Genomic DNA, 56,704 nt, shown 5'->3' with positions numbered 1-56,704 from the left:
CGCGGCCCTTGTCAGGCAGGCTCATGGAACTCCTCCGGGGGTACGGCTCCCGCGAACCGCGGACCCGGCCAGTCAACCACTCCGGCCGAAAAAGGACGAGCCTCGCTCATGAAAGTGGGAGCCGTACCACCGCGCGCAGGCCGGGGCCGGCGTCCTCCAGGTGGACCGCGCCGCCGTGGGCGTTGACCGTCTCGCGGACGATCGCCAGGCCCAGCCCGGCCCCGCCCTCGTCGCGGCTGCGCGCGCTGTCCAGCCGGGTGAACCGGTCGAAGACCCGCTCGCGGTCCTCCTCGGGGATGCCGGGCCCGTCGTCGGTCACGGTCAGCACCGCGTCCGCGCCCTCGGCCCGCAGCTCCACCGCCACCGGGGAGACGGTGTGCCGCAGCGCGTTGTCGACCAGGTTGACCAGGACACGGCCCAGGTCCAGCGCGTCCCCGGAGACCACGACCGGCGCGTCCGCCTTGAACGTGACGGCCCGGCCGTACCGCTCCAGGCTCTGGGCGGCCAGCCCGTCCAGCTCGACCGGTTCCCTGCGCGCCGGCGCGCCCCCGCGCTCGTCCAGCCGGGCCAGGGCCAGCAGGTCCTCGGCCAGCCTGGTCAGGCGCGTGGTGTCCTCCAGCACGCCCTCGGCGGTCTCGCGCCAGTCGTCCTGGCCGCCCGGATGGCCCAGCGCCACCTCCAGCTGGAGCCGGATGCTGGCCAGCGGGCTGCGCAGCTCGTGGGCGGCGTCCGACACCAGCGCGCGCTGGCGGGCGTCGGCCCGCTCCAGCCGGTCCAGCATGGCGTTGAGCGTGGTGGCCAGGTGGTGCACCTCGTCGCGCGACTCGGGGACCGGCAGGCGGCGGGAGCGGGCGGTGCCGGTGATCACCTCGGCGCCGCGGCGCAGCTCGGTGATGGGCCGCAGGGTCCGGCCGATGATCACCCAGCTGGCCCCGGCCAGCAGCACGAGAAGCAGCGGCGTACCGATGATCAGCACGTGGCCGGCGGTGCTGATGCTCGTCTCGACCTCGCTGAAGGGCCGGGCCGCGATCACCGTCTGCCCGCGGTCGGCGCTGAGCACCCGCACGCGCAGCCGGTGCGGGATCCCGTACGGCGCGCCGTCCAGGAAGCGCGACCGCCGCTGCGCGATCGCCGCCGACCGCTCCGCCGCGTTCAGCAGCGGGACCAGCCGATCGGTCCCGGCGGTGGCGTGGGTGATGCGCCCGGCCGAGTCGATCACCTGGATCAGGGTGCCGTCGGGCGAGGTCAGCTCGTCGGGCAGCTGCCCGGAGTCGGCCTGCGAGACGACCCCCCGGGCCCGCTGGTAGATCGACTCGTCGATCGCGGCGATCAGCGTCCTGCCCAGCACCCCGACCATCACGTAGGCCGACAGGCCCAGCGCCACCGCCAGCACCGCCGAGGCGACCGCGACCAGCCGGAAGCGCAGGCTCTTGCGCCGCCACCACCCGGCCGTACGGCGGGCGCCCGCGGTGACCGGCTCAGCCGCCATCGCCGGCCAGCCGGTACCCGGCGCCCCGGACGGTCTGCAGCGCGTTGCGGGCGAACGGCACGTCGATCTTGCGGCGCAGATAGCCGACGTAGACCTCGACCACGTTGGGATCGGTGTCGAAGGTGTCCCAGACGTGCTCCAGGATCTCGGCCTTGGACACCACCTCGTCGTGGCGCCTGAGCAGGTACTCCAGCAGGGCGAACTCCCTGGGCGTCAGCTCCACCGGGGTCTCGCCCCTGCTCACCTTGCGCCGGGCCGGGTCCAGGGACAGGTCCCCGGCCTGCAGCACGGCGGGCCTGCGGCTCGCGCCGCGCCGCAGCAGCGCCCGGAGCCTGGCCACCAGCACCACGTAGGAGAACGGCTTGGTGAGGTAGTCGTCGGCGCCCAGGTCGAGCCCGTCGGCCATGTCGTACTCGCCGTCCTTGGCCGACAGCATCAGGACCGGCACCCAGTTCTCCTCGGCGCGCAGCTGCTTGCAGACGTTGTAGCCCGACAGCCGGGGCAGCATGATGTCCAGCACGATCACGTCGTAGTCACCGTGCCTGGCCAGGTGCAGGCCATCCTCGCCGTCGTGCGCGAGATCGACCGCGAACCCCTCGGCCTGCAGCCCGCGCTGCAGCGCCGCGGCCATCCGCCGCTCGTCCTCCACGACGAGAACCCGCATGGTGCGCCCCCCTCTTCTCCGGTCGTCACCATATCTTCGGGCAGCGCGGCTGAGACCCGGCTGAGAAGCCTGTGAGCACTCTCAGGCTGTCTCAGCGTCGGCACAGGACCTCTCGCGCAGGCTGCGAGAAGAAGGGATGCACGCAATACCGTTAAGGAGTGACATGTCAGAGCGAACACCACGACCGACCCGGCAGCCGACCCGGAGAGGCCGCGCCGTGAGGTGGGGTGTGCCGATCGCCGTGACCGCGCTGGTCGCCGGGGCCATCGGGGCCGGTCCCGTCATCGCGGCGGTCCAGGGCGACCCGGCGCTGCCCGAGCGCACCGCCGAGCAGCTGCTCGCCGACGCGCTCCGGGCCGCCGAGACCGGTCCCCGGCCCATGTCGGGCACCCTGCTGCAGACCGCCTCCTTCGGCCTGCCGGGGTTGCCGCAGGCCGCCGGGCCCGGTGGGAGCACCTCCCCGGCAGCCCTGCTGGCGGGCTCCCACGAGCTGAAGGTCTGGTACGGCGGCGAGAACAAGGTCCGCCTGGCCCTGGCCGGCCGGATGAGCGAGACCGACCTGATCGTCGGCGGCGACCAGGCGTGGCTGTGGGAGAGCGCCGACAACACGGCCACCCGGATCAAGGGCGACCTCTCGCCGGAGGCGCACGCCGCCCAGGCGCCGAAGGCGCTGCCCACGGCGACCACGCCGCAGCAGCTGGCCCAGGAGGTGCTGGAGCGGGCCGAGGAGGGCACCGCCATCGGCGTGACCGCCAACGAGAAGGTCGCCGGACGGGACGCCTACCAGCTCACCCTCGCTCCCAAGGACGCCTCGTCCCTGGTCAAGGAGGTCAAGGTGGCGCTCGACGGGGAGACCTTCGTCCCGCTGCGGGTCCAGGTCTACGCCAAGAGCGCGGCGGAGCCGGCCTTCGAGGTCGGTTTCACCTCGGTCGCCTTCACCCCGCCCGCTCCGGAGAACTTCACCTTCACCCCGCCGCCCGGCGCCACGGTGAAGGAGCAGTCGCTGACCGAGATCGGGCGCGAGCTGGGGGCCGACCCGCAGCAGCGGCGCGAGCGGGGCGAGGAGCTGAAGGGGGACGTCAAGACCGTCGGCGAGGGCTGGACCACGGTCGCGGTGCTGCCCTTCTCGGTCGAGGACCTCACGGCGGAGTCCGCCGGAGGCGACGGGTCCGAGTCCGAGAGCGCCGCCGCGACGGCCGAGGCCCTGCTGGAGTCCGCCACCCCGATCAGCGGGCCGTGGGGGAGCGGCAAGGTGATCCGGACCAAGCTGGTGTCGGTTCTGCTGACCGACGACGGGCGCCTGCTCGTCGGCGCGGTCACCCCCGAGAAGCTGGCCGAGGCGGCCGGACGGAAGTGAGCGAGATGCCGGGAGACACCCGGCTCCTGGCAGGGAGCCGCGAGGGCCGCGACGCCGGCCCTCGCGGCGCCGCGGGGCTCGGAGAGAGCCCCGTCCCCCCGGCCCGGGAGCGGACGACTGAAGGAGCGCCCGAGGCGATCGTCACCCGGGGGCTGACCAAGCGCTTCCGCGGCGGCCAGGTGGCCGTGGACGGCCTGGACCTGGCGGTGCCCCGCGGTTCGGTCTTCGGCTTCCTCGGCCCGAACGGCTCGGGGAAGACCACGACCATCCGGATGCTGCTCGGCCTCGTCACGCCGACGGAGGGCACCTGGGAGATGCTCGGCAGGCCGATGCCGGGGGCGATCCCGGCCGTGCTGCCCCGGGTGGGGGCGCTGGTCGAGGGTCCGGCGTTCTATCCCTACCTGTCGGGCGAGGCCAACCTGCGCCGCTACGACGCCGCCGACCCGGCGGCCGACCCGCGCACCGCCTCCCGCAGGATCGGGCTCGCGCTGGAACGGGTCGGGCTGACCGCCGCGGCGCGCAAGCGCTACCGCGCCTACTCGCTGGGCATGCGCCAGCGCCTGGCCATCGCCGCCGCGCTGCTGGGACCCAGGGAGCTGCTGGTCCTCGACGAGCCGACCAACGGCCTGGACCCGCAGGGCACCCGCGAGGTCCGGGCGCTGGTCAAGGAGATCGCCGCCGACGGGACGACGGTGTTCGTCTCCTCCCACCTGCTGGCGGAGGTGGAGCAGATGTGCACCCACGTCGGCGTCATGCGGACCGGGCGGCTGGTCGCCCAGGGACCCATCGAGGAGTTCCGCCGGCTGAGCACCGGCGAGGCGGTCATGATCCGGGTGGAGACCCCGGACACCGACGTGGCGGCCGCCGTACTGACCGGGCTCGGGCTGGCCGGGGTCCGGACCGGGGACGGGGAGGCCGTCGCCGAACTGGGGGCGCTGGCCCCCGAGCGGGTCACCGCCGAACTGGTGACCGCGGGTGCGGCCGTGCGCGGGCTGGCCGTGCAGCGGCCGAGCCTGGAGGACGTGTTCGTGCGCCTGACCGGGGAGGGCTTCGATGTCGACGGTTGAGAGAGTACGGCCCGCCGCGGAGGACGCCCGCACGGAGGGCTCCGCCTCCGGCGCGGCGCCGGAGCCCGCCCCCGTTTCCGCCGGGGCTTCGGGGACGGAGCCGGGCGCGGCGGTCTCCGCCGGCCGGGCGCCGGGGGCGGTGCGGTCCTGGCTGCGGCTGTTCGGCTCGGAGGCCGGGCTGACCTTCCGCCGGCCGCGCAACATCGCCATGCTGGCCGTGCTCGCGGTCATCCCGGTGGTGATCGGCGTCGTGATGCGCCTGTTCGCCGAGCCGATCTCCGCCGAGGCCCAGGCCGAGGGCGGCGGGGGGATCTTCACGCAGATCACCGGGAACGGGCTGTTCCTGACCTTCGCCGCGCTGTCCGTACTGGTGCAGCTGCTGCTGCCGGTCGCCGTCGCGGTGGTGGCCGGCGACGCGGTCGCGGGCGAGGCGGGCGGCGGGACCCTGCGCTATCTGCTCACCGCCCCGGCCGGCCGGACCCGCCTGCTGGCCGTCAAGTACGGCAACGCGGTCGTCTTCGGCCTGGCGGCCGTCAGCCTGATCGCCGTGTCGGCACTGGTGACCGGGCTGGTGCTGTTCCCCGCCGGGCCGATCACCCTGCTGTCGGGGACGACGATCCCCTTCGCGGAGGGGCTGCTCAGGATCGGCCTGGTGGTCCTGTACGTCTCCGCCGGGATGGCCGCGCTGGCCGCCGTCGCGCTGGCGCTGTCCACACTGACGGAGGTGGCGATCGGCGCCATCGCCGCGACCGTGGTGACCGTCATCGTCGTGCAGGTCATCGGCGTGATCCCGCAGCTGTCCTGGCTCCAGCCGTACCTGCTGACGCACTGGTGGAACGGGTTCGACGGGGTCCTGCGCGACCCGATCGCCACCGCGGAGATGGGCCGGGGTCTGCTGGTCTTCGCCGCCTACACGGCGATCTCCGGCTCGGTCGCCTGGGCCCGCTTCACCGGCAAGGACATCACCTCCTGAGATCCGGGCGGCCGGGGACGGTTCTCACCGCTCCCGGCCGCCCGGCCTCCGCAGGGACGGCAGGCCGGCCGTACGACCCCGTCGGCGCGGGCAGGCCGGTCAGAGGGGCGTACGGCTCCCGCGGGGCAGGCAGGTCAGGAGGTCGTACGGCTCCCGCGGCGCAGGCCGACCACGCCGATCAGGGTCCCGACGAGCCCGATGAGCAGCCCGCCGGCGCCGAGCAGGCGGGCGGTGCCGTCGGCGGGCGCCTCGTGCACGGCGGCGACCGGCGACACCGACGGCGCCGCGGCGGCCGCGGCGGGGGCCGGCGAGGCGGAAGAACCGCCGTGGCCGTGGCCGTCGCCCTCCTCGGAGGCGGGCGTGAGCTTCAGGACCGGGGCCGGACGCTCGGGCTCGGAGCCGTCGGCGGCGGGCTCCTGGTCCCACTTCACGACCTCGCCGCCGCTGTAGGTCTGGGTCGCGGGGAAGACCAGCCGGTCGGTGCCCTCGGGCAGCATGCCCATCGACACCTCGAACTCCTGGAACTGACCGGGCTCGATCTCCCCGCCCGACCAGGTGATCTTCGTGACCGCCTCGGTCATCTCGCCGTACTCCGTGGTGACGGGCTTGTCGAGCTTGCCCTCGGTGACCTCGACCTTCCAGCCGGGCACCGGCTTGACCGAGACGAACGCCAGCGGGTGGTCGGTGGGGAAGGCGACCTCGACCTTGTTCGTCGAGGCGTCGTCACGCTCGTTGGGCACTCGGAAGGCGACCTTGGTGAAGCCGCCCTGCTCGGCGCTGCCGGGGTTGACGGTGACGTGGGCCAGGGCGGGGAGGGCCAGCCCGAGGGTGAGCGCGGCGGCGCCGGCGGCGACGGCCGCCGTACGACGGCACGCCGAAGAGAACGCTGAAGAAAGGGACACGGAGATCTCCACTTGATGGCTGAGGTGGGAAGGGGTGAGGTCAGGCGGCGGGAAGCGGAGGACCGCGCCGGCTGACGGTGTGCCGGAGAAGGACGGGGAGACGGACGGGCCCGGCGGCGGACGGGGCCGCGGGCGCCGGGGCGGCCGGGCGGGCGGGGACCGCCAGGAGGCGGAAGGCCGCGGCCAGGCGGTGCCCGGCCGAGCCCAGGTGCCGGCCGGCCGCGTGCAGCAGGGACCACAGGGCGTTCTCGCCGCGGGCCAGCCACCAGCCGGTGATCACCGTGGCGGTGAGGTGCGCCAGGAGCATGCCCAGGTCCTCGCCGAGCCCACGCTCGTGGGAGTGCAGGGCGAGGGAGATCCCGGCGGGGTCGCCGAAGGCGAACAGCTCGTGCAGGGACAGCTGGGCGGCCCCGAGCACGACGCCGACCGCGGTGGCCGACCGCTCGCGCCCGGCGAGCGCGGCCGCCGCGGCCATGGTCGCCGACACACCGGCGGCCACGGCCCACGCCCCGGGGCCCGAACCGCCCGCGGCCACGTGGCCGAGGACGGCGAGCGTCACGCAGACGGCCGAGAAGGCGGCCGCCCGCAGGAGGCGTAAGGGGAGCCGGGCGCGCATGACGGCAGACATGCTCTCACGACCTGTGGCCGGTCCTCGATCCGGTTGACCAAAGGTGCGTGATGCCTCACACTTTGCCACTTTTGTGGCTAGGGTTGCCGCGACCGTGAAAGCGCGTGGAGCCGAGGTGATGGCGATGCGGCACGTCGTCGGGCTGCTGATCGGATTGGTGATGACGGCGGTCCTGCTTCTCGGCGGGGGATGGGCCGCGGCGACGGCTCTGACGCGGCCCGCGCCCGCCCCGGGCGGGACACCCCTGCCCGCGGGCGACACGAAGATCTGGATCGCCCTGGGCGTCATGGCCGGGATCGGGCTGCTGCTCGGCCTGATCGTCGCCGGCCGGGTCTCCCCGCTGGCCGGGTTCGTCCCGTCGATGGTCCTGCTGGCCTGGACCGTGATCTACATCCTCGACGCCGGGCGCGCCCTGAGCCTGCTGCCCGAGGTGCCCACCTTCCACGAGTCCCTCGTCCAGGCGCCCGCGGGCATGGGCGCCCTGCTCACCAGCGGGATCTACGCCATGCTCGGCGTCGCCCTCTTCGTGCCCGTCCTGATGCCCTCCCGCTGGAGCAGACCGGCCCGGCGGGAGTCCGAGGAGTACGAGGAGAGCACCGGCGACCCGGCCTACTTCTGAGCCCCGTCCCCGGGCCTTTCCGGGCGTCGGCGGGCGTCCTTCACGGGCAGGGCGGGGCCCCGGGGTCGGGGACGATCGGGGACACGGTCGAGGCCGTGCCCCCGTCCCGTCCGGGACGGGCGGTGACGGCGCCGCCGTACGGCTCGCGCCGGAGCGGTTTCGCCCGGCCCGGACGTGGCAGGTTCGGAGCATGGCGGGCACGTGGGATGTGATCATCGTCGGCGGCGGGCCCGCCGGTTCGGCTGCGGCGCTGCGCGTCAAGCAGCTGCGGCCGCAGGCGCGGGTGCTCCTGCTCGACAGGGCGGACTTCCCCCGGGACAAGGCCTGCGGGGACGGCATCGCCGCCCACGGCGTCGACGAGCTCGCCCTGCTCGGCGTGCCCGGCCTGGTCGCCGACTACCGGCCGATCCAGCGCCTGGCGGTGATCTCGCCCGGCGGGGCGCGCGTCGCCGCCACCGCGGCGCGGCCCAACCACGTCGTGCCCCGCAAGGTCTTCGACGCCCGGCTCGTACGGGCCGCCGAGGAGCGCGGAGTCCACCTCACGCGCCACCCGGTCCGCGCGCTCAGCGCCCACGACGGCCACGTCACGGTCGACGGCCGTTTCACCGCGCGCGTCGTCATCGCCGCCGACGGGGCCAATTCCACCGTGCGCCGCCTCATCGGCGCCGCCGCGACTCCCGAACGGCACACCGCGATAGCCGTACGCGGCTACGCCGACGTGCCCGAGGACGACGACGTCCAGCTCATCGCGATGCAGCGCGACGGCTGGCCCGCCTACACCTGGTCGTTCCCGGTCGGCGACGGCACCGCCAACATCGGGTTCGGAATGCTGCTGCCCCGCCTGCGCGCCACCGGCCGGCCCGGCCGCCAGGTCCTGCACGGCCGCCTGGCCGAGCTGCTGCCCCACCTGCGGGCCCGGGACCTGCGCGCCCACCACCTGCCGCTGTCCCCGGGCCGGCCCGTGCCCGGCGCCGGCCGGGTCCTGCTGGCCGGCGACGCCGCCAGCCTCATCAACCCCCTCACCGGCGAGGGCATCTACTACGCGCTGCTGTCCGGCCGCCTCGCCGGCGAGGCCGCGGTACAGGCCGCCGCCGACCCCCTTCCCGCCTACCGGCGCGCCCTGCGCGCGGCCCTGGGACGGCACCTGCTCACCACCGACGTCCTCGCCCGCCTCGCCCAGTTCCCCGGTTTCATCGACGCCGCGATCGACGTGGCCGCCCGGCGCTCCGAGGTCTTCGACCTGCTGGTCGAGGTCGGCCTGGGCGCGGGCACGGTCCCCCCGCCGCTGGCCCGCGCCGTGGCGACCCGCTGGTTCCTGAACGCCCGGAGAACCCGGAGACGGTGAGCGGCACCCCCGGGGCCGGCCGGTGCGGGTCGCGGGAGTCTCAGAGATTTGCCAGAAAGACCCGGTTCACTGGCGGCCGCCGTCCTCCGGAGAAGAGGAGGACCACCCATGGAGAGTCTCTGGAGGGCTCGTGGAGGGAAGGCCGGGCATGCGGATGATCCGTCGTACATGTATCCGTGCGAGCGCGCCGACGGAGCTGCCTGCGCCGCGCGTGCCGGCGGTGCTGCGCCTGTGCGCGGCGGCGGTGCTGGCCGTACCGGTTGCGGCGCCGGCCGTACCCGCGGCGGCGTCCACCGTGACCGACGGGGCCACAGCCGATGGGACCGCGGTCGACGGGGCCGCGGCTGACGGGGCGGCGAGCGTGCGGGGGCGGGGCACGACCACCGTGCACACGATCACCGTCGACGGGCGGGAACGCTCCTACCGGCTCTACCGGCCCGCGTCGCTTCCGGCGAACGCGCCGCTGGTGGTGATGCTGCACGGCGGGTTCGGCTCGGCCCGGCAGGCCGAGAGGTCCTACGGCTGGAACGCCCAGGCCGAGCGCGGCCGCTTCGCCGTCGCCTATCCCGACGGGTACGGCAGGGCCTGGAACGCCGGTGACGGCTGCTGCGGCAGGCCGGGCCGGCAGGACGTCGACGACGTCGCCTTCATCGGCAGGATGGTCGAGCGGATCACCGGCGGGCTGCGGACCGACCCCCGCCGGGTGTACGCGACCGGGATGTCCAACGGCGGCATGATGGCCTACCGGCTGGCCTGCGACACCACGATCTTCGCGGCGATCGGGCCGGTGGCCGCGACCCGCCTCGGCGGCTGTCCCGCCCCGGCGCCGCTGTCGGTCCTGCACATCCACGGTACGGCCGACCGCAACGTCCCCTTCGACGGCTCGCCCGGCACCGGCGTCGCCCGGATCGACGGCCCGCCCGTGCCCGAGGTCCTCGCCGGCTGGCGCGCGGCCGCCCACTGCGGCCGGTCCACCCTCTCCGGGTCGGCCACGGTCACCACCGCGCTCGCCCGATGCCGGCACGGCCGCGCCGTCGGACTGATCACCGTCAAGGGAGCGGGCCACCAGTGGCCGGGCGGCGAAGTGGTCCGCGACCGCGCCGACCCCCCGTCCACCGCCCTGAACGCCACCGCCACCCTCTGGCGCTTCTTCGCCGCCCACCCCAGAGTCTGAACCCTGTCCCTGACGGAACAGCCTCGCGACTCGGTGCGCCACAGCGGCACGATATGGAATCCACAGGAAAACCGCGCGACTACGCAGATTGGCGGATAGGAAAGCGTGAGCTCTGCGCCAGTAGGACTGCCTTTGTGTGAGATATACCTTTGAACTAGCTTCCCCGCCTCCGCTTCGGCCGGGCCTAGGCCGGCCGAAGGTGCCGGGTGGTGAAAGGGGGAGCCTGTGCGTATGCATCGCCGAGGTAGGCGCGCAGAATCGAAATCGGCGGAAGAACCACTGTGGCTCACGGTGATCGCCCGCCTGGTGGCGGAAGCCGTCCGGGCTGTCTGTGAGTGGCTGGCACAGTGAAGTCCTAGAAACGCTCTGGCAGGAGTGTGAACTGGGACGGTAGAGGAGGGCCTCCACATCTGATCCCTGGCAGGCGGATGTGGGGGCTCTTAGTTTGCTCTTGCGATGCAATCCAATACTGGCCGATCCATGTGCTTCTGGCAATTGCCAAAGGCGGTATGTATTGGCAGTTCGGGATAAGGTAAAGGTTGCCTCCTGGTAAGGGGCGCGGGGCGAAAGCGCTGGTAGGCGGCTTTCGGGGTGCTCTTCTTTTATCTCTGATTCGACGCTTCCCGGGAAGTGATTGCGGACGGTATCCGAATGACCTCCTGGCGTATTCGTCTGATTTCGGGGGCGGGCGTGCCCGAAATGTGGATAAGGCCTCAGGGAAAGCCGCGCCGGTATGCGCCTTATTTAATGAGGTCGCCGCGGGTCTGCCCATGTCTCGGAAGCGCTTTGGCGGGGCGGGGTTCGTCCGTCGTGGGCGCAGTTCGGGTGGGCGACACCCGGTCAATCGCGGACGTGCCTCACGGGTGGGCGGCGCGCGGCCCGCCGGGGACGTGCCTCGAGTGCGGGTCCACCGGCCGGTACGCGTCGCCGTACCGTTTCAAGGACCTACTCCCCGGGCGGGGTCAGGACGGCGGACAGGGCGGTGAGGGCGCCGACGGCCTGGGAGGCGTCGGGGACGGCCAGGGGGTCGAGGAGCCACTGCAGCATCAGGCCGTCGCACAGCGCGATGAGCACCGAGGCCGTGGTCTGCGGCGGGCCGGGGGGTTGCAGGCCGAGTTCGGCGCAGGATCGGGTGATCATCCCGGCGGTGGTCGTGCGGATGTCGGCGTAGGCGTCGGCGAGCTGGCGGCGGAGCTGCTCGGAGTGCAGGGCGGCGGGGAAGGCCTCGACGCAGGCGGCGATGAGCGGTCGCAGCTCCTCGAAGCTGCCGAGCATCACGGTCAGGGCCCGCTCCAGGCGCTCGCGCGGTCCCGAACCGGCCGTGGCGAACACGGCCTCCTCCAGCCTGGCGGTCCAGATGCGGAAGCACTCGGCCACGGCGGCGTTCAGCAGGGCCTCCTTGCCCCCGAAGTGGTAGCCGATGGAGGCCAGGTTGGTCCCGGAGGCGGCGACCAGGTCGCGGGCGGTGGTCCGGGCGTAGCCCTTGTGCTGCAGGCATGTCATCGCCGCGGCCAGCAGCCGGTCCCGGTGCCCGGTGGAGGGGTCTTTACGCGTCACGCCGACCATGTTAAGCACATATACGAGCGTCTTATACGCACGTATAGATCCGCCCGTGCAACGTCGAATGGGCAGAACGGGAGCCGCGATGCCGTCCAGCCGGCCGTCCTCACCACCCCCCGGATCGCGGGCGCACGGCCCCGGCAGGAGGCCGCCTGGGCCGCGGATCCCGGTGCTGCCGGCCCTGCGCCTGCTGCACGACCCCGTCTCCTACCTGGAGGCCCAGCGGCGCCGCTACGGGCCGGTCTTCGCGATCCGCTTCCCCGGCCTGCCGCCCGAGGTGTTCGTGACCACCGCCGAGCTCGCCGAGCGGGTCTACGCGCTCGACGCCGAAGGCGGGCGGGCGGGGGAGGTACGGCGCCGCTTCCTGGAGCCGATGGTCGGCCACCACTCGCTGCTCACCCTGGACCATGAGCCGTGGTTGCGGCACCGCAGGCTGCTCACCCCGCCGCTGCACGGCCGGGCCGTCTCCGGTTACCGGGACGACATCGCCCGCATCGCCGCCGAGGAGATCGAGACCTGGCCGCTGGGCACCCCCTTCGCGCTGCGCGAGCGGGTGCAGCGCATCACGCTGGAGGTGATCCTGCGGCTGGTGTTCGGCATCGACGACGCGCGCCGGCTGGCGCGGCTGCGGGTGCTGATACCGCGGATGATGGAGGCCGCGGGCACGGTGGTGCTGATGCTCCCGCCGGGTGTGCGCGAGCGCGCCGCGTCCCTGCCGCTGCGGCGGGTGCCGTTCCTCGGCCGCTTCGCGGAGCTGCGCGCCGAGGTGGACGGGATCCTGTACGAGGAGATCGCCCGCCGCCGTGCCCTGGCCGAGGCCGGTGCGGACGGCGGGACCGGCACGGACGTGCTGTCTCGGCTGATGGCGGCCCGCGACGAGGACGGGCGGCCGATGCCGGACCGGGAGCTGCGCGACGAGCTGATCACCATGCTGCAGGCCGGGCACGAGACCACCGCGACCGGCCTGGCGTGGGCCTTCGAGCGGCTGACGCGCGCCCCGCAGGCGCTGGAGCGGCTGCGCCGGGAGGTGGACGCCGGAGACGACGACCGCTACCTGCAGGCCGTGGTCAAGGAGGCGCTGCGCTGCCGCCCGGTGGTGTGGGACGTGTCCCGGCTGGTGGACGTCCCGCTGCGGCTGGGCGGCTACGAGGTGCCGGCCGGCTGGTTCGCCTCGCCGCTGATCGCCCTGATCCACCGCGACCCCGAGGCGTTCCCGCAGCCGGACGTCTTCCGGCCCGAACGCTTCCTCGGCCCCGAGGCGGCACGGGCCAACCGGGCCTGGCAGCCGTTCGGGGGCGGCCGGCGCTACTGCGTGGGCGCGCAGCTGGCACTGCTGGAGATGCGGGTCATCATCGCCGAGGTACTGCGCCGGGTGGAGCCGCTGCCCGCCGACCCCGGCCGCCCGGAGCGCCAGCGCATGCAGCACGTCACCCTCGTGCCGTCGCGGCGGGCCCGCGTCGTCGTGCGCGCCCGGACCGGGAGCCCGCAGGAGGCCCGGCCGCGATGACGGCCCGCCGGCCGGGAGGGGTGCTCAGGCGGTGTGGCCCGGGTGGTGTGGCTCAGGCGGTGTAGAGGTGGGCGACGACCTCTTCGAGGGATTCCCGTCCCGGAGCCGTGGCGCGCAGGTCGTCGACGGTGCCGTCGAAGCCGAGCCGGCCGTGGTCGATGAGCATGACCCGGCGGCAGAGCTTCTCGATGTCGCCGAGATCGTGGGTGGTCAGCAGCACGGTGGTGCCGTGCTCGGCGTTGAGGCGGCGCAGGAACGCGCGCATGGCGACCTTGCTCACCACGTCCAGGCCGATGGTCGGCTCGTCGAGGATCAGGACGGCCGGTTCGTGCAGGAGCGCGGCGGTGACGTCGCCGCGCATGCGCTGGCCGAGACTGAGCTGGCGGACGGGGGTGTGCAGGAACCCGCCGAGGTCCAGGAGGTCGGCCAGCTCGTCGAGCCTGCGGTGGAAATCCGCACGATCTACTTTGTAAAGGTGACGGATCAACTCGAAGCTGTCCTTCAGCGGCAGGTCCCACCACAGCGTGGTCCGCTGGCCGAAGACCACGCCGATCCTGCGGGCGAGAGCCGTACGGCGGCGCGTCGGGTCGAGACCGGCCACCCGGACGCGGCCGGAGGTCGGCGCGAGGATGCCGGTGAGCATCTTGATGGTGGTGGACTTGCCCGCCCCGTTGGGGCCGAGATAGCCGACGAACTCTCCGGCCCCGACGGTGAACGACAGGTCCCGTACGGCGTGCACGGTCCTGCGGGCCCGCCCGCGGCCGACGGTGAAGGAACGGCCGACGCGGTCGACTTCGATCATGCGGTGATCAACTCCCCGTGGAGCGGTAGCGGCGGATGCCCGCCCGCCAGGCCAGGGCGGCGGCGACGGCGAGGAGGAGGGCGGCGACGGGCGCGACGAAGCGGAGCCAGTACGGCAGGCCGAAGGGATCCTGTCTGTCCAGCACGTACAGGGCGGGCTGCCAGTTGACGAACGCCAGCGGCACGATGAACGTGACGCCCTTGACGAGCTCGCCGCCGTAGATGCTCAGCGGGTACTGGGTGAGCGTGCTGCCGCCGTAGGTGAAGGCGTTGGCGACCTCGGGGGCGTCGGTCAGCAGGAACTGCAGGGCCCCGCCGAGCGCGAAGATCGACGTGAAGATGACGAGCCCGCACACGACCATCAGCGGGACCATCCACATCCGGCTCCAGGGCGGGTCGAGCCGGGGCAGGGAGATGCCCAGCACCAGCGCGGCCTGGGCGATCCGGCCCAGGCGCTGCACGCCGAACCGGTCGGTGGCCATCTGGATGAACGCGCCCGTCGGGCGGATGAGCATGGTGTCGAAGCTCCCGGCCCTGACGTGCTGGCTGAGCCGTTCGACGTTGCCGAAGAGCATGTCCGCCAGGGCGAACGACAGGCCCGAGGTGCCGTACAGGAACATGACCTCGAACAGGCCGAACCCGCCGAGGGACTCGGTGTGCTCGAAGATGATCCAGATCCCCGCCACGTCGAGCCCGGTGAGCGTGAACGAGCCGAGCGTCATCAGGGCGAACGACACCGGATACTGCGCCGAGGCGCGCAACCACGTCCAGGCGAGCAGCAGGTAGGTCCTAACCACGGCCTTGGGCCTCCGGGATCGTCGCGCGGTCATCCACCCTGGATCACCACCTTGCGGCGGGCGGCGCGGGTTGCCAGGGCGCCCAGGGCGAACAGCGCGACCGCCCACAGCAGCTGGAAGCCGAGCGCCCGGGTGACGTCGTGCTTGCCGAGGTAGACGTCGGCGGGGACCTGGACGATGGCCGCCCAGGGCAGGGCCCGCACGATGTCGCCGAGCAGGCCCGGATAGAGGTTGAGCGGAAGGATCATGCCGCTGAAGAACATCATCATGACGATGGACAGCGACTGCATCCCCCGCTCGTCGAGGATCCAGCAGGACGACAGCGCGATCAGGTAGCGCCAGCCGAAGCTGACCACCACGGCCAGCAGGCAGCTGACGGTGAAGGCGGCCCAGGTCGCCGGGTCCTCCGGCGTGACGAGGCCGAACAGCACGGCCCCGACGACGGTGGGCGGCAGGCTGCGCAGCAGCACCAGATATCCGGCCCGGCCCAGGTCGTCGGCGAGGGTCCACACCTGCAGGGAGGCCGGGCGCAGCAGGTCGACGGCGATGTCGCCGTTGCGCACGCGCTCGGACAGCTGCATGCCGCCGCCGAACAGCTGCATCGGGCCGATGAAGGCCTGGCTCAGGAAGCAGAAGGTGACGGCGTCGGCCACGTCGTAGCCGGCCAGGCCGGGGCGGGCCTGCCACAGGGCGATCAGGACGTAGGCCCGCAGGATGCCGAAGACGGTGTTGGTGAAGGCTCCGGCCAGGGCCGCGGCGCGGTAGGCGGAGTGTCGGCGGAAGCCGTACCCGGCGATGCGCAGGTAGAGCAGCGGGGGCCTCCTCGGGGCGTCCGGGCAACCCTCCGATTTTCCTCGGCCCGCAGAACCGGGGCAACGGATTATCCGGCGCTGGGAGGCCGCTCCGTGAGGGGTTCCAGGCGCTCCGGAGAACCGTATGGGGCGATACGACACATAGTGGTAACCCCGGCGATATGCCTGTTACATGATAGAAGGAAGTTCTGGCAGGGAACCTTCTTTGCAGGAGGTTCCGCATGCGCCATGAGATCGACGTGGACGTCTGTCCCGGGTACCCCGTCAGCTGGCAGGCTTCGGCTCTCAACACGATCATGAGAAGCACGGTCAAACCTCTCTCCGAGCTCCTTCTGCGCTCGGGCTTCAGTGTTCTCGCCGCCTCGCACATCGTCGGGCTCGCCGGGAAGGTGCCGCTCCGCCTGCCTCCGCACGTGACGCTCGTGCACGACCGAGTCGGGGCCTGCGCGGGTGAGTGGGTCCGCGCCGGGCAGGGGCTCGACGAGAGCAAGGTGCTGCTCTATCTGCACGGCGGCGGGTACTTCGTCTGCTCCCCGGCCACCCACCGCCCGATCACCTGGCGCCTGTCGGTCGCCACCCGCCGCCCGGTGCTGGCCGTCGACTACCGCCAGGGCCCGGCGCACACGCTGGCCCAGTCGCTCGACGACGCCGTCGCGGCCTACCGGTGCCTGCTGGAGAAGGGCTACGACCCCGCCGACATCCTGATCGCCGGTGACTCCGCCGGAGGCCACCTGACCCTGGCCACCCTGCTGGCGCTGCGCGACCGGGGGATCGAACTGCCCGCGGGCGCGGTGTGCATGTCACCGTGGACCGACCTGTCCGACACCCCGCGCCGGGCCAACCGCCTGGTCGACCCGATGATCTCGGCCGGCCGCGTCGACTGGCTCGCCCGCCGCTGGACCGCCGGCCTGGACGCCCGCGACCCGCTGGTCTCGCCGGTGTTCGGCGACTACGCCGGGCTGCCGCCGCTGATGCTCATCACCGGATCGACGGAGGTCCTGCGGGACGAGGGCCGCCGCGTGGCCGAGCGGGCCCGCGCGGCCGGGGTCCCGGTCACCTACGAGGAGTGGCGGCGGATGCCGCACGTCTTCCCGATCCTGGCCGACATCCTGCCCGAGGCCCGGCTGGTCTTCCAGCACATCGCCCGCTTCGCCGCCGCAGCCCAGCGCCTGCGCGAGGGGGACCTCCTCGTGCGGGCCGCCCCCGAGAAGGACGGTCCGGCGGGCGACCCCGCGCTGGAGACCGACTCGGCCGCCGCCTGACACTCGATCCGGCCGTCGTCGGACACCCCGCCGACCACCCCGGCCGCCGCCTGGCACTCCGGCCCGGCACCCCACCGGGCACCCCGCCTCCACCGGGCCTTCGGGGTGCCCGCAGGCCCGCCCGGCCCGGCGATCCCGCAGGTCACACCCACATGTCCAGTCCCTCGGATCCCAGTGGTTCCTTACCTTGAGGGATCATTGGCCTTACCCGTCATATCCCTTGTGACCGGTCAGGAGCGAACAGCACTCGAATCCCGTCACAGTGTGCTTGCCGTAGCCCGTACAGAGAGGCTCGATCCGGATGGCACGTGGCGGAACTGGCCCCATGAACGGCATGCCGCCTGGCGTGCGGCCGCTGACCGTCGGGGACCCGGTCATCATCGGCCGTTATCTCCTGCTGGGCCGCCTGGGGACCGGCGGCATGGGAGTGGTCTATCTGGCCGAGCATCCGCAGGGCGGAGTGGTGGCCCTGAAGACGCCCCATCCGGTCCATCTCAACGATCCCACGCTCCGGGCCCGTTTCGCTGAGGAAGTGGAATTCTCGCGGCGGGTGGTCCCCTTCTGCACCGCCGCGGTGGTGGAGGACGGCACCGACAGGGAGCGGCCCTACCTGGTCTCGGAGTACATCCCCGGCCCCGCGCTGTCGCAGGTGGTCGCCGCCCGCGGCCCGCTCACCCCGGACCTGGCCTACGGCGTCGCCCTCGGCCTGGCCGGCGCGCTGACCGCGGTGCACGAGGCCGGGCTGGTCCACCGCGACCTGAAGCCGGGCAACGTGCTGCTGTCGGAGAGCGGCCCCCGGCTGATCGACTTCGGGATCGCCAGGGACGTGGACGCCCTGGCCGTGCACACCCAGGCCGGCCAGGTCATGGGCAGCCCCGGCTGGGTGGCCCCCGAACGGCTCACCGGCGGTCCCGCGCTGCCCGCCTCGGACGTCTTCTCCTGGGGTTGCCTGATCGCCTACGCGGCCACCGGCCACCACCCGTTCGGCGCGGCCGAGCCCGACCTGATGACCCGCAGGATCCTGATCGAGCCGCCCCGCCTGTCCGCGGTCCCCGAACTGCTGCGCCCGGCGGTGGAGGCGGCCCTGGCCAAGGAGCCCGCCCGGCGGCCGCGGGCGGGCGACCTGCTCGGCGCGCTGCTGGCCGCCGGCGGGATCGGCGATCCGTGGAACCTGCGCGAGGCGGTCGCCGAGGTGCTCGGGGAGATCTGGACGCCCGTGCCCTATCCGCCGGGCGGGGGACATCTGCGGCTGGCGTCCGGCGGGCCCGCTCCGGCCCCGCCCGCCGGTCCGGGCCAGGCCGCCGGCCGGGCGGGGCCCCTGCGGGACGACTCGCCCGACACCTCGGCCAGGCCGTCGCGCCGCGCCGCGCCGCGCCGTACCGCGCTGCCCCAGGCGGGGTTCGCGGCGCTGGCCACCATCTCCCTGGTGGCGCTCACCGTGGTCGCCGCTGGCAACGGCGGCGGGCGCGCCGGCGGCACCGGGCTGCCCGAGCATGAGAACGTGCCAATGGTGATCCCCGTGGAGGGCACGACCATCGGCGCGACCTTCCGCGCGAGCCGGCCGCCGGCCGGCCGGGCGGACGCGCCGCTCCCGGTCACGCCCTCCACCATCATGATCACCACCACGCGGACCGTCCCGGTGCCCGGTGCGACGGGCCATCGGTGGCCTCCCTCCGCGGACGCCCCGGACGACCGGCCCGGCGACGATCCCGGACGGCCGGACGGTCCCGGACGGCCGGACGACGACCCCGGAGAGCCGCAGACCTGCGCGGACACCAGCGCCAAGGCGAAGGGGAAGGCGCGCAACCGCGGCGGGAACTGCCCCACCCCCACGAGCGGCCCCAAGCCCTCCTTCACCCAGATCCCGCAGACCGGCGACGGCGAGAGCCCGACCCCGACACCGGCCACCTCCACACCGGTCGCCACGCCCTCTCCCTCGTCCGGTCAGTCGTTCCAGCTCGGCGACTGAGCGGGGGAGGCGCCGCGCAACCGGCCCCGGCGGCGCGGTCCGGGGCCGGTGGTGCGGCACGGGATCGGGGGAACCTCCGGAGACGGGGCCGGTTCATCCGTTAGGGTGAACCGCGCTAACCGAGTCAGAGGGGGCATCCGTGCCGGGGGCGGTCGAACTGAGCGGCGTCGGGGTCCGGGTGATGGCCGCGGGGCCGGTGGGGGAGGCCCTGACGAGCGAGAACCTGTCGGAGTGCTTCGGCCGCGCGCTGCGGATCGACCACCTGGACGGCCGCTGGTCGGCCCGTGCGCTGCGCGGGTCCGGCGCCCGGAGCGTGTGATCGCGGCCACCTCCCGGTAACCGGCTGTGATCTAGTCCTTCTTCCGCTGGCGGATCAGCCCCATGAACCCCGGGCTCGGCTTGAACTTGGCGGTCCAGGTCTCGTCGATCTCCAGCGGCTCGCCGGTCTGCGGGTTGCGTCCCGTGCGCGCGGGCTTGTGCACGATCTCAAAGGAACCGAAGCCGGGGATGGCGACCTTCTCCTCGGCGGCGACGGCGTGCTGGATGGTGTCGAGGATCGCGTCCAGCGCCGCGGCGGTCTGCCTCCGGGTGAGGCCCGCCTCCGCCGCGGCCTTCTCGATCAGCTCGCGCTTGTTCATGTTCTTTCCTCGTGTGTGCCCGGGAGAGCCCACACTACGGGCAAGGATCGTGCCTGAGAACTCCACCGGCGGACACGTGCCCGCCACCGGGGGAGGCGGCGGGCAGGCGCCGTTCGCTCAGAGGCGGGGAGACTGGGCGGCCAGCCGTTCCGCCTCCAGGTAAAGGGCCTCGACGAGGACGAGCTCCAGGCGGAGGTCTTCGTCGGCGAGGCCGTCCAGGACTTCCATTCGGGCCTCCCTGCCTACACCGACGCCCAGGTGGGCGCGGAGGTTCACCTTCCGGCCCGATCAGGCCTGGGCGCGTCCGGCCCCCGACGGCTCGCTCGGCTCCGCGGCGACCAGCTCGGCCAGGTCCACGTACTCGCCCACCTCGGTGACGTCGGCGCAGTACGCCACCAGCGTCCGCTCCCGGCCGATCGTGCGTGTGACACGCAGGCACGGGCGATCGCCGCGGACGATCGCCTCGACCTCGATGCCTTCCGGTCCCAGCCAGATCCCCATGAGATCGAGACTACGGAGGGCGGAGTAAGCGTAGGGTAACTAACCGGACATATCAGCATGGAACGTGAATGACGGCTATCTGAGCGCCCACTCGGCCTTCCGCTCTCCCAGAATGGTCCCGAACTGGAACTTCGCGGGTGCGGCCGAGGCGGGCACCTCGAAGACGATCACTCCCTTGCGGGAGTCGCCCTTGCTCACGGTCACCGCTCCGCCGAACGACACGCCCTCCTTCACCTCGCCGAACGTCGCCTGGTACTGGCGCCCCTCGGAGTCGATGAGCGTCGAGCCGAACATCGGCGAGTCGCTGTAGACCTCCTGGCCGACGTTCTCCAGGGTGAGCTCGACCGCGACGTACCTGGAGCCGTCCCGGGGCTTGAGGAACGGGTTGGCCGGTGTGGCGTCGTCGACGACCCGGGTGAGGGTGGCGGCCACCCGGACGCCGGGGTGCAGGCCCTGGACGGTGACGGCCTGTCCCACCTCCGCCACCTCCGGCGAGGCGGCCCGGCTCGGCCGGGTCCCGGCCGTGGACGGGGCGGCGGTGCCCGGGAAGGTGACGTCGTACGGCGGCTCGCCCCCGGCGTCCGTGGATCCGCCCACGGCGACGACGACGGCGATGGCCCCGGCGACCAGCACGAGGGACAGACCGGCGACGAGGGCGACGATCACGCCGGTGTTGCTCCTGGGCGGCGGTCCCGGCGGGGGAGCGTAGGAGTGGCCGTGCGGCGGAGGGTACGGCGGGCTCTGCGGGGGCCGGCCGTACGGCTGCTGCGGCGGCTGTCCGTGGGACTGCCATGGGTGCATGGGCTGGGTCTGCGGCGGCGGGCCTTGAAGAGGCGGGCCCTGCGGAGGCCGGCCGTAGGGGTGCTGCGGGTGGCCTTGCGCAGGACCTTGCACAGGACCTTGGGGCGGGATGTTCGGGGGGTGGCTCACGGCATCTCCGAGGTGTGGCAGTGCGTGTGTGACGCGGGTGCCACCTGCGCGGTTGTCAGCGTGACCGGATCCGGTCACGCGCACCACCCGTCTCCGCAAGGGGGGAGGGGGCTCGTCGTGCGGACCCGGACGGCAGCGCCATCTGGCCACCGCGGTCATGGCGCAGCGCAGTCCTTCGATTACGTTGAAGTCATGGACGTCCCTGACCCTGACGCCCTGGCCGAGCTCATGACGCGCGTGCGCCGCCTGCTGGCCCAGACCGGCCTCGCCGACGAGCGGGCGGGGGGCGACGGAGGCTACGGCGTCCGAGTCCGCCACGACCCCGACAGGGGGGTGGTGGTGGACTGGAGTCCCGCCGACCCCGAGGGAAAGTCGATCACCGGCGTCGGCAGCCGCTATCCCGCCGTCCGCATCGCCGTGTACGCCGCCGTGATGGGGGTGCTGACCGAGGCCGGCTACTGCGTGGTCCACGACTCGGGCCAGAGCGGCGTGTGCGTCCTCGGGTGATCGGCGCTCCGGACGCCGGTCCCTCCGCCCGCCGGGGAGACGGGGCCGGACGCCAGGAGACCCCGCCTCTCCGGGGGGAAGAGCGGCGGGGTCTTTCGGCCTGGTCGAAGAGTCCGAGTCCGGGGGGAAGCGGAGTGGAGATCCGAGTGCAGGATCGGGTCAGCCGTGGACGGGCGGGCTCTGCATGCCCTGAGAGCTGCCGTCGGTCCGCGGGCTGACGCCGGAGGATCTCCGCTCCGATCCGTTCTCCGGGCTTAGTGAGCCTCGAACTGCTCCTCCTCGGTGGAGCCCTTCAGGGCCGTGGTGGAGGAGTCCGGCGCGATGGCCGTGCTGACCAGGTCGAAGTAACCGGTGCCGACCTCGCGCTGGTGGCGGGTGGCGGTGTAGCCGCGCGACTCGGCGGCGAACTCGGCCTCCTGGAGCTCGACGTAGGCGGTCATGCCGTCGCCGGCGTAGCCCTGGGCCAGGTTGAACATCGAGTAGTTGAGCGAGTGGAAGCCCGCCAGCGTGATGAACTGGAACTTGTAGCCCATGTGGCCGAGCTCGCGCTGGAACTTGGCGATGGTGGAGTCGTCCAGGTGCTTCTTCCAGTTGAAGGAGGGCGAGCAGTTGTAGGCCAGCATCTGGTCCGGGTACCGCGCCTTGATCGCCTCGGCGAACTCGCGGGCCACGTCCAGGTCCGGGGTGGAGGTCTCCATCCACAGCAGGTCGGAGTGGGGCGCGTAGGCCAGACCGCGGGCGATGCAGGCGTCGACGCCGTTGCGCACCCGGTAGAAGCCCTCGGCCGTACGGTCGCCGGTGGTGAAGGCCTGGTCGCGGGGGTCCACGTCGGTGGTCAGCAGCGTCGCGGCCTGAGCGTCGGTCCGCGCGATGATCAGAGACGGGACACCCAGCACGTCGGCCGCCAGGCGGGCCGCGTTGAGGGTCTTGATGTGCTGGCTGGTCGGGATCAGCACCTTGCCGCCGAGGTGGCCGCACTTCTTCTCGGAGGCGAGCTGGTCCTCCCAGTGCACGCCCGCCGCACCGGCGGCGATCATGCCCTTCATCAGCTCGAAGGCGTTGAGCACACCGCCGAAGCCGGCCTCGGCGTCGGCCACGATCGGGGCCAGCCAGTGCGGCGCGTTCTCGTCGCCCTCGGACCAGGTGATCTGGTCGGCGCGGAGCAGCGCGTTGTTGATGCGGCGCACGACGGCCGGGACCGAGTTGGCCGGGTAGAGGCTCTGGTCCGGGTAGGTCTGCGCGCCGAGGTTGGCGTCGGCGGCCACCTGCCAGCCGGACAGGTAAATCGCCTTCAGGCCGGCCTTGATCTGCTGGACCGCCTGGTTGCCGGTCAGCGCACCGAGCGCGTGCACATAGTCCTCGGTGTGCAGCAGGTCCCACAGGCGCTCGGCGCCGAGCCGGGCGAGGGTGTGCTCCTCCTGGACCGAACCCCTCAGCCGGACCACGTCCTCGGCGGTGTAGGACCGCTCGATGCCCTTCCAGCGGGGGTTGGTCTCCCACTCGCGCCGCAGTTCCTCTGCGGCTCCCTTGAGGCGATCGTTCATTTTTTCACTCCTTGTCGTCCCCTGGGTGCCTTGCACTGAGTCTGTGCCCGGCTGAAACGGTCAAACAAGGTCGATTTCATGGAAAGAAAGCTGTTTCTTCTGTAGATATGAATACTGACGAGTATTCAGAAGAGAAGAACTTCAGAGTTTTCGCTATGGACTAGACCAATCGACTGTGTGGTCCAGACCACAGTCGGCGCCCCATGGGAAGATCATCGAGACGGGCCCGAGCCCGGGGAGTGATGCGTGTCCTGTGCCCCATGGGTGCCGGAGGACACTGTCTCCGGCTGGAAAATACGGGGAAATTTCGCCTAGGATCGATGTCATGGGATCCTTGGTGGGGGAAGAACCGCTTTCTTTGACGCATGAGCTCGATCTCATCGCCTTCGGGCAGCGTCTGCGGCACCTGCGCAAGCAGCGGGGACTCACCCTGTCCGACCTGGGCGAGCGCGTGGGCCGCGCGCCGAGCCAGCTCTCCCTGCTGGAGAACGGCAAGCGCGAGCCCAAGCTGTCACTGCTGAAGTCGCTCGCCTCCGCGCTGGGCGTCCCGGTGGAGGAACTGCTGCGCCGCCAGCCCCCCAACCGGCGGGCCCAGCTCGAGATGGCCCTGGAGGAGGCGCAGCGCGACCCCCTCTACTCCGCGCTGGGGCTGGCCAAGCTCAAGGTCTCCGCCCGGGTGCCCAACGACGTGCTCGAACACATCCTCGGCCTGTACGGCGAGCTGCGCTCACGCGAGACCAAGGGCACCGCCACCCCCGAGGAAGCCAGGGCCGCCAACGCCGAGCTGCGCCGCAAGCAGCGCGAGCAGGGCAACTACTTCGCCGAGATCGAGAAGGCGGCGGCCGAGGCGCTGTCCGCGGTCGGCTACCGGAGCGGGGCGTTGTCCCAGAGCACCGTCCAGGCGCTGGTCACCCACTTCGGCTACACCGTGCAGACGGTGCAGGACCTGCCCCGCACGGTCCGCTCGATCACCGACCTGCGCAACCGGCGCATCTACGTCAAGCACGAGCAGCTGGGCATGCACACCCCCCGCACGATCCTGCTGCAGACCATCGGCCACCTGGCCCTCGGGCACCACAAGCCCCGCGACTTCGCCGACTTCCTGCGCCAGCGGACCGAGGCCAACTACTTCGCCGCCGCGGTCCTCGTGCCCGAGGCCGCCGCGGTGCCGTACCTGCGGGAGGCCAAGCAGGACCGGGCGCTGAGCGTGGAGGACCTGCGCGACGTGTTCGCCGTCTCCTACGAGATGGCCGCCCACCGCTTCACCAACCTGGCCACCCACTTCCTGGACCTGGTCTGCCACTTCGTCCGCAACGACGCCGGCGGGATCATCTACAAGGCCTACGAGAACGACGGCATCGTCTTCCCCGCCGACGAGCAGGGCGCGATCGAGGGCCAGCGCATGTGCCTGCAGTGGTCGGGACGCCAGGTCTTCGCCTCACCCGACCGCTTCTCCGTCTTCTACCAGTACTCCGACTCGCCCACCGGCACCTACTTCTGCGTCGCCCACGTGGACCCGAGCCGGGAGCGGGACTTCGCCATCACCCTCGGCGTGCCGTACCGGGAGTCGCGCTGGTTCCGCGGCCGGGAGACGACCAACCGCACCAGGTCCAACTGCCCGGCGGGCGAGTGCTGCCGCCGCCCGCCCGCCGAGCTGACCGAGCGCTGGGAGGGCTACGCCTGGCCCTCGGCCCGCGCCAACTCCCACGTGCTCGCCGCCCTGCCGCCCGGGTCCTTCCCCGGCGTGGACGAGGCCGACGTCTACACCTTCCTGGAGCGTCACGCCACCGACTGACCCCCGGGGACGTCACGCCTCGGGCCGGATCCCGCGGCGTCACGCCTGCGGCTGGGGCGGCAGCACGGCCGACGGGTGACCGGAGAACCGGTAGGCCGTCGCCGCGGCCGACCCCGCGCAGCGCAGCGAGCGCAGGACCTCCGCCGGCGGTTCGCCGGCCAGGCAGCGCCGGTAGAACTCCATCGCCATGTCCTGCACGGCCTCCTCCGGGACCGGCCAGAGCGGGGCGGCCACCCCGCCCGCGCCCGCGACCAGGAACGCCTGGGCCACATCCGGCCCGCCGTCCCCGGCCAGGAACACGAACGGCGAACCGCCCAGCCGGAGCCCGGCGACCAGGCGCGGGGCGAGCGCCGGCCGGTCGGCCCTGATCAGGACGCCGGTCCCGCCGGGCACGGTCAGGCCGAGCACCCGCGGCTGCTCCCCGGAGGCGGCCAGGGCCTCGCGGAGCCGGGCGACGTCGCTGCCCGCCGTCGGGGGCGGCGGCAGCTCAGGCAGCCGCCCGCCCAGGGCCCAGCGGCCGACCGCCGCCTGGCAGTCGAGGAACGCCGGCGCCGACGGGTCGATCGGCCGTTCCAGGGTCGCCAGCTCCCACGGGACGTACGGCTCCTGCGACAGCAGCAGCACCGTCGGGGGACGCGGCGCGATCCGCGCGGCCACCGCCTCCAGCAGCTCCCAGAACCCGGGCGGGACCTTCAGCGCGAGCCGGCGACCGGCGCTGCGCAGGTACAGGGACATGTCCGCGTGCCCGGTCCGCGCGGTGACCTCCGCGACCAGCTCCCGGCCGAACGCCGAGGCCCGCGTGCCCAGCTCGCACGCCTCGGCCTGGTCCGGGGTGACGAAGTGCGGCGACAGGTAGGACCACCACAGCCGTCCGGGGTGGTCGCCGTGGACGATGACGGCCGTGACGTCCGCGGAGAACCCGCCCGGTTCGCCCTCCTGCCCGTGCGGATCCCCGTGCCGCCCGCTGTGCCGGCCGCCGGACCGGCCCCGCGCGGGCGGCTGGACCCGGGTGCCGGCGACCTCCGCCGGGGCGCTCTCCCGGCCGATCAGACCGGGGGAGGCGAGTACCGTGACCGCGCGCGTACCGAATCCGACAGCCTGGCCGCCCACCGAGTAGACTACCTGGATCCGCCGGGCCGCCGTCTGCGCGTCCTCCCCGGCCTCCTGCGCCGCGGGCTCCTGGGAGTGGCGGCGGTCCAGGGGCAGGGCGCGCAGGCGCAGGACCGCGGCGGGGTACGGCGAGTCCTCCTCCACGCGCAACCGCGCCCGCCAGCCGTCCGGCGCCTCGAACCCTTCGGCGATCACCTGGACGTCCAGGTCGAACGGCTCGCCGATCGAGACGGACTCCGCCTCCCGCCCCGAGGCGCCGGTGATCCCGACCCGGACCTCCAGTCCCCAGCCCGCCACGACCTCCTCGGGCGCCTCGATGAGCGGGAAGGCCTCCCACTCCGCGCTGCCCGCCTGCTTCTTGTGCCGCCGGCGCAGGGCCCCGGTCAGGCGCTGCAGCGGGCCCTTGCCGGAGGACTGTGAGCGGGACCGGGCCTGGGGCTGGGGCGGGGCCTGGCCGGGCGGAGGAGCCGGCGCCGGGCCCGGGGAAGGGGAGGGAGTAGGAGCGGGGGAGGGAGCGGGCGGCGCGGGGGAGTCCGGCGGGGGAGCGTACCGCTCGGCCGCGCCGGCGGCCTGCCACGGCTCGGGCATGCCGGGGGACTGCCGCTGCCCGGGTGCGTCGGGATACCGGTGTCCGGGTGTGTCGGGTAGTTGCCGCTGGTGTCCGGGTGTGTCGGGGGCTTGGTGTCCGGGCGTGCCGGGGAACTGCTGTCCGGGCGCCTCAGGGAACTGCGGTTGTCCTGCCGTGCCGGGAACCTGCCACTGCTCGGGCGCCTGCCACGGCTCCGGAACCCGCCACTGTTCCGGTTCCTGCCAGGGCTCCTGCGTGTGCCACGGCTCCTGGGCGTACCGCTGCTCCGGGACCTTGGACTCCGGTGCCTCCTCCCACGGTTCGGGGGCCTCCCACGGCTCCAGCGGGGGAGAGGGGCGTTCCCCGCGGGGGTGCGGGGGATCCGGGGGTTCCGATGGTCTCCAGGCCGCGAAGCTCGGGATGCCGGCGGGCCCGGACTCCGACGATCCGAACCGCCCGCCGCCCGGGGCGGGCGAGCCGTGGCCCGGGGGCGCGGACGGCCCGGAGTCCGGGAGGGCGGGCCGTCCGGCGGGGTCGGGGGCGGAGCCGTGGGCGGCCGGAGGGCCGGGCGCGGGGGCCGCCGTCGCGGGTTCGTCCAGGTGCAGCAGTACGGCCAGCCGCTCCCAGGCGGGGCCGTACTGGGCGATCACCATGACGGCGGCGTGCGAGAGCCCTTCGGGATCCCGCCTGCCCTCCTCGGCCAGGATCGGATCGAGCCGGTCGCGCAGTTCGCCGGCCGAGTCGCCCAGCAGCCCGTCGAGCTCGGCGCGGACGGTTCGAGCCGCCCGTAGTACGGCCACCGGGTCCATGCCGTCTCCTCCCGCTCGCCCCTGGGCCGATCTTCCCACCTGGCGGCCGGGGACGGGAGGCGGTGCTCGGCCCGAATCAACGCACCATAGGGTGATACCTGTGAATTCCGGGGTGATGGGAAGGATGGTCTGTGCTGCCTGAAGTGGAGGCATGGCTGCGCGGCCGTACATCATCATCGGATGACTGGTCCCTGCCCGGCTTGCTGGAGGCCAAGGGCGGCACGACGGTCAGCGTGGTGCTGCCGGCCAGGGACGAGGGCGGGACGGTCGGAGAGATCGTCACCGCGATCCGGCGCGAGCTGATGGAGGCGGTCCCGCTCGTCGACGAGCTGGTGGTCATCGACTCCCGCTCGACCGACGACACCGCGGCCCGCGCCGCGGAGGCCGGGGCCACGGTGCTCGCGCAGGACGAGATCCTCCCCGACCTGAAGCCCTTCGACGGCAAGGGTGAGGCGCTGTGGAAGTCCCTGGCCGTGACCTCCGGTGACCTGCTGGTCTTCATCGACGCCGACCTGCGCGAGTTCCGTACGTCGTTCGTGACGGGTCTGCTCGGCCCGCTGCTGGCCGATCCGTCCGTCGTCTACGTCAAGGGCTGCTACGACCGGCCGCTGCGCGAGGCGCAGAACGGCGGCGGCCGGGTCACCGAGCTGGTCGCCCGGCCCCTGCTGAACCTGCACTGGCCCCGGCTGGCCGGGTTCGTCCAGCCCCTGGCGGGGGAGTACGCCGGCCGGCGCTCGGCGCTGGAGCGGGTCCCGTTCGTCACCGGGTACGGCGTGGAGCTGGGCCTGCTGATCGACCTGCTGGAGCTGTCGGGCCTCGACGCCCTGGCCCAGGTGGACCTGGGCCGCCGGGTGCACTCCCACCAGTCCACCGAGGCCCTGGGCGGCATGGCCGCGCAGATCCTGCAGACCGCCTGGTCCCGGCTGGAGCGCCAGGACATGATGATCCCCCTGCACGAGCCGTCCGCCACCCTGGCCCAGTTCCGCCGCGGGACCTCCGGCCACCAGGCGACGGTCCGGGACGTTGCCGTGGCCGAACGCCCCCCGATGATCACCGTCCCCGGCTACCGGTCCGGCCCCGCCCGCTGACCCGGCCGCCGACGGCGGTACACCGTCGTCGGCCGCACGGGGTGCCGGACGCCGCGGCCGGCCGTACGGTCACGGATGTCCGTGTCGCCGGCCGTACGGCCGGAGGGACGCCGGAGGGACGCCGGAGGGACGTCTGCGTCGCCGGCCGTGCGCGTCAGCCGCCGAGCGCCGCCCGCACGAACGCGGTGAGGTGCTCGCGCATCGCGGTGCTGCTCTCCTCGCTCACGGCCTGGCCGTCCGGGCTCTCCCCGTCCACGCCCTCTTCGCCGAGTGCGAGACGGCGGAGCCGGGGCATGGCCGTCGGCCACATCGCCAGGCCGACCAGCGTCAGCATCGTGCGCGCCGCGTCGCGCGGGGACCCCGCGGGACCGGAGACGAGCGACTCGGCCTTCCTGCGCCAGGAGGCGGTGCGGGCCCGCTGCCCGTCCAGCTCGCCGTCACGGTGGTGCAGCGACTCCCACATCAGCAACCGGGTCAGGTCGGGGTGGGCGAGGCAGAAGTCGTACAGCCTGCCGACGTACTCCGCCGGGTCGTCGCCGGGCGTCGTCACGGCCTCCACGACCTCGTCCAGGGCGGCGGACACGACCTGGTCGAACAATTTCTCCTTGCTGCCGAAGTAGCCGTAGATGCGCTCCTTGTTCACCCCGGCGCGATCGGCGATGCGGTCGACGCGCGCTCCCGCGATGCCGTAGGCGGCGAACTCGCTGCGGGCGGCGGCGAGCAGGGCGTCCTTGGTGGCTTCCCGCGACATGCACCGAAGTGTAGGGGACCAACCGGTTGGTAGATGAGAATCATTCACGGTCCACCGCTCGGCGGAGGACCGCCGGAAACGACCGGCCCCGCCTTGCACCGGAGGCCGTACCGCCAAGTAAAGTAGGGGTGTTACCGTTGGTAACGCATTTCGGAGGAGTGGACGAATGAGCGACACCGGCTTCTGCCCGGAGCTGAGCGGCGACGTGCGCGAGGTGCGCGACTGGGTGCACGAGTTCGCCCGCACGGTCGTCCGCCCGGCCGGCGCCGAATGGGACGAGCGGGAGGAGACGCCCTGGCCGGTCATCCAGGAGGCCGCCAAGATCGGTCTGTACTCGCTCGACTTCTTCGCCCAGCAGTGGTTCGAGCCCAGCGGCCTGGGCCTGATCGTGGCGTTCGAGGAGCTCTTCTGGGGTGACGCCGGGATCGGCCTGTCCATCGTCGGCACCGGCCTGGCCGCCGCGGCCCTGTCCGCCAGCGGCACCTCCGAGCAGATGGGCTTGTGGCTCCCGGAGATGTTCGGCACCCCCGACGACGTCAAGCTCGGCGCGTTCTGCGCCTCCGAGCCCGACGCCGGCTCCGACGTGGGCTCCATCCGCACCCGGGCCGTCTACGACGAGGCGTCCGGCGACTGGATCCTCAACGGGGTCAAGACCTGGGCCACCAACGGCGGCATCGCCAACGTGCACGTCGTGGTCGCCTCCGTCGACCCCGCCCTGGGCACCCGCGGCCAGGCCTCCTTCGTCGTCCCGCCGGGCACGCCCGGCCTGTCGATGGGCCAGAAGTTCAAGAAGCACGGCATCCGCGCCTCCCACACCGCCGAGGTGGTCCTCGACAACGTCCGGCTGCCCGGCTCGTGCCTGCTCGGCGGCAAGGAGAAGCTCGACGCCCGTCTGGCCCGCGTGCGCGAGGGCGGACGCTCCGGAGAGCAGGCCGCCATGCGCACCTTCGAGACGACCCGCCCCTCGGTGGCCGCCATGGCCGTCGGCATCGCCCGCGCCGCCTTCGAGTACGCCCGCGACTACGCCCGCGAGCGCGAACAGTTCGGCCGCAAGATTGGCGAGAACCAGGCCATCGCCTTCCTGCTGGCCGACATGGCCACCCGCGTCGACATCGCCCGCCTGATGACCTGGCGCGCGGCGTGGATGGCCCGCAACGGCAGGTCCTTCGACCAGGCCGAGGGCTCGATGTGCAAGCTGGTGGCGGGCGAGACCGCGGTGTGGGTGACCGAACAGGCGATCCAGATCCTCGGCGGAGCCGGATACACCCGCGAACACCCGGTCGAGCGCTTCCACCGCGACGCCAAGATCTACACCATCTTCGAGGGTACCTCCGAGATCCAGCGCCTCATCATCGGCCGAGCCGTCACCGGCCTGCCCGTCCGCTGAAAACGTCCGCTTCTCTGATCATGGTGTGTGGCCCCGGTTCCGGCTCCTGTTCCGTCAGAGCGTCCGGTCGCGCACTGCAGTAGATCTTCTTCGGTGACGGTGGTTCGCGGCGGTCGTGATGGAGAGTGATCACAGGGATTTCGGTGTTTTCCGTGAGCTGGTGTAATCCGCCGGGCGGGGGCTGACCATCGCCAGGGCCGTCGCCGAGGCCCATGCGCCAGAGCCGTCGCCGAGGCCCATGGTCGTAGTCGGCTTGAAAGACGGTCCTACGCCAGGTCGACGCCGGTGAGCCGGCGGGAGCGGTCCCACAGGCGGGCCGCGAGGGTGGTGTCGGCGGCGGCGCCGGTGAAGGGCTCGAAGGTCGGGCGGGGGCGGCGGGGACGGCCCGGGCCGATGTGTCTGCCGGTGGGGGCGGCGGCCTCGGTGGCCGCATAGAGGATCGGCGCGACGGCCGCATCGATCGGCAGCCGGAAGAAGACGCCCAGCACGGACTGGACCATGCGGGGCAAAAGCGCCGCCTGCCGATCCAGGTCGGTCTTGGCCATGCCGGGGTGGGCGAGCAGGCTGCGGACCGGTGATCCGGCGGCGCGCAGACGGCGGTCAAGCTCCAGGCCGAACAGCACGTTGGCGAGCTTGGAGGTGGCGTAGGCGCCACCGGGTGAGTAGCGGCGTTCGGCGGCCAGGTCGTCGAGGTCGAGGCGGCCCATCCGGTAGAGGCTGGAGGCGACGGTCACCACGGCGCCGCCCTCGGCCATCCGGTCGAGAAGAAGGCCGGTCAGCGCGTAGTGGCCGAGGTGGTTGGTCGCCAGCTGGCTCTCCACTCCTTCGGGGCTCAGCCGGCGCGCTACCGTGCCGATGCCGCCGTTGTTCACCAGCGAATCGACGATCACGCCGTCGGCGCGCAGGTCGTCGGCGAAGCGCCGGACGGTGCGCAGGTCGAGCAGGTCGAGGTGACGGACGTCGAGATCGGCCTTGGGGTTGGCGGCGTGCAACTGGTCGCGGACCCGGTCGCCCTTGGCGATGTCCCGTACGGCCATGATCACCCGGCCGCCGTGCGCGGCGAGGTGACGGGTGATCGCCACACCGAGGCCGCTGCTGGCGCCGGTGACGACGAAGGTGCGGCCGGTCTGGTCGCCGAGATCGGTGACACTCCAGTTCACGGCGCTGTCCATGGTTCCTCCCGAAGTTAAGCGGATAATTCATCCGATTTAAGGCGACGAGAAACGGATTGTCAATCCGGTTAGGTAGACTCGGGCCATGACCTCGCTGCGTGCCGATGCCGCCCGCAACCGCGCGCTCCTGCTGGCGACGGCGCGTCAAGCCGTCGCCTCCGGTGACCTGTCACTGCAGCTCAACGAGATGGCCCGCCGCGCGGGCATGGGTGTGGGCACCGTCTACCGGCACTTCCCGACCCGCCGGGCGCTGCTGGAGGCCCTGGCCGAGCCCGCCTTCGCCGCCGTCCTGGACGGCGCCCAGAACGCCTCTCTGCACGACGATCCGTGGACGGGAGTCGAGATCCTGCTGCGGGCCCTGCTGCTGCAGCAACTGGCCGACCCCGCCTTCGCCGAGGTGATCGCCTCACCCGCCACCGACGACGCGATCCCGCAGACCACCGCCCAGCGCGACGAGTTCACCGCTCTGGCCGGGGCGGTGCTTGCCCGCGCCCGGCAGAGCGGCGCCCTGCGTCCGGGACTCACCGACGAGGACCTCCATCATCTGGTCTGCGGCACGGCCTTCGCGCTCGGCCTCGGCCCCACCCCGCTCGCCCGCGTCGAGGCCTACCTGCGCGTCCTGCTCGACGGCATCGCCGGCAAAGCGGAGTGACCACGCACCCCTCCGGCGAGTTGCCGCGTCAGAAGCGTGCCGAAGATCTTGTGACGGGTGCATGACCGTGGCTCGTGCCGATGCCGGTCGGATGGTCTGCGGTAGCCGGAGATAGGCAGGGGCGGGTTGCGATGCCGTGCCGGCCGGCGGTCAAGCGCCGACCAGGACCCAGGCGCTGTGGACGCGGGTGAGGCCGGGGTCGATCAGGGCGCGCAGGTTCAGGGCGGCGGCGCCGGGCACCTGGCGCAGCACCCGCCGGATCGCGGCGATCGGCTGCGTGACGGTGTCCTGGGTGGCCACCGCATCCTTCCGGCACGGTGGAATCCAGCGCCCGCCGCCGCTGAAAGTGGGGGTTCTGACCCACTCCGGGTGATTGGTGACTCAAGGTGGGTTCGAAGCGCGCCGGAGGTGTACCGTCGCTGATCGCGATTCCGTAAGAAGACGAGTGATGAAGGCGGGAGGGATCGGGCTCGATGTCTGCGGACCACGGATCTGCGGTGCCCGACGATACGCGTCATCACCTGGCCCGGATCGCACGGATGCTGGCGCGTGGACACGTCGGCAAGGCCGTCGCCGCGGCAGAGCACGCCTCGGCCCGGGGAATCGGCGTCCGCCTGGCGCTGGCGACCCTGTACCTGCGTCTGTGCCCGCGTGAGGAGGTGTGGAAAACCCTGCGGGAGGTGCCCACCGAGACCATGCCGGTGCCCGACGCCATGGCGGTGACCGCTTTCGCCCACGGCGTCGGCGGTGACCGCGCGCAGTCCCTGCGACTGTTTCACGGGGTGCTGGCCCGCGAGCCGTACCATCCGATCGCCCTGTACGACCTGGCCTGCGTGCTCGCCCGGCAAGGCGCCACCGAGACGGCGGCGGCCGTACTGCTCGACGCGGTGCGCAACGGACAGAGCCGCCTGGGCGCCCGGTTCCCCCACGATCCCGATCTCATCTCGCTCACCGATCAGGTGGATCCCGTGCGCCGGGGATTGCACGGTGCCGACAAGTTCGCGGCCGCGCACGAGATGTTGCTGTTCCAGGTCAGGCCCTCCTACCGTCCGTATGCCGTCCGGCTGGAGCTCCGGCCGGGAGCCTGCGACCAGGCCGCCGCCGAGCAGGAGCGCTTCGGGGAGAACGTCGGCCTCCTGCTGCGCTACGACCCGCGCCCGGCCCTCTCCGGGAGGACCTCATCGGGAGCGGGGTTCGAACTGTCCATGCCCGCCGATCGCCTGTCCTTCAGGGGCTGGGACCTGCACTGCGCGTTGCGGCGGATCGCGCCGCTGGTGGAAGACGGCCAGTGGTTCCTCCACGGCTGGCATGGGTTGTCCCACTACCTGGACGAGTTCGCGGTGCGCGATGGGGAACTGCACATCCTGCGTGTTCCTATGTACGGCGGCGCGGGGGAATACCAGGCGATCCTGCAGGAGCGGGTACGGTGCGCACCGGACGATTCCCCGCTCGCACAGGCCGTCATGCGGCAGTTCGGCCCTGATCGCTGTTGACGCCGCACCGGTCGGTTCGGGCAGCGCTCAGCGGTCGATGCGGCAAGGAACGCCGGTGAGAAGTAGCAGCACACGAACGCCGTCAGAGCAGGCGGCATGAGCCTGGGCGGACTGGTCATGGCTGATCGTCGCCTGACTGAGGAGACGCCTGCCTCGGTGGTGGAGTCGAGGGTGGTTTCCACGGCCGCGTTGAGCTGGTCGATGCCGGTGCCGGTGCCGGCGGTGCGTACGGCGATGCCGTGGTCGGTCAGGGTGGGGAAGCGGCGTCCGGCGTTGGCGCCCTCGACCATGCGGGCGTAGACGGGTCAGGGGATGGTCGGGGTGGTCGGCGATGAGCCGGTCGAGGGCGGGTTGAGGGTCCGCGCGGTCGCCGGCTGATCGCCAGGTGTGGTCCGTTGCCCTCCAGGAGATCGGTGAATTCGATGACGCCACACTGGGCAGCCATTCTCAAGGGGTCCGCCCGGATGACTGCCCCGGCCTCTTCCGGGGCGGCGCCTTCGCGCACTTGGAGGAGCTGTCCCGGCGGTGATCCGGCCTGTCGCGGTGTCGTGTCAGCGGCCGTGTCAGCACGACAACGGTCCGGTATCAGCGTGGTCGGCGACGGTGGTCGCCATGAACGATTCAGCGATCGCGGCCCCGGGGCCACGGAAGGCGTACAGAGACAAGATCGTGCTCGGCGGCCTCGGCAGGGGCTGGAGGCGACGGGCTTTCGGTCGCGTGGCGGTCACGGCGCTGGCGGCTGTGCTGCTGGCCGGGGCGGCCGCCCCCGCCGTGGCCACGGCGGGGGCGGCCGTGCCGACGGCCGTTACCGGACAAGATCGCCCGGAGTTGCAGCAGGCCATCCAGGCGTTCGTCGATGCCGGTCTCCTCGGGGTGCAGCTGCGCGTGCACGATGAGCGGGGCGAGTGGGTCGGCAGTGTCGGGGCGCGCGAGCTGGGCACGAACGCCAAACCGCCGACGAACGGGCATTTCTGGGTGGGCAGCGTCACCAAGACCTTCGTCGCGACCGTGGTGCTGCAGCTGGTGGCCGAGAAAAAGATCACCCTGGATGCCCCGGTGGCCGGCTACCTGCCCAAGCTCGGGCTGGACCGGCGCATCACCGCGCGAATGCTGCTGCAGCACACCAGTGGAGTGTTCAACTACACCGGCGAGCTCGACCCCGACGGGGCATGGGTGCCCGGTCTCCCCGCCACGGGCAAGGAGTGGCTGGACAACAGGTTCCACTCCTACCGGCCGCAGGAGCTGGTGCGGTTCGCACTGTCCAAGCCGGCGAAGTTCGCGCCGGGCACGGACTGGAGCTACTCCAACACCAACTACACCCTGGCCCTGCTGCTGATCGAGAAGGTCACCGGCCGCTCGTTCGAGGCCGAGCTCAAGCGCCGGATCGTGGGGCCGCTCGGCCTGAAGGGCACCGTGGTGCCGGGCAACCGGACGCAGCTGCCCGCGCCGTACGCCCACGGCTATCTCCGCTACCAGGAGGCCGGCCGGTGGAAGGTGGCCGATGTCTCCCGCCAGAACCTCTCCCTGCTGGCCGGCGCCGGTGACATGATCTCGACCACTCGGGATCTTCACACGTTCTTCTCCGCACTGAACGGCGGCAAGCTCCTGCCGGCCGAGCTGCTGGCCGAGATGCGCACGCCGCACCCGGAGAGCGACCCCCTCTACGGCCGCTACGGCCTGGGCATGTTCGTGCAGGACCTGGGCCCGGCCTGCGGCACCGTGCTCAACCACAACGGCAGCCCTCCGGGAGGGTATGCGGCGCTGATGTACAGCTCGCCCGACGGCAGCAAGACCCTGACCGCCTCGCTGACCGTCGGCGACGCCGCATTCGACCTCGCCACGTATCCGAAGCTGCTGGACGGACTCGTCAAGGCGGCGTTCTGCGGCGGGCAGGCCGCAAGCTGACCAGGCCGTGCCGGCGGCAGCGGCCGCCGGCACGATGCCGGTGACAGCTCCGACGCACGTCCGCGGTTTCTTCCACGTGCTCCATCATGGACATCCTTCCGGAGACGAGCCCCTGATCCCGGATGTCCGTCAAACCGGATCAAGCTCACCGGAAGCGACGCAAGCCATCCCGCCAGCCTCACCCCGTCCGCGGGTGCGTGCTCCACACGAAGCGCCCTCGTCCGCTGATGCATGTCGGGTGGGCCTGGATGTACTTGACCTGGACGTACTCGACGAGGATGTCCAGCAACACCCGCTGCCCATCCACGCCCACCGTGTTCCACCACTGGGCGAGCAGCTCCGTCGGCGGCTGCTCCCCCTCGGCGGCTCCGACCGTCACCAGACGCGTCCACCCCTGAGCCTGGCTCATCAGCGTCAGCACCTGGGCGGCGACCTTCTCCTCCAACGGCGCGGCCGCGGCGCGGGCCGCACCGCAGCCGTCGCACACGTACATCTCCCGCTGCCGCTCCAGATACGTGCCGCACGTGCCGCACACGACGAAGTCGTCCAGGAGATGGACCGGCTCCGGCGGGACACTGTGGACCAGACGCAGGCGAGGGTAGCCGCCGTCAGGTTGCCGGTCGTCCATGTGATCACCTGCTTGGTGTGGGGAGCGGGAGTGACCTCAGCGTAGGCGGGGCCGGCCCCGGTATGCGGGCGGGTCAGGAAAACCCTTGCGCCGGGCTTGCGCGTACAGGAAGGGACCTCAGCCTGGGGAAAGTCCGGATTGCGGCGAGGGCTGTTGATATGTCGTGGGAAGCGGTCGTGAGGGGAAGAGGCCATCGTGCGGTCAGGCCGCCGGGCCGCGTCGGGCACCCGGGCTGTCAGATGCCGGAACCGCCGACGATCTCCGCGAATGGCAAAATGATCCGAATGCCGATTGATTCGCACCTGCTCGCCGTGTTCACGGTCACCACCATCGTCGCTCTGATCACCCCGGGCCCCGACATGCTGTTCGTGCTGGGATGCGGCGTGCGGGGCGGCGCCCGTGCCGGACTGCTGGCCACGCTCGGCGTGATCACGGGTGATGCGCTGTACATCGTCGCCGCCGCGGCCGGGCTCTCCGTTCTGCTGACGGCGTTCCCCGTCGTGTTCACGGTGCTGCGGCTCGCCGGGGCCGCGTACCTGATCTACCTCGGCGTCCAGATGTTCCGCAACCTCAGGAAAGGCCAGGCCGACGATCCGTCCGGTGGCGGGATGACCGGCCGGCGGGCCTTCCTCAACGGCGTGGTGTCGTCGGCGGCCAACCCGCAGACGTTCACGTTCATGGTCGCCTTCCTGCCGCAGTTCATCGATCCCGGGGCGGGGCCGGTCTGGCTGCAGTTCGCCATCCTCGGGGCGATCCTGATCGTCCTGGAGTTCGCGGCCGACGCGACAGTGGGCGTGCTGGCGGGGCGGATCGGCGGCTGGCTGCGCAGCCGGCAGGCGGTGCGCCGCCGGCTCGACGCCGCGACCGGAACCCTGTTCATCGGCCTGGGCGTCACTCTCGCGGTCCAACGCTAGAACACGGCCTCCGCAGGCCGAGTCGGCCTGCGGTGAATGCTCTGCCGTGTCCGGTGGGACGATGGGCGCATGGCAGGCGTCACGGGTCGGTTTCGACGACTTGCCGGGCTGGTGGAGGTGTCCGGTGAGCCGATCGTGGACTCGATCCACCGGCTGGTTCTCGCGGGGGAGCGGGGGAACCGCGCCGCTCTCGGCGAGCTCGCCGGCGCGTTGTCCGCCGTCGTCTCCGACGCCGACCTCGCAGGGCAGGTCCTCGATCTCCTGGCCGGGGCGGATCCGAAGGTCTGGATCGAGCTCGATGCGGCATTGCGCTCCTGGGGGTACGGCTATCGCGACCCGCGTATCACGCTGCCGCGCGCCGTACGGGAGACGGACAATCCGCTGGCCGTCATGCTCGCCGTCTGCGGCCGGGACGGCCACGAGCGCGAGAAGGGGCTCGGCCACCCCGCCATGCGCACGGACGTGCGGCTGTTTCCGGTGCTGGTCGTCCGGACCGTCGACTGGGTCGGCGCCGTCCGGAACCGGGCACCGCGGATTCAGCCGCGGTCCTTGGTAAGGACGGTGGTGATGGCCTGGTCCACTCCGGCGTGGACGGGCAGGTAGCCGTCGACGCCGGTGATGGCCAGCAGCCGGGCGGGTGAACCACGGGCGCCGGCCAGATGCACCTGCCTCCCCTCTGCGGCGCAGGTGTGGGCGCACCCCAGCAGCACGTGCAGGCCGGAGCTGTCCAGGAACGTCAGCTCGGTCAGGTCGAAGACGACGTGGTCGCCGATCCGGCGCACGCGGTCGACGTAGCCGGCCAGCCGGACGCTGGTGGTGCGGTCGATCTCACCGGCGAGAGCGACGAGGATCAGGCCGGGAAGGTGCTGATGGCTCAGGGTCAGCCGTGTGATCGGCATCCCCGCCGGACGGGGCGAGGGCTGCGGTTGGCGGGAGGCGCCCATGGACTAACGCTAGACCTTCCGTAGTCACCCCGACACCCCCCGATATGGAAAGGAGATGCTGAGATGCCGGAATGGTCAGCGAGTGGGGTGCCGGGAGTCGCCCGCGCTGCGGCGACGCCGCTCCAGCGGGATGATCGGCGCGGGGCGGCCGTGCATGTGCAGGCCGAGCACCGACCCCTGGCGGGTCTGTTCCAAGGTGACCTCGTCGCACAGGTGCAGGATCGCCCACAGGCCGAATCCGCCGCCGCCGGTCGGGTTGACGTGCGCGGCGGCCAGATGCTCCGGAGTCAGCCGGCCGCCGACGTCGAGGATCTCCACGGTGACGCCCTCGGCGTGGCCGCGGGCGGTGATCAGGCCCGCCCGGCCGCCGTGGTCGAAGACGTTGGTGATGGCCTCGTTGACCGCCAGCACCAGATCCTCCAGCCGCTCGCCGGTCAGTCCGTTGTGCCGGCCGTGCAGGCGTACCAGCTCGCGCAGGTAGCCCAGGTCCGGGTCGATGGGGCAGCGCAGTCCGAACGCACTCATGATCACCACACCCGGGCAGGGGTCAGGGCCGGAAAGAGCGGGCGCCCTTCGCGTTTCCCACCGGCCGATCGTTAAACGCCCTGGCTTCCTGAGACATGCGAGGGGGACGGCCCGGTCCTGCAGGCCTGCCCGGGCGTCACACCCGCAGGGCGGCCTCGGGCTCGTCGTGGGTGATGTGCATGAGCTGGCGCCAGAGCGCCACCACGAAGACGGCGGACCCGGCGAAGGCGAACCAGAAGGGGGCGGTCACGCCGTAATGGGCGGCCAGTGCTCCGCCGATGAGCGAACCGGCGACCAGGCCGCCGAAGACGCAGATGGTGTTCACGCTGCCCACCCGGCCCTGCAGTTCGGCCGGGACGGCCCGCTGGCGGACGGTCACCGAGGTGGTGCCCCAGATGAACGCGTGCGCGCCGAACAGCAGGAAGATCACCGAGGCCACCCACGGGGAGGTGGTGAGGGCGAGGCCGAGATGGGTGAGCGTCTCGAGGATCAGCCCGACGCGCATGATCACTCCGAGGCTGAGCCGGCGGGTGATCGCCCCGTAGAGGGAGGTGCCGATGAGTCCGCCGATCGCGCTGATCGTGGTGAGCAGGCCGAAGCCGATCGGGCCGAGGTCGAGCCGTTCCAGGCTGTAGAGGACCAGTACCGACCAGGCGGCGCCGAACGTGATGTTGAAGATCAGGATGGTGAGGGCCAGGGTCCGCACGGCGGCGTGCCGGATCGTCCAGCCGACCCCTTCCCTGAGGTCGTGCCAGAGGCCCGCGCCGCCGGTGCCGTTCTCCCGCCCGTGCGGCGGCAGCGCGACCCGGGAGATCATGATGAGCCCGGCCGCGACGAGCAGGAGCTGGCCGGCGAACGGCCAGGCCGCCCCGGCGGTGAAGAGCAGCGCGCCCAGCGGCGGCCCGGCCAGCTGGTTGAGGGTGAGGAAGCCGGTCTGCAGCCGGGCGTTCGCGACCACGAGATCGTCGTTGGCGACCAGCATCGGGGTGAGCGTCGAGGTGGTGTTGTCGGCGAACACCTCGGTGATCCCGATCAGCGCCAGCGCGATCAACGCCCCGGCCACCGTCACGGTCCCGGTGGCGATCATCGCGACCAGTCCGGTCAGGATCGCCAGCCGTACGACGTTGGCCACCACTACGATCCGCCGCCGGTCCAGCCGGTCCGACAGCACCCCCGCGTAGAGGCTGAACGCCAGCGGCGGCGCCCAGCTGATCAGCGCGCCCAGTGAGATCAGGAACGCGTCGCGCGTCAGCGAGGCGATGAGCAGCGGCGCCGCCGCCATCGCCACGCCGTCGCCGAAGTTGGTCACCCAGCTCGATCCCAGCAGCCACCGGAACGATGACCCCAGCCGTTCGGGCACAAATCGCCCGATTACCCTCCGCATCACAATCCCAGGACCTTACGGCCACATCTCTACCAGCGGCAACGCAAATACGGGCAGCCCGCCGCGGACCCCGTCATCACGCCGCCGCCGGGCTGACCTGGATGTATGCGGGGGAGGGCCGGATCACCGCACCGCCTGCCCGTGGCCGGTGGGCTCGGCGTGGCAGGCGCCGGAGGCGCGGAAGGGCTCGGCGAGCTGGGCCAGGTAGGCGGTGGGATAGTCCGGTTTGGCGGCCATGCCGAGCTGCTCGGAGGTGAAGCGGCGTCCGGGGTCGTGGGAGAAGGTACCCAGCAGGTGGTCCCAGACGAGGGTGAACAGGCCGAAGTTGACGTCGCCGACGCCCGCCCATTTGAGGTGGTGGAAGCGGTGACCCTCGTTCAGGGCCAGTACGTACTTCAGCGCGCCGATGCGGTAGTCGGCGTTGGAGTGCTGCAGCAGCAGCTGCACCGCGACGGCCAGCGCGAGCACCGAGGCCACCTGCGTCGGCAGGCCGATGAGCAGCAGCGGCGCGACGCCGGCGGTCATCTCCAGGGTCTGGTGCAGGGGGTGTTTCATCAGCCCGTTGAGACCGTAGAAGCGTTTGACGGAGTGGTGGACGGCGTGGAAGCGCCACAGTGCGCCGATCTTGTGGCTGGCGTAGTGGACCAGGGTGATGCCGAGATCGGCGATCGGTACGGCCAGCAGCACCTGGGCGGGGAACGGCCAGGTGCGCGGCCACAGGCCGGCGGCCGGAACGACCGCGGTCAGCACCGGGATGACGGCGACGCTGAGCAGGATGAGGCCCTCGTTGACCAGGCTGTGCGCGGCGTCGCGGCCGGCGTCGTCGTGGGAGGTGTTCCAGGTGCTTTCGTAGGGCAGGAGGCGTTCGGCGGCGAACGACAGGGCGATCGCGGAGGCCAGCAGGCCGAGCAGCCACAGTTTGGAGGCGCCGGCGGCGGTCAGGGCGACGGCGGCGCCGTTGACGCCGAGCAGCATCAGCGGGGCGTAGCCGTAGCGGACGGCCGTCCGGGCGGCGCCGCCGGAAAGCGAGTGCGTCAGGGGCATGTCGCTCACCATGGCGGCGGGACCCGGACGCGGGCTTGAACGGATCCGCTGCCCCGCGCGGATCGGCTAGCGGCTGCTCCGGGCGGGGGCGTTCCAGCCGGTGGCGGCCAGGGCCTGGCTGGGGGTGATGCCGAACATCGCCCGGCAGGTGCGGGTCAGATGGGCGCTGTCGGCGAACCCGGCCGCGTGCGCGGCCTCGGTCAGCGTGGCGCCGGCGCGCACCTGCTCGACGGCGTGCAGCAGCCGGGCCCAGCGCCGCCAGGCCGGGTAGGGCAGGTGCAGGTGCTCGGCGAACAGGTGCCCCAGCCGGCTGGCCGACACCCCGGCCCGGGCGGCGAGGTCGCCCAGCAGCAGCGGCCCGTCGATGAGCTGCGGGACCGCCGCGAGGGCGCGTGACAAAGGGACGGGCAGTGCGCCGGTGCCGGTGTGCGGGCCGGCTGTGCGGTACGTGGCGGCCGGGCCGGGCACGACGGCCGGCGCGCCGGGTCCGGCGGCCGTGACCGGCCGGGCGGCGGCCTGCCAGGTGCTCACCGCGTCCGCGTCGCCGCTCGCGGCGATGCGCGCGGTGGCCGCGCGCCCGGCCGGGCCCGCCGGATCGAGGTAGGCCAGCAGGCCGTGCGTGCCCGGGGCGGCCCGCAGTCCGTGCCGGACGCCGGCGGGGATGATCGCGGCCTGCGCCGGGCGCCGGCAGTCGTGCCGGTCGGTCAGCGTCACCTCGCCGTCGAGCACCAGAAGGACCTGCACCGCCGCGTGCGCGTGCGGCTCGGCGGAGCCGATCGCGCCGGTGAAGGCCAGCAGGCCCGGGACGGCCGTGGCCGATCCCTGCCAGTGCGGCCGCCGCGCCTGCCCGCTCTGCGATCCTGCCCGGTGCGGCCGCCGTTCCTGCCCGCTCTGCGACGCCGCGGCCGCGGCCGGTGGGCAGGCGGACGCGCCGGTCGTGATGCTCACCGTCGCCTCCCCTCGCGGAACCGCCACGGATCCAAAGTGCCACAGGGAGGCCGGCGGAGTACGGCAGAAGCGGGCAGGGCGGATCGTCACACCCTTTCCGGCGACTGCCGCCGCCCGGCGTCCGCGACCGGTTGCTGCCGGCGCAGGCGGAGGGTCTCCAGGCCGATGAGGTCGTCGGCCTCGGCGTCCGGGGTCTCCTGGTCGAACCTCGCCAGGGCCGGGTGGCGCAGCGCGATCGTGATCGTGAGCGCGATCGCCAGGCCGCACACCAGGTAGAGCAGGCCGATGCCGCGCTCCTCGCCGACCCCGATGATCGGGCCGAGCGTCCCGGCGAGCGATCCGCCCTCCCGCATCAGGGGCGCGAAGACCGATCCCACCAGCCAGGAGTTCACCACGATGCCGAGCGGCTGGGTGGACATGGCGAGCATCCGGTTGATCGAGATCACCCGGGCGTGATAGCGCTGGGGGACCTTCGAGTGGATGATCGTCAGCCAGATGCCGTCGCTGATCGACATCATGAACGACATGCCGAAGACCCCGGCCATGATCAGCGCGAGCGAGGGACGCAGTCCGGCCAGGGCGCAGAACAGGCCGAGCACGCCCGCGGCCGAGAGCATCCCGAACATCCGCCGCCGGCGCGGCCCGCCCCACACCGCGATCACCAGGCCGCCGGTGACCGCGCCGATGCCGGCCAGCAGCGCCACCCGCCCGGTGTCGGCCAGCTCGCCCACCGACAGGGCCAGCGGCGCGAACATGGCGAAGGCGGTGAGCAGGAAGAAGTTCACCACGAACATGGTCAGCGCCATCGCCCGCAGGCCGCGGCGGCGCAGCAGATAACGGAATCCGTTGCGGATCTCGGCGCCCACCGTCTCCCGGCGCCGCCAGGCCATCGTGGCGGGGAAGCGGACCAGCAGGGTCACGCCGAGGGCGATCACATAGCAGATCGTGTTGGCGGTCAGGATCCCGGTCAGGCCGATGAGGGAGAGCAGGGCGACCGAGAAGAGCGGGACCATCAGCTGGGCGACGGAGTTGCCCAGCTGGACGACGCCCCCGACGTGGTGCAGATAGTGCTTGGGCGCCAGCTGCGGTCCCGCCGACTGCCAGGCCACCCGTTGCAGGGTGACCGAGACCGACAGGACGACCAGCAGGCCGCAGAGCACGGGGACGGTCAGGTTGCCGGTGACCACCAGCGCCAGCATCGCGGCCTGTACGGCGAGGGAGACGCCGTCGCCGGCGAGCAGGGCCCGGCGCCGGTCGTGCCGGTCGACGAGGGCGCCGATCAGCGGGGCGAAGAGCAGGCCGGGCACCAGCGCGATGATGGCGAACAGGCCGAACTGCATCAGGGAGCCGGTCTCCTGGTAGACCCAGATGGGGACGGCGAACTCCGTCATCACCGCGCCGATCATCGAGACGATCTGGCCGGTCGCCACGGTGAAGAACCGGCCCAGGCTCGGCTGCGGCCCGTCGGCCGGGGTGAGCCGGTCGGTGGACAGGGACTCACGCCACCAGGTGACCCCGGTGCCGGCCGTGCCCACGGTGCCGGAGCTGTCAGCGCTGTCAGCGGCGCCGGCCGTGTCCGCGGTGTCGATGACGTCGGCGCTGCCGGCCGGCCGCCACTCCTCGGGCCGGTCGAAGGCGGTGTGCGTGGTGGTGAGGATCTGAGCCAGTTCCCGGGCGCGGTAGCGCAGGAAGTAGTGGCCCGCCTCGGCCATGACCACCAGCCCGGTGGTGGCGGAGACCGCGTGCCAGTCGCGGTAGCGCTCCTGGTAGTACTCGGTCAGCGCGTCGCGGTCCCCGACGACGGACACCACGGGCGCGCGCAGCGACGGGGCGTCCTTCTCGACCAGGTCGCTGAAGTACTCCTCACCGGCGCGGGCGTCCACGCGCATGGTGGTGATGATGTGGTCGACCTGCTCGGGTTCGAGGTCCTGCAGGTCGGCGCCCATCGCGCGCAGCCAGTTGGCGTGCGAGGTGTTGTTGTCCAGCCGCTCGCTGCGCAGCATCCGGCCGATCAGGCCGTTGACGCCCTTGCGGGGGGTGGCGAAGGGGAAGCTGCCGCCCATGTAGATGGCCTCGACGCGGCGTCCGGCCGCCTCCAGCCGCCGGGCGGTCTCGGCCGTCAGCGCGCTGCCCACGCAGTGGCCGTACAGCGCCACCGGCCCCTTGACCCGGGCGACGACCTCGTCGGCCAGGCGCTGGGCCGCCTCGTGGAAGGCCAGCACGTCCTCCTCGACGCCGAGCTCGTGGCCCGGCAGGGAGGCGGCGAAGAGCGAGTGGCCGGCCGGCAGCGCGTCCGCCAGCGGCTGGTAGACCATCGCGCTGGCCCCGCCGTACGGGATGCAGACCAGGGAGAGCAGGGGCGTCTTGACGGGTTTGGTGAGCTCCAGGAGCAGGGCCCGCGGGCCGCCGTCGATCCCGGCCTCCTGCGCGCCGCCCGCGTCGTCGAGGAAGGCCGCCAGCTCGCGGACGGTACGGTGCTCGATCGCGTCCAGGACGGTCACCTGGTAGCCGTCGGCGGGCATGGCCTTGCGCAGCCTGGCGACCATGCGGATCAGCAGCAGGGAGTGGCCGCCGAGCGCGTTGAAGTCGTGGTCGATCGAGAGGTTCTCGATGCCGAGGACCTCCTTCCAGACCCCCGCCACCAGGATCTCGGTCGCGGTGACCGGCTCGGCCAGGTCGTCGCCGACGGCCACCACCGGCTCGGGCAGCGCCTTGCGGTCCACCTTGCCGTTCTGGTTGAGCGGGATGCTCTCCAGCGGGACGAAGACCGAGGGGACCATGTACTCGGGCAACCGCGCCTCGCAGTGCCCGGCCAGATCCTCGGCCGGGCCCGCCGGGACGTAGTAGGCGACCAGCCGCCTGTCCTCGGCGGTGAAGGCGTGCACGGTCACGACCGCGTCCCGCACCCCGGGGTGGTCGGCGACGGCCGCTCTGACCTCGTCCAGCTCGATCCGGTAGCCGCGGATCTTGACCTGGTCGTCGAAACGGCCCAGGAAGGCCACGTTCCCGTCGCGCAGCCAGACGACCCGGTCACCGGTGCGGTACATCCGGCCGCCCTCGCAGAACGGGTCGTCCAGGAAGCGCTCGCCGGTCAGGTCCGGCCGGTTGATGTAGCCGCGGGTGACGCCGGCACCGCCGACGTACAGCTCTCCGGGCACGCCTGCCGGCTGCAGCCTGCGGTTGGCGTCCAGGACGTACATCCGCATGTTGGGCAGCGGCCGGCCGATCGGCACGACCTCCACGAGCTGGCGGTCCCGGACGGGGTAGACGCAGGTGCCGACGGAGGCCTCGGTCGGGCCGTACTCGTTGATCAGCCGGCCGGGGCCGAGGATCTCCAGCCACCGGTTGGCCATCGGCCCGGGCAGCGCCTCACCGGCGACCACGATCTTCCCGGCGAGCGTCTCGGCCTGCCGGGCGTCGATCTGGTGGCCGAGGATCTCCAGGTGACCGGGAGTGAGCTTGATGAAGCTGTACGGCCCGCCCTCCACCAGCAGCGTACCGAGACTGCCCATGTCGAAGTCCTGCGGCAGTACGGTGACCGGCCGGCCGACCACGAGCGGGGCCCACAGGTTGGGCACCACCAGGTCGAAGGCGACCGAGCCGAACAGGGGGGCGCCCCCGTCTCCCGCGCCGGCCAGCTCCTCCACCGCCCACCACACGTGGTTGACCAGCCCCCGGTGGGTGACCTGCACGCCCTTGGGACGGCCGGTCGAGCCCGAGGTGAAGATCACGTAGGCCAGCCGGTCCAGGTCGTACGGCACCGCCACCGGGGTGCCGGGACGCGCGTCGATCTCACCGCCGCGGACGTCGACGATCTCGGGGCCGCCGGGGGCGGCCCCGAACAGGTGGGCGTGCTCGGCGGAGGTCAGCACCATCGGCGCCGTGGCGATCGACAGCATGTCGGCGATCCGCCTGGCCGGGAACTTCGGATCCATCGGCAGATACGCCGCTCCGGCCTTCCACACGCCCAGCAGGCACGCGATGAGCTCGGGGCCGCGGTCGAGCAGCACGCCCACGGTGTCCTCGGGGCCGATGCCCCGGTCCCGCAGCAGGCAGGCGACCTGGTTGGCGCGGGCGTGCAGCTCGGCGTAGGTCGTCGAGCGCCCTTCGAAGACGACCGCGACCGCCTCGCTGCCGGCGTGCCGCTCCAGCAGCTCCGGCAGGGGCTGGGACGGGTAGGGACGGGTGGAGTCGTTCCAGGCGCCCAGGGCCAGTTCCCGCTCCCGGGGGGTGAGCAGCTCCAGGTCGGCCGGCGGCGTGTCCGGCGCGGCCGCGATCTGCTCGGCGAGGGTCCGGTAGTGCCCGGCCAGCAGGGCCACGGTGTCCTCGTCGAAGCGGTCCCTCTGGTAGGTCAGGTAGAGCTTGGGGCCCTCTGCCTCGCCGAGGTGGACCATCAGCGCCAGGTCGTAGGTGAAGTCGTCGACCTCGTGCTCCCAGACCGACGCCTCCAGCCCCGGCCACCGGCCGCGCTGGTCGCGGAAGGCGCGCAGCGAGAAGCCCACGGACGACAGCGAGAAGCGGCGCGCGTCGCGGTCGCTGAGCGCCTCCATGAGCTCGGCGAAGGGCAGCTGATGGGTGACGGCCTCGCCGAGGCCGCGCCGTACCCGCTGGGCCGCCTCGCGGAAGGCCGGGTCGCCGGACAGGTCCATGCGGAGCGGGACAGGAGTGACGAAACACCCCACGACGGGCTCCAGCTCGACGCGGCGGCGCCCTCCGTTGACGGAGGCGACGGTCAGGTCGGACTGGCCGGTGTAGCGGGACAGCAGCATCGAGAAGACCGTGAGCAGGGCCACGAACGGCGTGGTGCCCGGCCCGCCGGCCTCCTTGAGCGCGTCGACCACCTCACCGGGCAGGGTGAACAGGTGCGAACCGCTGCGCCTGCCCGGACGGGCGGACGCGGGCTCCTTGGGCAGGGGGCCGGGCTCCTTGGCCATGGGCAGCTCGGCCCCGGCCGCGCCGTCGAGCCGGTCGCGCCAGTAGGCCAGCCGCGAGGCCCGCACGTCCGGGGCGAGCTCGCGGCCGGACCAGGCGGCGTAGTCGGCGTACTGGATCGGCAGCGGGGCGAACTCGACGGGCCGCTCCTGCCGGGCGGCGGCGTAGGCGGCGGTCAGCTCGTCGAGGAGGATGCCGACCGACCAGCCGTCGCACGCGATGTGGTGGAAGGCGACCAGCAGGACGTGCAGGTCCTCGGCGAGGCGGACGAGCGTCGCGCGCCAGACCGGGCCGCCGGTGAGGTCGAAGCGCTCCACCGCGGCGGCCGCGGTGAGCTCCTGGGCGTGCTGCTCCCGCTCGGCGGCGGGCAGGTCCGTCAGGTCGGCCACGGTGAGCGGGGCCGGTCCGGGGGCCAGGATGATCTGGCGGGGCTCGTCGTCGCCCGCGTAGACGGTGCGCAGGATCTCGTGGCGCTCGGCCAGGGCGTCCAGGGCGGCGGTCAGCGCGCCCACGTCGAGGTCGCCGGCGAGCCGCAGCCCGATGGTGGCGTTGGGCGCGGGCGCGCCCTCGCCGAACTTGGCGCCGAGCCACATCTGCCGCTGCTCGGCGGAGCACGCCACCGGCCCGGTGTCGCGGGGAGTCCTGGTGATTGGCTCGGGGGCGGGCCGCTGCCGGGCGGCGAGAAGCCTGCGCAGCGCCTCCTGCCGACGAGGGGAAAGCGACGCTACCCGATTGTCGTGATTGGTCGCGGGCGTGATTGTCATAGCGTTTTCTCTCCCTCGACTTGATTTCCGGCATAGTCGAGCGAGCGCGTGAAAATTCTTTCTCCGAGCCCGGAATAAAGCGCTGGGAATGATGCCCCAGTCTCCGGTGGCGCTACCGTGGGAGCGCTCCCACGACAAATTCCTTTACCACAGTACACTTCTGGCCTCGCTAGTTCAAGGGTCTCCCGCATCGGTGCCGGCTCCCGTACAAAGGGGCTGCTCTAGGCCGATCTCTCGGGAGAGTAGCCGCAGCGCCGGGGATCGCACACGTCTACCGGAAAAGTCAATTAAATTGACTCGAACCAGATTGGTGAGACTTGAAACAGATTGAAGAGAGGGGTGCCATTGCGCATGGGCCGTTCCCGTGTTTCCATTCTCTGCGGTAACCGCTACATTGCCTTTTCCGTGCGGCTTCTGATCGCCACGGAGAAGTGAGGAAACTGATGGAAGACGTGTGGAAGCCCTTTGAGATAACCCCCGAGAGCGCGGACGCGACCGCCGACGCCCTGGTGGAGCGGCTGAAAGCGATTCCCGACGTGGGCGCGCTGCTCACCCGGAACAAAGCGCTCGTCATCAGAGGGTTCCACGTCACCGAGGACAGCCTCGGCCGCGTGATGGACCTGCTGCTGCCCAACCGCCTGGCCTACGTCCACGGCAACTCGCCGCGCACCAAGCTCGCCGGCAACGTCTACACCTCGACGGAGTACCCGGCCGAGTACACCATCTCGATGCACAACGAGCTGTCCTACTCCACTTCGTGGCCCTCGCGCCTGCTGTTCTTCTGCCAGAAGGCGGCCGAGTCGGGAGGGGCCACGCCGGTCGTCGACGGCGTGCGCTGGCTCCGGTCGCTCGACCCCGAGGTCCGGGAGGCGTTCTCCAAGGGAGTGCGCTACACCCAGAACCTGCACGGTGGCCGGGGGCTCGGCAAGAGCTGGCAGGAGACGTTCGAGACCGACGACCGCGACCGGGTGGCGGACTTCCTCGACCGCTCCGGCGCGGACTGGCAGTGGCGCCCCGGCGGCGGGATCCGGATCTCCCAGACCAGGCCGGCCACCACCCGGCACCCGGTCACCGGTGCCGAGGTGTGGTTCAACCAGGCCGACCAGTGGCACCCCGCCTCGCTGGGCGACGAGACCGCGGCCGAGCTCGCCGAGCTCATGCCCCCGGAGGAGCTGCCGCAGTCGGTGGCCTTCCCCGACGGCAGCCCGATCCCCGACGCGTACGTCATCCAGGCCCGCGACCGCGGTCTGGAGAACGCGGTGGACGTCGACTGGCGGGAGGGCGACCTGCTGCTCATCGACAACGTGCTGGTCGGCCACGGGCGTCGGCCGTACACCGGCTCCCGGCGTGTCCTCGTCGCCATGTCCGACTGATCCGCCGTGCTCGAATGATCCAAGGGATACCGTCGTGAACGACAACGCTTTCCGTGCTTCCCGCGCTTTCCGCCTGGGGGTCGCCGCCACCTTCACGGCCGAGCCCCTCGCCGACGTCCTGCGCTTCTGGCTGGCCGAGCTCGGCATCGGCGGCGACGTCGACTTCGCCCCCTACGGCCAGGTCTTCCCCTCGCTGCTGGATCCGGGCAGCGTGCTCGGCCGGGCGGGTGCCGTCGCCGTACTGGTCCGCGCGCAGGACCTGACCGCCGCCGGCGGGTCCGACGGGATGGACGACGGGGCGGACGACGGCGGGTCCGGCCGGGTGGACGCGGTCGCGGCCGACCTCGCCGCGGCGGTGCGGACCTCGGCGAAGGCCTCGGGCGCCCCGCACCTGCTGATGGTCTGCCCACCGTCGCCGGAGGCCGGGAGCGACGCGCACGCCCGGCTGGCCGCCGTGCTCCAGGAGGCGTGCGCGGGCGACCCCGGGGTGCACGTCCTCACCTCGGCGGAGCCGTACGAGGTGCAGGAGGTCCACGACGCGTTCGCCGACCGGATCGGCAACGTCCCCTACACCGAGCCGTACTTCGCCGCACTGGCGACCGCGCTCGCCCGGCGCCTGCACGCGATGACCGCTCCGCGGCCCAAGGTGATCGTGGCCGACTGCGACGGCACCCTCTGGGACGGGGTCGTCGGCGAGGACGGCCCGGACGGTGTGGTGATCGGTCCCGACCGGTTGCGGGTGTGGCACGAGCTCTCCCGCCAGGTCGACGCCGGCCGGCTGCTCTGCCTGGCCAGCAAGAACGACGAGAAGGACGTGCGCGAGGTCTTCGCCAGGCACCCCGGACTCCCGATCGGCCTGGAGCAGATCACCGCGATGCGGATCGGATGGGACGCCAAGTCGCAGGCCCTGCGCTCGCTCGCCGCCGAACTGGACCTCGGCCTGGACTCGTTCGTCTTCCTGGACGACAGCCCGGTGGAGTGCGCGGAGGTCCGCGCGGGCTGCCCGGAGGCGCTGACGCTGAGGCTGCCCGCCGACCCGGCCGCGGCGGCACGTTTCCTGCGCCACTGCTGGCCGCTGGACCACACCGCCGTGACGGACGCTGACCGCGCGCGCGGCCGGTACTACCGGGAGCAGCGCCGGCGTGAGCGGGCCATGGGCGAGATGTCCCTGACCGACTTCTTCGCCACGCTCGACCTGGCCGTCACCATCACTCCGGCGGGCCCCGAGCACGCCGAGCGCGTCTCCCAGCTGGCCCGGCGCACCAACCAGTTCAACCTGTCGGCGGAACGCCACCCCGACGGGGAACTGCACGTCGTCGAGGTACGCGACCGGTTCGGCGACTACGGGCTGGTCGGGCTGACGGCCGCGCACACCGACGGCGACACCCTCCGGGCCGACGCCTTCCTCCTCAGCTGCCGGGCGCTCGGGCGCGGGGTGGAGCACCGGATGCTGGCGCACCTGGGCGCGCTGGCGGGCGAGCGCGGGCTGGCACGGGTCGCCCTGGCCCACCGCGTCACCTCCAGGAACCGGCCGGCCCGGGACTTCCTCGCCGGGCTGCCCGGAGCCGCGGCCCCGGCCGGCGGCGACCTCCTCTGGCACGTCCTCGACGCGGACGCGGCGGCGGCCGTCGTCCACGTTCCCGCCGAGACCGCGGCCACCGCGCCTGCGGCCGCCGCGCCCGCCTCCGAAGCCGCTCCCCGGGCGGACTGGGAGCGGGTGGAGACGATCGCCACCCGGCTAACCGACGTGGACGCCATCGTGCGGGCACTGCGGGCGGCGGCTCCCGCCCCGGTCCTCCCCGCGGTTCTCACCGCGACCCCCGTCGAGGCGGCCGTCATGCGCTGGTGGGCGGAGATCCTCGACATCCCGCCCACGTCCGTCGACGACGGCTTCTTCGATCTCGGCGGCCACTCGCTGCGACTCGTCCAGTTCATGGCCCGGGTCAGGGCCGAGTACGGCGTCGAGCTGCCCTTCGACACCCTCTACACCACCGCCTTCACCGTGGCCGAGATCGCGCGGGTCATCGAGGAGCAGCAGGTGGCCCAGGCCGGGAACGCGGAGCTGGAGGAACTGCTGGAGGAGCTGGAAGGGCTTTCCGACGACGAGATCGAGGCCCTGCTCGTGCGCGGGGAGAGCTGATCCGCCGTGGCGACCGTTCTGGTGAGCACCCACGGCACCAACGGTGACGTGCTGCCGCTCATCCGGGTCGGCCGGGAGCTGGCGGGCCGGGGTCACGACGTCAGCGTGATGACCCACGCGTGGTTCGCCGACCGGGTCGCCGCCGCGGGCCTGCGGCACGTGCCGATCGACACCGACGAGGCCTACGACCGTCACCTGGACGACACCGGGCGGTTCATGCTCGACCCGCTCCGCGACCCCGAGGGGGTGCTGGAGCTCTACCGGCGCAACAAGCTGTTCGAGCAGCTCCGCGACGAGGTGGAGATGATCAGGCAGCGATACCGTCCGGGGGAGACCGTGGTGCTCGCCCGGCACACCTCGGGCATCGCCGCGCTGATCGCCGCCGAGCTGTACGGCGTGCCGGTCGCCACGCAGGCGATGGCGCCCTGTCAGTACGTCACCCTGCCGGTCACCCACCAGGTCTACCGGCACGTCCTGGAAGCGGGGTTCGACGACCTCTTCGGCGGATTCGGCCTGGAGCCCGTCCGCGACTGGGTGGCCTACCTGAACAGCGCCCGGGTACAGCTCGGCGGATGGCCCGGCTGGTTCGACGCGGCCGGGGACCCGACGCCGGACGCCGTCCTCAAGTGCGGGTTCATCCTCGGTGACACCGCGGGCACCACGGAGGGTGCTGCGCAGGACACCGCGCCGCCGGACTGGCCCGAGCCGCCCGTGCTGATCACGGGCGGTACCGGCCTGGTGCTCCACCGGCCTTTCTACGAGGTGGCGGCCCGCGCCTGCCACCGGGCCGGCCGGCCCGCCCTGCTGGTCACCCGGCACCGGTCGCTGGTCCCCGACCCGCTGCCCGAAGGGGTGCGGTGGCTGCCCTCGGCGCCGTTCGCCGCGCTCATGCCGTACGTGAGCGCGGTCGTGCACCACGGCGGCATGGGCACGCTCGGGCGGGCGCTGGCGTCGGCGACCCCGCAGGTGATGCTGGCCCACGGGGTCGACCGCCCGGACAACGCCGAACGCATGGAGCGCGCCGGCCTCTGCCGCTGGCTGCCCGTCTCGCGCTGGGAGGAGAAGCCGGCCGTCGACCTGCTGACCGAGGTGCTGCAGGACACCGGCTATCGCGAGCGGGTCGCGCCGCTGGCCGCCGAGACGGCCTCCGACGCCGCCGTGCGCACCGCGGCCGACCGGGTGGAAGGCCTCATCGGCACCGACGGGATCCTGACCCGTCCGGGGCTGCGTCAGCGGCTCGGGCGGCTCACGCCCCAGCAGCGCGCGCGCCTGGCCGCCATGCTCACCGAGCGGGCCGGTTCCCGGGCCGCCGCGTCCGGGACGGGGGAGCGGCCCGTGGGAAGCGGAGCCGATCGGGGCGCCGGTTCCTGACGTCGCCGGCGTCGACCGACGGCTTCCCGCCGATCGCCGTCACGTTGGCGAGCGCCCGCGCGGGCGAGGCGCTGATCGCCGCCGGCGTACGCGGCCCGGGTCATGTCCGTGCGGCATTGACCTAGGGAGGTCCCCGGGTCATCCTCTGAGGCGGACGGCGTCCCGGCTGGCTACCCTCATGAGATCGACTCTGAGGGTGCCGTACGCTGCGTCGTCGCGATCCGCTTCCACAGGCGGCGAACCCTACGGCGGGGAGGGCACCGCGAGGACAGGGGGGCCATGCCATGACGACCGCAGCAGAGCGGGCAGAAGAGCGAACCGCGCCCTGCATCCTGCTCGACACGCCCGCCGAGCAGCCCGAACTCGGCTTTCCCGCCATCGCCGCGGCCCTGGCCACGATCATCCGGACGAGCGAGCCCCGTTTCGCCGTCGGCATCTTCGGCAGCTGGGGCAGCGGCAAGACCACGCTGATGAACGCCATCGCCGACGAGCTGGCGTCCGACCAGCTGGTGATCGTCCAGTTCAACGCCTGGCGTTACGAGAAGGAACCCCATCTGATCGTGCCCTTGCTGGACACGGTCAGAGGCGCACTGATCACCTGGGCCGGGGCGGCGCAGCGCCGGCCGGAGGCGGCCGAACGCGCACGCGGCATCGCCCGGAAGATCGGCACGGTGGTACGGGCGTTCGCCACGGGCCTCAGCGCCCAGGTCGGGGTGGGCCCGGTGGCCAAGGTGACCTTCGACGTCGGCAAGGCGCTGCAGGCGATGGGAGCCGGCGACTCCGACCCCGCCGACGGCCCGCAGTCGATGTACTTCGCCGCCTTCAGCCAGCTGGCGGCCGCCTTCGACGAGGTGCAGGCCGCGGAGTTCGCCCGGATCGTCGTCTTCGTCGACGATCTCGACCGTTGTCTCCCCGCCAACGCGCTCGATCTCATCGAGTCGATGAAACTCTTCTTCGACCTGCCGGGGTTCGTCTTCGTCGTGGGGGTGGACCAGGACGTCGTCGAGCGAGCCGTCCGGGAGAAGTTCCCCGCCCGCGAGCGGCAGGGCCTGAACGGGACGGGCGCGGTCGACCGCACCGAGATCGAGTACGTCAAGAAGATATTCCAGGTGCCCTACGCCCTGCCGCCCATGACGGCCGGCCAGCTCGACGATCTGATGAAGTCGATCTACGCGACCGCCGGTCTGGGCGCCGCCCAGCTCGACGACCTGAAGAACCGCGTCAGACGCTATCTGGGATACATCGCGGTGGAGGGCCGCATCAACCCGCGCGAGGTGAAGCGCTTCATCAACGCCTACACGCTGCAGACCATGATCCGCCCCAAGCTGGACCAGGACACCGTGCTGGCGTTGCAGACTCTGGAGTTCCGGCGAGAGTGGGAGGAGGCCTACGACGTCGTCCTCGCCGAATCCGACGTCTTCCTCGACGCCCTGCGTCACTATCGGACCGGGGAGGACAGCGCCTTCGAGAACCTCTGGCCTCAGCTCGGCCTGCTGCCCAGCGACCTGATCCTCTATCTGAGGTCCCCGGCCGCCGAGCCGCTCACCCGGCAGCCCAATCTCGACGAGTACATCTACAGCCTGCACGCGACGCGCAACTACAACTCCGCGCTGACCGAGGCCTACCGCGACGTCGGCAAGCTCCGCAAAGAGCTTCGCCGCGTCGCGGCCGAGGTGCACGCGCCCGGGGATGCCGGCGCGAGCGCGCCGGCGAGCGAGATGTCGGCGATCGCGGCCAGACTCGCGGGCTTCGCCCAGCATCAGAAGGACCACCGGCGGCTCGTCCGGATCGTCGAGGCGCTGCAGCGCACGGTGGCCCGGCTCTCGCCGTCATCCGTTCAGGACGGTAAGGGCACCGGATCCGGTGACATCGCCGAGTGGGTCCGCGGCACCGGCGAGATCGTGGATCAGCTGCAGCGGGAACTGCGGGTGATCCGTGATTCCTTCGTATGGTCGGCGACCCCCTGAAGCCGGCCGGTTCAGGCGGGGTGCGGCAGGAGCACGGCTCTGCCGGCGAGCTCTCCCTCGCGCATCCTCCGGTAGGCCTCCAGGGCCTGCTCCAGGGGGAAGGTCTCGACGTGCGGGGTGATGCGCCGCTGCCGGGCCAGGGCGACGACCTCCATCAGCTCGGGGCGTGAGCCCCAGTACGGCACGCTGACCGGGCATTCGAAGGGCAGCCGGCCCACGCCCACCGGAAGGTCGCCGCCGGCCAGGCCCACGATGGCCACCTCGCCGAGAACGGAGGCGCAGGCGGCGGCCAGGGCGAGGGTCTGCTGACCGCCCACGAAGTCCAGCACGAGGTTCGCACCGCGGCCGGAGGTCAGGTCGCGGACCCGGGACTCGGTGTCCTGGTCGCCCGGCAGCGTGTGGTCGGCGCCGAGCCGCTTGGCGAGGTCGAGCTTGCCGGGGGCGGTGTCGACCGCGATCACGGTGGCCGGGCTGAGCGCCTTGAGCAGTTCCACCGCGACGTGCCCGAGGCCGCCGATCCCGATGACCAGCGCCGTGCTGCCCGGAGTCAGCCGGTGCAGGGAACGCTTGATCGCGTGATAGGAGGTCAGGCCGGCATCGGTGAGCGGAGCGGCGGTGCGCGGATCGAGATCGCCCAGCGGGACGAGGAGTCGGGGTGAGGGGAGGAGCATGTACTCGGCCATCCCGCCGTCCCGGCCGAGCCCGCCTCCCGCGGCCCCGATCTCCTGCGCCCGCTCGCAGTAGTTCTCCATGCCCTGGGCGCAGCGGTGGCACCGCCCGCAACCCCAGGGCCCGTACACGGCCACCGCCTCACCGGTGCTCCAGCCCTCCACGCCCGCTCCGGTCTGCTCGATCCATCCGGCGGTCTCGTGGCCGAGAGTGAAGGGGATCTCGTACGGCAGGGCGCCCTCCGGCCAGTCCATGACGTGCAGGTCGGAGTGGCAGACCCCGGCCCCCGCCACCTTGATCAGTACCTGGCCGGGCCCGGGCTCGGGCACCGGGATGTCGAGGATCTCCGGTTCGTGCTGCCAGGCGGTCAGTCGTACGGCTCGCATGGTCTCCGTCCTTTCTCCACGACGAGCATGCATCCCGCCCGGGCGGATGTGAATAGATCGGACCCTCCGGTCCCGGCGCGGCCCGGGGTTGCGAAATCATATTTCCATATGGAAATATGAGCACGTGAGCGCCTATGCAGCCCTGGCCGAACCGCACCGCAGGCAGATTCTCGACCTGCTGCTCGACGGCGAGCGGCCCGCCGGGGAACTGGTGGAACACCTCGGTCTCAGCCAGCCCGGCGTTTCCAAACATCTCAAGGTGCTGCGCGAGGCCGGACTCGTCGCGGTGCGCACGGAGGGCAGGCAGCGCGTGTACGCGCTGCGCCCGGAACCCCTCGTCGAGGTCGATCGGTGGCTGGAGCCCTATCGCGCGTTCTGGTCGAAGCGCCTCGACGCCCTGGAACGACACCTGGAGGAGAACCCATGATCGACGGAACTCTTGAGACGATCGACGGCCGCCCGGCGCTGCGCTTCGAGCGCACGCTCTCATACCCGGTCGAGCGGGTGTGGCGGGCCGTCAGCGTGCCGGCGGAGCTCGGGTGCTGGTTCCCCGCGGCCGTCGACTGGACACCGGCGGTGGGGGAGACCTTCGAAGCCGCCGGTGCGATCGTCGAGGTGACCGAGGTCGACCCGCCCCACCGTCTGGCGTGGACCTACGCCGGCCAGCCCTACAGCTTCGACCTGACCCCCGAGGGAGACGGCTGCCGGCTGGTCTTCATCCACGTCATCGACGACCGCGGCCTCTCGGCGCAGACCGCCGCCGGCTGGGAGTCCTACCTCTCGCGGCTCGAGCCCCACCTCGCCGGCAAGGACCTCTCCGAGGAGGAGGCACACCAGGGATGGGAGGAGATTCACGAAGGGTACGCCGAGCGCTTCGGGGTCGACCCGGCGCCGGGCCGGCGCTTCGCGGCGGCTCTGCGCGGAGACGACGGCGACGCC

General features: G+C 72.3%; 49 protein-coding genes and 1 pseudogene (1 of these 50 cut by a window edge). 25 read left to right on the top strand and 25 right to left on the bottom strand.

Going from position 1 to position 56,704, the window contains the following annotated elements:
* The 3 genes from Pta02_RS27795 to Pta02_RS27785 all read right to left on the bottom strand — a co-directional run.
* Positions 1-25, bottom strand: partial view of a pyridoxal phosphate-dependent decarboxylase family protein gene (locus Pta02_RS27795; protein ID WP_203877903.1) — the 5' portion only. 1,394 nt of this gene lie to the left of the window's left edge; the window shows 25 of its 1,419 coding nt (coding positions 1-25); the start codon lies at positions 23-25; its stop codon lies beyond the left edge, outside the window.
* Positions 26-106: 81 nt separating this feature from the next.
* Positions 107-1,489: a sensor histidine kinase gene (locus Pta02_RS27790; RefSeq protein WP_203877902.1), complete on the bottom strand. Its 1,383-nt coding sequence runs from the start codon at positions 1,487-1,489 to the stop codon at positions 107-109.
* The gene (locus tag Pta02_RS27785) at positions 1,479-2,153 is read right to left on the bottom strand and encodes a response regulator transcription factor (RefSeq protein ID WP_203877901.1); all 675 of its coding nucleotides are present in this window, start codon (positions 2,151-2,153) and stop codon (positions 1,479-1,481) included. The genes Pta02_RS27790 and Pta02_RS27785 overlap by 11 nt, the downstream gene beginning before the upstream one ends.
* 229 nt (positions 2,154-2,382) lie before the next feature.
* Between Pta02_RS27785 and Pta02_RS27780 the strand changes: the two genes are divergently transcribed.
* Genes Pta02_RS27780 through Pta02_RS27770 form a run of 3 tightly spaced genes read left to right on the top strand, consistent with a single transcriptional unit; the run spans position 2,383 to position 5,550 of the window.
* On the top strand, positions 2,383-3,510 hold the full coding sequence (locus Pta02_RS27780; protein WP_239131274.1) for a LolA family protein: 1,128 nt from the start codon (positions 2,383-2,385) through the stop codon (positions 3,508-3,510).
* Between the two features lie 5 nt (positions 3,511-3,515).
* The gene (locus tag Pta02_RS27775) at positions 3,516-4,577 is read left to right on the top strand and encodes an ABC transporter ATP-binding protein (RefSeq protein WP_203877899.1); all 1,062 of its coding nucleotides are present in this window, start codon (positions 3,516-3,518) and stop codon (positions 4,575-4,577) included.
* Positions 4,564-5,550 (top strand): DUF2705 family protein, encoded by a 987-nt coding sequence (locus tag Pta02_RS27770; protein ID WP_203877898.1) that lies wholly within the window; start codon positions 4,564-4,566, stop codon positions 5,548-5,550. The genes Pta02_RS27775 and Pta02_RS27770 overlap by 14 nt, the downstream gene beginning before the upstream one ends.
* Positions 5,551-5,684: 134 nt before the next feature.
* Here Pta02_RS27770 and Pta02_RS27765 read toward each other — a convergent pair whose 3' ends face one another.
* Together Pta02_RS27765 and Pta02_RS27760 are read right to left on the bottom strand one after the other, a co-directional pair.
* On the bottom strand, positions 5,685-6,452 hold the full coding sequence (locus Pta02_RS27765; protein WP_239131273.1) for a YcnI family copper-binding membrane protein: 768 nt from the start codon (positions 6,450-6,452) through the stop codon (positions 5,685-5,687).
* A 40-nt stretch (positions 6,453-6,492) separates the two neighbouring features.
* Positions 6,493-7,080: an MFS transporter gene (locus Pta02_RS27760; protein WP_203877896.1), complete on the bottom strand. Its 588-nt coding sequence runs from the start codon at positions 7,078-7,080 to the stop codon at positions 6,493-6,495.
* A gap of 94 nt (positions 7,081-7,174) precedes the next feature.
* Between Pta02_RS27760 and Pta02_RS27755 the strand changes: the two genes are divergently transcribed.
* The 3 genes from Pta02_RS27755 to Pta02_RS27745 all read left to right on the top strand — a co-directional run bounded on the left by Pta02_RS27755 (position 7,175) and on the right by Pta02_RS27745 (position 10,218).
* Positions 7,175-7,699, top strand: a complete 525-nt coding sequence (locus tag Pta02_RS27755; RefSeq protein ID WP_239131272.1) for a hypothetical protein — start codon at positions 7,175-7,177, stop codon at positions 7,697-7,699.
* Between the two features lie 190 nt (positions 7,700-7,889).
* Positions 7,890-9,044: an NAD(P)/FAD-dependent oxidoreductase gene (locus Pta02_RS27750; RefSeq protein WP_203877895.1), complete on the top strand. Its 1,155-nt coding sequence runs from the start codon at positions 7,890-7,892 to the stop codon at positions 9,042-9,044.
* A 211-nt stretch (positions 9,045-9,255) separates the two neighbouring features.
* On the top strand, positions 9,256-10,218 hold the full coding sequence (locus Pta02_RS27745; protein ID WP_203877894.1) for an extracellular catalytic domain type 1 short-chain-length polyhydroxyalkanoate depolymerase: 963 nt from the start codon (positions 9,256-9,258) through the stop codon (positions 10,216-10,218).
* Between the two features lie 945 nt (positions 10,219-11,163).
* Here Pta02_RS27745 and Pta02_RS27740 read toward each other — a convergent pair.
* Positions 11,164-11,775: a TetR/AcrR family transcriptional regulator gene (locus Pta02_RS27740; protein ID WP_203877893.1), complete on the bottom strand. Its 612-nt coding sequence runs from the start codon at positions 11,773-11,775 to the stop codon at positions 11,164-11,166.
* A gap of 7 nt (positions 11,776-11,782) precedes the next feature.
* Between Pta02_RS27740 and Pta02_RS27735 the strand changes: the two genes are divergently transcribed.
* Positions 11,783-13,285, top strand: coding sequence for a cytochrome P450 (locus tag Pta02_RS27735; protein ID WP_307837505.1), 1,503 nt, complete (start codon positions 11,783-11,785; stop codon positions 13,283-13,285).
* 52 nt (positions 13,286-13,337) lie between these two features.
* Here Pta02_RS27735 and Pta02_RS27730 read toward each other — a convergent pair whose 3' ends face one another.
* The 3 genes from Pta02_RS27730 to Pta02_RS27720 are packed head-to-tail and all read right to left on the bottom strand — an operon-like array spanning position 13,338 to position 15,836.
* Positions 13,338-14,087, bottom strand: coding sequence for an ABC transporter ATP-binding protein (locus Pta02_RS27730; protein WP_203877891.1), 750 nt, complete (start codon positions 14,085-14,087; stop codon positions 13,338-13,340).
* 7 nt (positions 14,088-14,094) lie between these two features.
* Entirely contained in the window at positions 14,095-14,883 is a 789-nt protein-coding gene (locus Pta02_RS27725) for an ABC transporter permease (protein WP_203877890.1), read from the bottom strand.
* A 29-nt stretch (positions 14,884-14,912) separates the two neighbouring features.
* Positions 14,913-15,836: an ABC transporter permease gene (locus Pta02_RS27720; RefSeq protein ID WP_307837504.1), complete on the bottom strand. Its 924-nt coding sequence runs from the start codon at positions 15,834-15,836 to the stop codon at positions 14,913-14,915.
* An 80-nt stretch (positions 15,837-15,916) separates the two neighbouring features.
* Here Pta02_RS27720 and Pta02_RS27715 point away from each other — a divergent pair, with 80 nt between their 5' ends.
* The 3 genes from Pta02_RS27715 (at position 15,917) to Pta02_RS27705 (ending at position 19,245) form a co-directional block, all read left to right on the top strand.
* The gene (locus Pta02_RS27715) at positions 15,917-16,957 is read left to right on the top strand and encodes an alpha/beta hydrolase (protein ID WP_203877889.1); all 1,041 of its coding nucleotides are present in this window, start codon (positions 15,917-15,919) and stop codon (positions 16,955-16,957) included.
* A gap of 334 nt (positions 16,958-17,291) precedes the next feature.
* Positions 17,292-18,926: a serine/threonine-protein kinase gene (locus Pta02_RS27710; protein WP_203877888.1), complete on the top strand. Its 1,635-nt coding sequence runs from the start codon at positions 17,292-17,294 to the stop codon at positions 18,924-18,926.
* A 139-nt stretch (positions 18,927-19,065) separates the two neighbouring features.
* Positions 19,066-19,245: a hypothetical protein gene (locus Pta02_RS27705; RefSeq protein WP_203877976.1), complete on the top strand. Its 180-nt coding sequence runs from the start codon at positions 19,066-19,068 to the stop codon at positions 19,243-19,245.
* Between the two features lie 31 nt (positions 19,246-19,276).
* Here the strand turns inward: Pta02_RS27705 and Pta02_RS27700 are convergent, their stop codons facing one another.
* The 3 genes from Pta02_RS27700 to Pta02_RS27690 form a co-directional block, all read right to left on the bottom strand.
* A complete protein-coding gene (locus tag Pta02_RS27700) occupies positions 19,277-19,564 on the bottom strand; it encodes an HU family DNA-binding protein (RefSeq protein WP_203877887.1) in 288 nt (95 codons plus the stop codon).
* 288 nt (positions 19,565-19,852) lie between these two features.
* On the bottom strand, positions 19,853-20,065 hold the full coding sequence (locus Pta02_RS27695; RefSeq protein ID WP_203877886.1) for a hypothetical protein: 213 nt from the start codon (positions 20,063-20,065) through the stop codon (positions 19,853-19,855).
* Positions 20,066-20,140: 75 nt separating this feature from the next.
* Positions 20,141-20,866, bottom strand: coding sequence for a DUF4352 domain-containing protein (locus Pta02_RS27690; RefSeq protein WP_203877885.1), 726 nt, complete (start codon positions 20,864-20,866; stop codon positions 20,141-20,143).
* Between the two features lie 321 nt (positions 20,867-21,187).
* On the opposite strand from Pta02_RS27690, the gene Pta02_RS27685 reads away from it, so the two are divergent.
* Positions 21,188-21,502: a hypothetical protein gene (locus tag Pta02_RS27685; RefSeq protein WP_203877884.1), complete on the top strand. Its 315-nt coding sequence runs from the start codon at positions 21,188-21,190 to the stop codon at positions 21,500-21,502.
* A gap of 254 nt (positions 21,503-21,756) precedes the next feature.
* Here Pta02_RS27685 and aceA read toward each other — a convergent pair whose 3' ends face one another.
* Positions 21,757-23,046, bottom strand: coding sequence for an isocitrate lyase (aceA, locus tag Pta02_RS27680; RefSeq protein ID WP_203877883.1), 1,290 nt, complete (start codon positions 23,044-23,046; stop codon positions 21,757-21,759).
* A gap of 358 nt (positions 23,047-23,404) precedes the next feature.
* On the opposite strand from aceA, the gene Pta02_RS27675 reads away from it, so the two are divergent.
* On the top strand, positions 23,405-24,841 hold the full coding sequence (locus Pta02_RS27675; protein WP_203877882.1) for a helix-turn-helix transcriptional regulator: 1,437 nt from the start codon (positions 23,405-23,407) through the stop codon (positions 24,839-24,841).
* A gap of 39 nt (positions 24,842-24,880) precedes the next feature.
* On the opposite strand, the gene Pta02_RS42040 is transcribed toward Pta02_RS27675, so the two are convergent.
* Positions 24,881-27,328 carry a CHAT domain-containing protein gene (locus Pta02_RS42040; protein ID WP_203877881.1) on the bottom strand — a complete coding sequence of 816 codons (2,448 nt, stop codon included), beginning with the start codon at positions 27,326-27,328 and terminating at the stop codon, positions 24,881-24,883.
* A 131-nt stretch (positions 27,329-27,459) separates the two neighbouring features.
* Here Pta02_RS42040 and Pta02_RS27665 point away from each other — a divergent pair, with 131 nt between their 5' ends.
* The gene (locus Pta02_RS27665; RefSeq protein ID WP_203877880.1) at positions 27,460-28,416 is read left to right on the top strand and encodes a glucosyl-3-phosphoglycerate synthase; all 957 of its coding nucleotides are present in this window, start codon (positions 27,460-27,462) and stop codon (positions 28,414-28,416) included.
* Between the two features lie 154 nt (positions 28,417-28,570).
* Here the strand turns inward: Pta02_RS27665 and Pta02_RS27660 are convergent, their stop codons facing one another.
* Positions 28,571-29,167: a TetR/AcrR family transcriptional regulator gene (locus Pta02_RS27660; protein WP_203877879.1), complete on the bottom strand. Its 597-nt coding sequence runs from the start codon at positions 29,165-29,167 to the stop codon at positions 28,571-28,573.
* A 166-nt stretch (positions 29,168-29,333) separates the two neighbouring features.
* Between Pta02_RS27660 and Pta02_RS27655 the strand changes: the two genes are divergently transcribed.
* Entirely contained in the window at positions 29,334-30,554 is a 1,221-nt protein-coding gene (locus Pta02_RS27655) for an acyl-CoA dehydrogenase family protein (RefSeq protein WP_203877878.1), read from the top strand.
* A 530-nt stretch (positions 30,555-31,084) separates the two neighbouring features.
* Here Pta02_RS27655 and Pta02_RS27650 read toward each other — a convergent pair.
* Positions 31,085-31,726 (bottom strand): annotated as a pseudogene (locus Pta02_RS27650) (SDR family NAD(P)-dependent oxidoreductase); the annotation flags it as partial.
* Between the two features lie 85 nt (positions 31,727-31,811).
* Here Pta02_RS27650 and Pta02_RS27645 point away from each other — a divergent pair.
* A complete protein-coding gene (locus Pta02_RS27645) occupies positions 31,812-32,378 on the top strand; it encodes a TetR/AcrR family transcriptional regulator (protein WP_203877876.1) in 567 nt (188 codons plus the stop codon).
* A gap of 150 nt (positions 32,379-32,528) precedes the next feature.
* Here Pta02_RS27645 and Pta02_RS27640 read toward each other — a convergent pair whose 3' ends face one another.
* Positions 32,529-32,678, bottom strand: a complete 150-nt coding sequence (locus Pta02_RS27640; protein ID WP_203877975.1) for a hypothetical protein — start codon at positions 32,676-32,678, stop codon at positions 32,529-32,531.
* Between the two features lie 197 nt (positions 32,679-32,875).
* On the opposite strand from Pta02_RS27640, the gene Pta02_RS27635 reads away from it, so the two are divergent.
* Both Pta02_RS27635 and Pta02_RS27630 read left to right on the top strand, forming a co-directional pair.
* Positions 32,876-33,871 carry a hypothetical protein gene (locus Pta02_RS27635; protein WP_203877875.1) on the top strand — a complete coding sequence of 332 codons (996 nt, stop codon included), beginning with the start codon at positions 32,876-32,878 and terminating at the stop codon, positions 33,869-33,871.
* Positions 33,872-34,483: 612 nt separating this feature from the next.
* Positions 34,484-35,776, top strand: coding sequence for a serine hydrolase domain-containing protein (locus tag Pta02_RS27630; RefSeq protein ID WP_203877874.1), 1,293 nt, complete (start codon positions 34,484-34,486; stop codon positions 35,774-35,776).
* Between the two features lie 178 nt (positions 35,777-35,954).
* On the opposite strand, the gene Pta02_RS27625 is transcribed toward Pta02_RS27630, so the two are convergent.
* The gene (locus Pta02_RS27625; RefSeq protein WP_203877873.1) at positions 35,955-36,404 is read right to left on the bottom strand and encodes a hypothetical protein; all 450 of its coding nucleotides are present in this window, start codon (positions 36,402-36,404) and stop codon (positions 35,955-35,957) included.
* Between the two features lie 284 nt (positions 36,405-36,688).
* Between Pta02_RS27625 and Pta02_RS27620 the strand changes: the two genes are divergently transcribed.
* Both Pta02_RS27620 and Pta02_RS27615 read left to right on the top strand, forming a co-directional pair.
* Complete coding sequence (locus tag Pta02_RS27620) at positions 36,689-37,318, top strand: LysE family translocator (protein WP_203877872.1); 630 nt, start codon at positions 36,689-36,691, stop codon at positions 37,316-37,318.
* A gap of 69 nt (positions 37,319-37,387) precedes the next feature.
* A complete protein-coding gene (locus Pta02_RS27615; RefSeq protein WP_203877871.1) occupies positions 37,388-37,921 on the top strand; it encodes a hypothetical protein in 534 nt (177 codons plus the stop codon).
* Here the strand turns inward: Pta02_RS27615 and Pta02_RS27610 are convergent.
* The 6 genes from Pta02_RS27610 to Pta02_RS27585 form a co-directional block, all read right to left on the bottom strand.
* Complete coding sequence (locus Pta02_RS27610) at positions 37,855-38,262, bottom strand: STAS domain-containing protein (RefSeq protein WP_203877870.1); 408 nt, start codon at positions 38,260-38,262, stop codon at positions 37,855-37,857. The two genes, Pta02_RS27615 and Pta02_RS27610, sit on opposite strands and share 67 nt — an antisense overlap.
* A gap of 75 nt (positions 38,263-38,337) precedes the next feature.
* Positions 38,338-38,787: an ATP-binding protein gene (locus Pta02_RS27605; RefSeq protein WP_203877869.1), complete on the bottom strand. Its 450-nt coding sequence runs from the start codon at positions 38,785-38,787 to the stop codon at positions 38,338-38,340.
* A 136-nt stretch (positions 38,788-38,923) separates the two neighbouring features.
* A complete protein-coding gene (locus Pta02_RS27600; protein WP_203877868.1) occupies positions 38,924-40,147 on the bottom strand; it encodes an MFS transporter in 1,224 nt (407 codons plus the stop codon).
* Between the two features lie 147 nt (positions 40,148-40,294).
* The gene (locus Pta02_RS27595; protein WP_203877867.1) at positions 40,295-41,215 is read right to left on the bottom strand and encodes a sterol desaturase family protein; all 921 of its coding nucleotides are present in this window, start codon (positions 41,213-41,215) and stop codon (positions 40,295-40,297) included.
* 66 nt (positions 41,216-41,281) lie between these two features.
* Entirely contained in the window at positions 41,282-42,163 is an 882-nt protein-coding gene (locus Pta02_RS27590) for an AraC family transcriptional regulator (protein ID WP_239131271.1), read from the bottom strand.
* A gap of 86 nt (positions 42,164-42,249) precedes the next feature.
* Complete coding sequence (locus Pta02_RS27585) at positions 42,250-47,859, bottom strand: non-ribosomal peptide synthetase/MFS transporter (protein ID WP_203877866.1); 5,610 nt, start codon at positions 47,857-47,859, stop codon at positions 42,250-42,252.
* A gap of 443 nt (positions 47,860-48,302) precedes the next feature.
* On the opposite strand from Pta02_RS27585, the gene Pta02_RS27580 reads away from it, so the two are divergent.
* From Pta02_RS27580 to Pta02_RS27565, 4 genes are all read left to right on the top strand, one after another.
* Complete coding sequence (locus Pta02_RS27580; RefSeq protein ID WP_203877865.1) at positions 48,303-49,232, top strand: TauD/TfdA family dioxygenase; 930 nt, start codon at positions 48,303-48,305, stop codon at positions 49,230-49,232.
* Positions 49,233-49,266: 34 nt separating this feature from the next.
* Complete coding sequence (locus tag Pta02_RS27575) at positions 49,267-51,372, top strand: HAD-IIIC family phosphatase (RefSeq protein ID WP_203877864.1); 2,106 nt, start codon at positions 49,267-49,269, stop codon at positions 51,370-51,372.
* 6 nt (positions 51,373-51,378) lie between these two features.
* Positions 51,379-52,743: a glycosyltransferase gene (locus Pta02_RS27570; RefSeq protein WP_203877863.1), complete on the top strand. Its 1,365-nt coding sequence runs from the start codon at positions 51,379-51,381 to the stop codon at positions 52,741-52,743.
* A gap of 284 nt (positions 52,744-53,027) precedes the next feature.
* Positions 53,028-54,710 carry a KAP family P-loop NTPase fold protein gene (locus Pta02_RS27565; RefSeq protein ID WP_203877862.1) on the top strand — a complete coding sequence of 561 codons (1,683 nt, stop codon included), beginning with the start codon at positions 53,028-53,030 and terminating at the stop codon, positions 54,708-54,710.
* Between the two features lie 11 nt (positions 54,711-54,721).
* Here the strand turns inward: Pta02_RS27565 and Pta02_RS27560 are convergent, their stop codons facing one another.
* Entirely contained in the window at positions 54,722-55,765 is a 1,044-nt protein-coding gene (locus tag Pta02_RS27560; protein ID WP_203877861.1) for an NAD(P)-dependent alcohol dehydrogenase, read from the bottom strand.
* A gap of 124 nt (positions 55,766-55,889) precedes the next feature.
* On the opposite strand from Pta02_RS27560, the gene Pta02_RS27555 reads away from it, so the two are divergent.
* Complete coding sequence (locus Pta02_RS27555; protein WP_239131270.1) at positions 55,890-56,192, top strand: ArsR/SmtB family transcription factor; 303 nt, start codon at positions 55,890-55,892, stop codon at positions 56,190-56,192.
* Positions 56,189-56,704 (top strand): SRPBCC domain-containing protein (locus Pta02_RS27550; RefSeq protein WP_203877860.1); only part of this gene is annotated, 516 nt, incomplete at its 3' end. The genes Pta02_RS27555 and Pta02_RS27550, both read left to right, overlap by 4 nt.

Origin of the sequence: Paraplanobispora takensis (genome assembly GCF_016863195.1) — a bacterium.
GTDB lineage: Bacteria > Actinomycetota > Actinomycetes > Streptosporangiales > Streptosporangiaceae > Planobispora > Planobispora takensis.
The sequence above is the reverse complement of the archived record's forward strand: the minus strand, read 5'-3'. Positions and strand labels throughout refer to the sequence as shown.

What these genes read in the sequence shown, in the direction of transcription:
- Pta02_RS27790 (WP_203877902.1), bottom strand. Translation starts at nt 1,489, where the DNA reads ATGGCGGCTGAGCCGGTCACCGCGGGCGCCCGCCGTACGGCCGGGTGG.
- Pta02_RS27785 (WP_203877901.1), bottom strand. Translation starts at nt 2,153, where the DNA reads ATGCGGGTTCTCGTCGTGGAGGACGAGCGGCGGATGGCCGCGGCGCTG.
- Pta02_RS27775 (WP_203877899.1), top strand. Translation starts at nt 3,516, where the DNA reads ATGCCGGGAGACACCCGGCTCCTGGCAGGGAGCCGCGAGGGCCGCGAC.
- Pta02_RS27770 (WP_203877898.1), top strand. Translation starts at nt 4,564, where the DNA reads ATGTCGACGGTTGAGAGAGTACGGCCCGCCGCGGAGGACGCCCGCACG.
- Pta02_RS27760 (WP_203877896.1), bottom strand. Translation starts at nt 7,080, where the DNA reads ATGTCTGCCGTCATGCGCGCCCGGCTCCCCTTACGCCTCCTGCGGGCG.
- Pta02_RS27750 (WP_203877895.1), top strand. Translation starts at nt 7,890, where the DNA reads ATGGCGGGCACGTGGGATGTGATCATCGTCGGCGGCGGGCCCGCCGGT.
- Pta02_RS27735 (WP_307837505.1), top strand. Translation starts at nt 11,783, where the DNA reads ATGTTAAGCACATATACGAGCGTCTTATACGCACGTATAGATCCGCCC.
- Pta02_RS27730 (WP_203877891.1), bottom strand. Translation starts at nt 14,087, where the DNA reads ATGATCGAAGTCGACCGCGTCGGCCGTTCCTTCACCGTCGGCCGCGGG.
- Pta02_RS27715 (WP_203877889.1), top strand. Translation starts at nt 15,917, where the DNA reads ATGCGCCATGAGATCGACGTGGACGTCTGTCCCGGGTACCCCGTCAGC.
- Pta02_RS27710 (WP_203877888.1), top strand. Translation starts at nt 17,292, where the DNA reads ATGCCGCCTGGCGTGCGGCCGCTGACCGTCGGGGACCCGGTCATCATC.
- Pta02_RS27700 (WP_203877887.1), bottom strand. Translation starts at nt 19,564, where the DNA reads ATGAACAAGCGCGAGCTGATCGAGAAGGCCGCGGCGGAGGCGGGCCTC.
- Pta02_RS27695 (WP_203877886.1), bottom strand. Translation starts at nt 20,065, where the DNA reads ATGGGGATCTGGCTGGGACCGGAAGGCATCGAGGTCGAGGCGATCGTC.
- Pta02_RS27690 (WP_203877885.1), bottom strand. Translation starts at nt 20,866, where the DNA reads ATGCACCCATGGCAGTCCCACGGACAGCCGCCGCAGCAGCCGTACGGC.
- Pta02_RS27685 (WP_203877884.1), top strand. Translation starts at nt 21,188, where the DNA reads ATGGACGTCCCTGACCCTGACGCCCTGGCCGAGCTCATGACGCGCGTG.
- aceA (WP_203877883.1), bottom strand. Translation starts at nt 23,046, where the DNA reads ATGAACGATCGCCTCAAGGGAGCCGCAGAGGAACTGCGGCGCGAGTGG.
- Pta02_RS42040 (WP_203877881.1), bottom strand. Translation starts at nt 27,328, where the DNA reads ATGGACCCGGTGGCCGTACTACGGGCGGCTCGAACCGTCCGCGCCGAG.
- Pta02_RS27660 (WP_203877879.1), bottom strand. Translation starts at nt 29,167, where the DNA reads ATGTCGCGGGAAGCCACCAAGGACGCCCTGCTCGCCGCCGCCCGCAGC.
- Pta02_RS27655 (WP_203877878.1), top strand. Translation starts at nt 29,334, where the DNA reads ATGAGCGACACCGGCTTCTGCCCGGAGCTGAGCGGCGACGTGCGCGAG.
- Pta02_RS27645 (WP_203877876.1), top strand. Translation starts at nt 31,812, where the DNA reads ATGACCTCGCTGCGTGCCGATGCCGCCCGCAACCGCGCGCTCCTGCTG.
- Pta02_RS27630 (WP_203877874.1), top strand. Translation starts at nt 34,484, where the DNA reads ATGAACGATTCAGCGATCGCGGCCCCGGGGCCACGGAAGGCGTACAGA.
- Pta02_RS27625 (WP_203877873.1), bottom strand. Translation starts at nt 36,404, where the DNA reads ATGGACGACCGGCAACCTGACGGCGGCTACCCTCGCCTGCGTCTGGTC.
- Pta02_RS27620 (WP_203877872.1), top strand. Translation starts at nt 36,689, where the DNA reads ATGCCGATTGATTCGCACCTGCTCGCCGTGTTCACGGTCACCACCATC.
- Pta02_RS27615 (WP_203877871.1), top strand. Translation starts at nt 37,388, where the DNA reads ATGGCAGGCGTCACGGGTCGGTTTCGACGACTTGCCGGGCTGGTGGAG.
- Pta02_RS27610 (WP_203877870.1), bottom strand. Translation starts at nt 38,262, where the DNA reads ATGGGCGCCTCCCGCCAACCGCAGCCCTCGCCCCGTCCGGCGGGGATG.
- Pta02_RS27605 (WP_203877869.1), bottom strand. Translation starts at nt 38,787, where the DNA reads ATGAGTGCGTTCGGACTGCGCTGCCCCATCGACCCGGACCTGGGCTAC.
- Pta02_RS27595 (WP_203877867.1), bottom strand. Translation starts at nt 41,215, where the DNA reads ATGCCCCTGACGCACTCGCTTTCCGGCGGCGCCGCCCGGACGGCCGTC.
- Pta02_RS27585 (WP_203877866.1), bottom strand. Translation starts at nt 47,859, where the DNA reads ATGACAATCACGCCCGCGACCAATCACGACAATCGGGTAGCGTCGCTT.
- Pta02_RS27580 (WP_203877865.1), top strand. Translation starts at nt 48,303, where the DNA reads ATGGAAGACGTGTGGAAGCCCTTTGAGATAACCCCCGAGAGCGCGGAC.
- Pta02_RS27565 (WP_203877862.1), top strand. Translation starts at nt 53,028, where the DNA reads ATGACGACCGCAGCAGAGCGGGCAGAAGAGCGAACCGCGCCCTGCATC.
- Pta02_RS27560 (WP_203877861.1), bottom strand. Translation starts at nt 55,765, where the DNA reads ATGCGAGCCGTACGACTGACCGCCTGGCAGCACGAACCGGAGATCCTC.